This is a genomic window from Xylophilus ampelinus (assembly GCF_003217575.1).
Classification (GTDB): Bacteria; Pseudomonadota; Gammaproteobacteria; order Burkholderiales; family Burkholderiaceae_C; genus Xylophilus; species Xylophilus ampelinus.
This window is the reverse complement of record NZ_QJTC01000025.1, coordinates 1-54,607: the sequence shown is the minus strand read 5'-3', so window position 1 is coordinate 54,607 and position 54,607 is coordinate 1. Positions and strand designations below refer to the sequence as shown.

At 68.2% G+C, this 54,607-nt stretch carries 47 protein-coding genes and 1 tRNA gene; 16 read left to right on the top strand and 32 right to left on the bottom strand.

Annotated features, from left to right (window positions below):
- Nucleotides 1–33: 33 nt before the first annotated feature.
- The 17 genes from DFQ15_RS14500 to DFQ15_RS14425 all read right to left on the bottom strand — a co-directional run bounded on the left by DFQ15_RS14500 (nt 34) and on the right by DFQ15_RS14425 (nt 14,014).
- Nucleotides 34–1,005: a PriCT-2 domain-containing protein gene (locus DFQ15_RS14500; RefSeq protein WP_110466663.1), complete on the bottom strand. Its 972-nt coding sequence runs from the start codon at nt 1,003–1,005 to the stop codon at nt 34–36.
- A gap of 54 nt (nt 1,006–1,059) precedes the next feature.
- Complete coding sequence (locus tag DFQ15_RS17210; RefSeq protein ID WP_146228764.1) at nt 1,060–1,497, bottom strand: hypothetical protein; 438 nt, start codon at nt 1,495–1,497, stop codon at nt 1,060–1,062.
- A gap of 20 nt (nt 1,498–1,517) precedes the next feature.
- A complete protein-coding gene (locus tag DFQ15_RS14495) occupies nt 1,518–1,778 on the bottom strand; it encodes a helix-turn-helix transcriptional regulator (protein ID WP_158529078.1) in 261 nt (86 codons plus the stop codon).
- Between the two features lie 303 nt (nt 1,779–2,081).
- On the bottom strand, nt 2,082–2,804 hold the full coding sequence (locus DFQ15_RS17205) for a hypothetical protein (RefSeq protein ID WP_146228762.1): 723 nt from the start codon (nt 2,802–2,804) through the stop codon (nt 2,082–2,084).
- A 2-nt stretch (nt 2,805–2,806) separates the two neighbouring features.
- Complete coding sequence (locus DFQ15_RS14490) at nt 2,807–3,019, bottom strand: hypothetical protein (RefSeq protein ID WP_110466661.1); 213 nt, start codon at nt 3,017–3,019, stop codon at nt 2,807–2,809.
- Between the two features lie 237 nt (nt 3,020–3,256).
- Nucleotides 3,257–4,003: a hypothetical protein gene (locus DFQ15_RS14485; RefSeq protein ID WP_110466660.1), complete on the bottom strand. Its 747-nt coding sequence runs from the start codon at nt 4,001–4,003 to the stop codon at nt 3,257–3,259.
- A gap of 54 nt (nt 4,004–4,057) precedes the next feature.
- Entirely contained in the window at nt 4,058–4,711 is a 654-nt protein-coding gene (locus tag DFQ15_RS14480; RefSeq protein ID WP_146228761.1) for a DUF6988 family protein, read from the bottom strand.
- 360 nt (nt 4,712–5,071) lie between these two features.
- Nucleotides 5,072–6,256, bottom strand: a complete 1,185-nt coding sequence (locus DFQ15_RS14475; RefSeq protein WP_110466658.1) for a tyrosine-type recombinase/integrase — start codon at nt 6,254–6,256, stop codon at nt 5,072–5,074.
- Between the two features lie 187 nt (nt 6,257–6,443).
- Nucleotides 6,444–6,761, bottom strand: a complete 318-nt coding sequence (locus DFQ15_RS14470) for an I78 family peptidase inhibitor (protein ID WP_110466668.1) — start codon at nt 6,759–6,761, stop codon at nt 6,444–6,446.
- Nucleotides 6,762–6,822: 61 nt separating this feature from the next.
- A complete protein-coding gene (locus tag DFQ15_RS14465; RefSeq protein ID WP_146228760.1) occupies nt 6,823–7,284 on the bottom strand; it encodes a hypothetical protein in 462 nt (153 codons plus the stop codon).
- Nucleotides 7,285–7,597: 313 nt separating this feature from the next.
- On the bottom strand, nt 7,598–8,815 hold the full coding sequence (locus DFQ15_RS14455) for a Yip1 family protein (protein WP_110466655.1): 1,218 nt from the start codon (nt 8,813–8,815) through the stop codon (nt 7,598–7,600).
- Between the two features lie 178 nt (nt 8,816–8,993).
- Complete coding sequence (locus DFQ15_RS14450; protein WP_110466654.1) at nt 8,994–9,779, bottom strand: lysophospholipid acyltransferase family protein; 786 nt, start codon at nt 9,777–9,779, stop codon at nt 8,994–8,996.
- 140 nt (nt 9,780–9,919) lie between these two features.
- Complete coding sequence (locus DFQ15_RS14445) at nt 9,920–11,227, bottom strand: dihydroorotase (protein WP_110466653.1); 1,308 nt, start codon at nt 11,225–11,227, stop codon at nt 9,920–9,922.
- A gap of 132 nt (nt 11,228–11,359) precedes the next feature.
- Nucleotides 11,360–12,322, bottom strand: coding sequence for an aspartate carbamoyltransferase catalytic subunit (locus tag DFQ15_RS14440; RefSeq protein ID WP_110466652.1), 963 nt, complete (start codon nt 12,320–12,322; stop codon nt 11,360–11,362).
- Between the two features lies 1 nt (nt 12,323).
- Nucleotides 12,324–12,854: a bifunctional pyr operon transcriptional regulator/uracil phosphoribosyltransferase PyrR gene (gene pyrR / locus DFQ15_RS14435; RefSeq protein WP_110466651.1), complete on the bottom strand. Its 531-nt coding sequence runs from the start codon at nt 12,852–12,854 to the stop codon at nt 12,324–12,326.
- Nucleotides 12,851–13,273 (bottom strand): Holliday junction resolvase RuvX, encoded by a 423-nt coding sequence (gene ruvX / locus DFQ15_RS14430; RefSeq protein ID WP_110466667.1) that lies wholly within the window; start codon nt 13,271–13,273, stop codon nt 12,851–12,853. The genes pyrR and ruvX overlap by 4 nt, the downstream gene beginning before the upstream one ends.
- 141 nt (nt 13,274–13,414) lie before the next feature.
- On the bottom strand, nt 13,415–14,014 hold the full coding sequence (locus DFQ15_RS14425; protein ID WP_110466650.1) for a YqgE/AlgH family protein: 600 nt from the start codon (nt 14,012–14,014) through the stop codon (nt 13,415–13,417).
- Nucleotides 14,015–14,200: 186 nt separating this feature from the next.
- Between DFQ15_RS14425 and DFQ15_RS14420 the strand changes: the two genes are divergently transcribed.
- Complete coding sequence (locus DFQ15_RS14420; RefSeq protein WP_110466649.1) at nt 14,201–15,685, top strand: cryptochrome/photolyase family protein; 1,485 nt, start codon at nt 14,201–14,203, stop codon at nt 15,683–15,685.
- Between the two features lie 248 nt (nt 15,686–15,933).
- Here the strand turns inward: DFQ15_RS14420 and DFQ15_RS14415 are convergent, their stop codons facing one another.
- The 6 genes from DFQ15_RS14415 to DFQ15_RS14390 all read right to left on the bottom strand — a co-directional run bounded on the left by DFQ15_RS14415 (nt 15,934) and on the right by DFQ15_RS14390 (nt 26,336).
- The gene (locus DFQ15_RS14415) at nt 15,934–22,326 is read right to left on the bottom strand and encodes a hybrid sensor histidine kinase/response regulator (protein ID WP_110466648.1); all 6,393 of its coding nucleotides are present in this window, start codon (nt 22,324–22,326) and stop codon (nt 15,934–15,936) included.
- A gap of 43 nt (nt 22,327–22,369) precedes the next feature.
- Nucleotides 22,370–24,715: a methyl-accepting chemotaxis protein gene (locus DFQ15_RS14410; protein ID WP_110466647.1), complete on the bottom strand. Its 2,346-nt coding sequence runs from the start codon at nt 24,713–24,715 to the stop codon at nt 22,370–22,372.
- Nucleotides 24,716–24,737: 22 nt separating this feature from the next.
- Nucleotides 24,738–25,322 carry a chemotaxis protein CheW gene (locus tag DFQ15_RS14405; protein WP_110466646.1) on the bottom strand — a complete coding sequence of 195 codons (585 nt, stop codon included), beginning with the start codon at nt 25,320–25,322 and terminating at the stop codon, nt 24,738–24,740.
- Between the two features lie 13 nt (nt 25,323–25,335).
- Nucleotides 25,336–25,701: a response regulator gene (locus tag DFQ15_RS14400; protein WP_110466645.1), complete on the bottom strand. Its 366-nt coding sequence runs from the start codon at nt 25,699–25,701 to the stop codon at nt 25,336–25,338.
- The gene (locus tag DFQ15_RS14395; protein WP_110466644.1) at nt 25,702–26,100 is read right to left on the bottom strand and encodes a response regulator; all 399 of its coding nucleotides are present in this window, start codon (nt 26,098–26,100) and stop codon (nt 25,702–25,704) included.
- Nucleotides 26,101–26,162: 62 nt separating this feature from the next.
- Nucleotides 26,163–26,336, bottom strand: coding sequence for a rubredoxin (locus DFQ15_RS14390; protein ID WP_082447910.1), 174 nt, complete (start codon nt 26,334–26,336; stop codon nt 26,163–26,165).
- Nucleotides 26,337–26,498: 162 nt separating this feature from the next.
- Here DFQ15_RS14390 and thiD point away from each other — a divergent pair, with 162 nt between their 5' ends.
- Together thiD and hemL are read left to right on the top strand one after the other, a co-directional pair.
- Nucleotides 26,499–27,449, top strand: coding sequence for a bifunctional hydroxymethylpyrimidine kinase/phosphomethylpyrimidine kinase (gene thiD / locus DFQ15_RS14385; protein ID WP_110466643.1), 951 nt, complete (start codon nt 26,499–26,501; stop codon nt 27,447–27,449).
- Nucleotides 27,450–27,473: 24 nt separating this feature from the next.
- Nucleotides 27,474–28,772, top strand: coding sequence for a glutamate-1-semialdehyde 2,1-aminomutase (gene hemL / locus DFQ15_RS14380; protein ID WP_110466642.1), 1,299 nt, complete (start codon nt 27,474–27,476; stop codon nt 28,770–28,772).
- Nucleotides 28,773–28,828: 56 nt separating this feature from the next.
- Here hemL and DFQ15_RS14375 read toward each other — a convergent pair whose 3' ends face one another.
- The 5 genes from DFQ15_RS14375 to dusB form a co-directional block, all read right to left on the bottom strand.
- Nucleotides 28,829–30,199, bottom strand: a complete 1,371-nt coding sequence (locus DFQ15_RS14375) for a DUF6056 family protein (protein ID WP_146228759.1) — start codon at nt 30,197–30,199, stop codon at nt 28,829–28,831.
- Entirely contained in the window at nt 30,192–30,719 is a 528-nt protein-coding gene (locus DFQ15_RS14370) for a hypothetical protein (protein WP_110466640.1), read from the bottom strand. The genes DFQ15_RS14375 and DFQ15_RS14370 overlap by 8 nt, the downstream gene beginning before the upstream one ends.
- A complete protein-coding gene (gene purH, locus DFQ15_RS14365; protein WP_110466639.1) occupies nt 30,719–32,332 on the bottom strand; it encodes a bifunctional phosphoribosylaminoimidazolecarboxamide formyltransferase/IMP cyclohydrolase in 1,614 nt (537 codons plus the stop codon). Before purH ends, DFQ15_RS14370 begins: the two co-directional genes overlap by 1 nt.
- A gap of 132 nt (nt 32,333–32,464) precedes the next feature.
- Entirely contained in the window at nt 32,465–32,701 is a 237-nt protein-coding gene (locus DFQ15_RS14360) for a Fis family transcriptional regulator (protein WP_055835055.1), read from the bottom strand.
- Complete coding sequence (gene dusB / locus DFQ15_RS14355) at nt 32,698–33,789, bottom strand: tRNA dihydrouridine synthase DusB (protein ID WP_110466638.1); 1,092 nt, start codon at nt 33,787–33,789, stop codon at nt 32,698–32,700. Before dusB ends, DFQ15_RS14360 begins: the two co-directional genes overlap by 4 nt.
- A 123-nt stretch (nt 33,790–33,912) precedes the next feature.
- Between dusB and DFQ15_RS14350 the strand changes: the two genes are divergently transcribed.
- Nucleotides 33,913–34,383: a YqaA family protein gene (locus DFQ15_RS14350; protein WP_110466637.1), complete on the top strand. Its 471-nt coding sequence runs from the start codon at nt 33,913–33,915 to the stop codon at nt 34,381–34,383.
- A gap of 171 nt (nt 34,384–34,554) precedes the next feature.
- Here the strand turns inward: DFQ15_RS14350 and DFQ15_RS14345 are convergent, their stop codons facing one another.
- The 4 genes from DFQ15_RS14345 to ychF form a co-directional block, all read right to left on the bottom strand.
- A complete protein-coding gene (locus DFQ15_RS14345; protein WP_110466636.1) occupies nt 34,555–35,244 on the bottom strand; it encodes a glutathione S-transferase in 690 nt (229 codons plus the stop codon).
- Nucleotides 35,245–35,327: 83 nt separating this feature from the next.
- Nucleotides 35,328–35,876, bottom strand: coding sequence for a hypothetical protein (locus DFQ15_RS14340; protein WP_110466635.1), 549 nt, complete (start codon nt 35,874–35,876; stop codon nt 35,328–35,330).
- Entirely contained in the window at nt 35,873–36,886 is a 1,014-nt protein-coding gene (locus DFQ15_RS14335) for an ATP-binding protein (protein ID WP_110466634.1), read from the bottom strand. The genes DFQ15_RS14340 and DFQ15_RS14335 overlap by 4 nt, the downstream gene beginning before the upstream one ends.
- An 89-nt stretch (nt 36,887–36,975) precedes the next feature.
- Nucleotides 36,976–38,067 (bottom strand): redox-regulated ATPase YchF, encoded by a 1,092-nt coding sequence (gene ychF, locus DFQ15_RS14330; RefSeq protein ID WP_110466633.1) that lies wholly within the window; start codon nt 38,065–38,067, stop codon nt 36,976–36,978.
- Nucleotides 38,068–38,287: 220 nt separating this feature from the next.
- Between ychF and DFQ15_RS14325 the strand changes: the two genes are divergently transcribed.
- From DFQ15_RS14325 to DFQ15_RS14270, 12 genes are all read left to right on the top strand, one after another.
- Entirely contained in the window at nt 38,288–39,241 is a 954-nt protein-coding gene (locus DFQ15_RS14325; protein ID WP_110466632.1) for a sugar ABC transporter substrate-binding protein, read from the top strand.
- A 28-nt stretch (nt 39,242–39,269) separates the two neighbouring features.
- Nucleotides 39,270–40,856: a sugar ABC transporter ATP-binding protein gene (locus tag DFQ15_RS14320; RefSeq protein WP_110466631.1), complete on the top strand. Its 1,587-nt coding sequence runs from the start codon at nt 39,270–39,272 to the stop codon at nt 40,854–40,856.
- A complete protein-coding gene (locus DFQ15_RS14315) occupies nt 40,853–41,854 on the top strand; it encodes an ABC transporter permease (protein WP_110466630.1) in 1,002 nt (333 codons plus the stop codon). The genes DFQ15_RS14320 and DFQ15_RS14315 overlap by 4 nt, the downstream gene beginning before the upstream one ends.
- A gap of 13 nt (nt 41,855–41,867) precedes the next feature.
- Nucleotides 41,868–42,914: a LacI family DNA-binding transcriptional regulator gene (locus tag DFQ15_RS14310; RefSeq protein ID WP_110466629.1), complete on the top strand. Its 1,047-nt coding sequence runs from the start codon at nt 41,868–41,870 to the stop codon at nt 42,912–42,914.
- A 92-nt stretch (nt 42,915–43,006) separates the two neighbouring features.
- Complete coding sequence (gene rbsK / locus DFQ15_RS14305; protein ID WP_110466666.1) at nt 43,007–43,906, top strand: ribokinase; 900 nt, start codon at nt 43,007–43,009, stop codon at nt 43,904–43,906.
- Nucleotides 43,903–44,301, top strand: a complete 399-nt coding sequence (gene rbsD / locus DFQ15_RS14300) for a D-ribose pyranase (protein ID WP_110466628.1) — start codon at nt 43,903–43,905, stop codon at nt 44,299–44,301. Before rbsK ends, rbsD begins: the two co-directional genes overlap by 4 nt.
- Before the next feature lie 136 nt (nt 44,302–44,437).
- Entirely contained in the window at nt 44,438–45,601 is a 1,164-nt protein-coding gene (locus tag DFQ15_RS14295; RefSeq protein ID WP_110466665.1) for an FAD-dependent monooxygenase, read from the top strand.
- Nucleotides 45,602–45,674: 73 nt separating this feature from the next.
- Nucleotides 45,675–46,397 (top strand): DsbC family protein, encoded by a 723-nt coding sequence (locus tag DFQ15_RS14290; RefSeq protein WP_374941032.1) that lies wholly within the window; start codon nt 45,675–45,677, stop codon nt 46,395–46,397.
- A gap of 69 nt (nt 46,398–46,466) precedes the next feature.
- Nucleotides 46,467–48,278, top strand: coding sequence for a M61 family metallopeptidase (locus DFQ15_RS14285; RefSeq protein WP_110466627.1), 1,812 nt, complete (start codon nt 46,467–46,469; stop codon nt 48,276–48,278).
- Nucleotides 48,279–48,337: 59 nt separating this feature from the next.
- Nucleotides 48,338–49,117, top strand: a complete 780-nt coding sequence (locus DFQ15_RS14280; RefSeq protein WP_110466626.1) for an enoyl-CoA hydratase — start codon at nt 48,338–48,340, stop codon at nt 49,115–49,117.
- Nucleotides 49,118–49,159: 42 nt separating this feature from the next.
- Nucleotides 49,160–49,236 (top strand) — tRNA-Met (locus tag DFQ15_RS14275).
- A 349-nt stretch (nt 49,237–49,585) separates the two neighbouring features.
- Nucleotides 49,586–54,403: a hypothetical protein gene (locus DFQ15_RS14270; protein ID WP_146228757.1), complete on the top strand. Its 4,818-nt coding sequence runs from the start codon at nt 49,586–49,588 to the stop codon at nt 54,401–54,403.
- Nucleotides 54,404–54,607 lie beyond the last annotated feature (204 nt).

The window sequence follows — 54,607 nt, the reverse complement described above, 5'->3', positions numbered from 1 at the left end:
GAGGCGCTGCTGCCCTGGAACATCGCGCTCGGATCAAAGTAGACCGCACTGCGTACACCGGCCTTCCGCCGCTCGCAAGGCCGTGGTTGTTTGAGCGCTTACGAACGCCGGGACGCCCGCTACAGCCTGCGCCGCACCCTCTGCCTTTGCCCGGCCCGGGTTGGTCCCGCTCTTCGCTTGCGTGGCCCTGTCGTCGTCTCCGCACACGACGATCTGCGCCATTGGATACAAGCTGCGCAGAGCCCGCGTGACATGGATCAGGTTGCCTGCATCGAACGCAACGGCAACAGGATGCCCGGTGGCCTCATGGATGCTGGCGGCTGTTGCATAGCCTTCGGCGACGAGTACCGGCGAGCCGCTGTCTTGCGCTGGCGCAGTGCCCAGCAGGTGCCACAGGCCCGATTTGCGGCCTCCACGCTGGAAGAGCTTTTCAGGCCCTTTCGCAGGCTTTGCCGGTGCGATGCGTTGCACGTTCCACAGCCGGCCCCCAGCGTCACGCAAGGGGATCAGCAGCCAGCCATCATCGGTGCAACGCACGCCGTGTGCTCGCACGCCCTTGCGCTCCAGATATGGGCTGCTGGAGTCGGTGTCTCCCGACTCCCAAAGCACATGCGCCGACACCGCCGCTGAGTCCTGGGCAGCGGCTTGCCGCGCTTGGTCGGCATCCCGGTTCTGGGTTCGCGGCTTAGGCTGCCGCTGGGTAGCGCTGGAGCCAGCGTTGGTGCTTGAGCTTGGCACTTCGAAGCCGTTTTGCTTGGCCACGCGCAGCAGCGTCCCGATGGCCACGCCGCCCCCCGCTTTGATGCTGCGCCACGTGCTGCGAGTGGCTGCTTCCTGGTGCCCGTCTGCAGTACGGCTCCAGTCCATGAACAGGGCTAGGCCATCGTCTTCCGGAAATTCGCTTTTGATAGCCATGCCGATGCGCGCCCACTCGTCACGCGGCATGTTGGCCGGGACGTGGTTGAGAGCCGACCGGACCAGCTCAGGCGTTATGACAGCTGGCATGTTGTGATGCGAGGCACACGCCTCAGCTAAAGCGCGGGGCCAGATCGGCCGCCGTCACAGGGTTGAAACTTGCCCGCAGCACCGCAGGCTGACCAGGCTCCGACTCGGCCAGCACATCACCCGTACGCGCATCGAGCACTCGCAGAACGGCCGCTGCATCGAAAGTGATGCGGTAGCGTCGGGATTGGGGGGGGTATAGGAAACCGACATGAGTGGAGCAACGCCGGCCGCCTTCGCCATGAACGAGGCAAGGCCCGCACGGTTGCGCAGGGAATAAACGGGGGTAACTCGCAGCAGCTCGCCAGTGCTTTCGATGACCTCTTCAACGACTCCGGGCCAGCACATCCGAACCCGCACTGCTGTACGCCCACGACGCCGCCACAGCCGCGAAAACACCACGACGCCATCCAGTTGTTGTGCGAATACCGCCTCGGCCTGCACCAGCCTCTCAGCGGCTGCTGCTCGGGCAGCGCCGAGCACCAGTCGGGCCACCGGGCTTTCAGCTGTGGCGCTCACCATAGCTGCGCGCTCGCAGCGTGTGTGGACTCGGCCACGCGTAGGCGAACCCACTCCATCACAGCCGACTCGGGCCATGCCGCAGCCCGGCGTGTGACGCGAATGCATGGAGGGAATTTGCGGCGACCATCAGGCCCAATCTGCTTCATCAGGGCGTAGATGGTCGACTTCTTGATGCCGCAGACATCTTCGACCTCGGGTAGGCGCAACAGCCGCTCGCGGACCAGCGGAGTTTCCGGCTGGGTGGGGACATTCATAACAGACCTTTCGTGTTGAGGCGCATCCGCCAAAGTGCGTAAACGTCCGTGCATGGTCTGCAATCTGCCGACCCAAAACTAGGGCAAATTGACACTACTTAAGAAATTTCCTGCCGAGCGCAATGGTCCGAGAAAGCTCCCGCAGACAGGGAAACGGCACTCTCTGGAATCCATTGCGATGCATGGACGTTCAACGCATGGTCTGAAATTTCGCTCGCCGCAACTAGGGCAAATTGCGACGAGTCAACCAGCTGGCCTGCCTGGATCGAGCACAGCCAGGTGCTCCGGCAGCTCGCTTGCCTGCTAAGGTGAAGTGCGGTCGCCTAGGGCATGGAGCATGTTCGTAAGCGGCCGCAGCCGGCCCCAAATTACGCCGGCCAACTGCGATGCAGTAACGCCTGATTCCGGCGCCAGAGTCAGCAGCATTTCGGTCCACTCCTGCAGCTCGTGCGACTGGCCCCAGCACCAGGCAATCAGCGTGTGCACGTCAGCTGCTGGATTGAGCACGAGAGGAACCGGGCCGCCCATCGTCCAGTTTTCATACTCGGTGGTCACGAATTCCAGATCTTTGCGCCTGCGAGGTGCTGGCGTTGCACAAGTGCCTGGCTGGCATGGTGCATCGGCCAGATTTGGCGCTGGCGCACCCACCGGCTCAGATGTCTGGATCTCACCGGATACCCGTGCAGATCGCCCCAGCAAGCCATCGATTCGACTCCGTTTATCCCGCGCCTCGCGCACCGCCGCAGCCCGTAAAGTCTCTGCTCTATCGATGCTGTTGGCGCCATAGCGCTCCGCTTCGGAATTGATGTCGTTCATGGCCCGAGCGGCGGTGTCGCGGATGCAATTGAGCATGCGCGCCAGTGTCTCGACGTCTTCCACAACCGAAGGATCTTCCAATCGCTTCAAAGACGCATTCGACAACGCCTCGATTTGAGCGAATGCCTCCTGCGATAGAGCGTCCATGTTCTCGATCGCACCGGCGAGGACTTTCGGACTTTCATACTGGGTGGAATGTTGCTGTCCCATGCTCAGGCCCTCCCATGCAGTTGGTTGAGGGCGGCCAGGGCCTGCACCGCTTTGCGGGTGGCGCCAGGGATGTTGCCAGCCGGCTGGCTCAGGTGCCAGAGGGCCATGCTCAGAGCGTTATGCGCCTGGGCGTGCAGTTGGATGGGATCGGGGGTGCCCTGAGCGGGCGATGGGGGCGCAGCGCGGCGGCTGGCCAAAGAAATGACCGTGGTCATGGCTTCGTGCTCCTTATCGAGACTTGAAACCACCGCCTGCGTTCCTAAGCGCAAGAGGTGGACGGGATGTTAAGAACACGCGATAAGACGTGCGTCGGGCGTTACCGCTCCGACCATCCCGCCCAAAACTGCTGCATGCTCGCCAACAGCGAACACGCGAAAGTCTAGACGTGACAAAACCTCGCTATCGGGGAGGTTGCACCGCTTATCGAATGGTGTTCTTACGCACCAGCCCGGTTAGGGGCCGAGGGAATTATTGCACGCAGTCTCGGCGAGTGCCAAGCGGTATTCCAGCCATCCGTCCATCACCCGCTGCAGCAATTCGCGCGCTTCCTGCAACTGCATCGGGCGATCCGGTGGATCCTCATTTGCTGCACCATGCCGGGACGCATCGCCAGCCGCAGAGGAGTTGGCGGTGCGCCTGAAGCAACCCCACTCTTTTTTACTAGTCCATCCGCGCTCGAAAAGATCAGTGTCGCTAAGCTTCAGGTCTTCTTGAATCAGCTCGCCCAGGCGGTACAGACCTGTCCAAATATCTGCGTCTGGGAGCTCTGTAAGCCGAAGTGCCTTTGCTACAAGTGGGTCGGCTTGCATGAGCAGGGCGAACTTCTGCAAGAGCGTCTCTTCACGCGGCTGCGCAGTGCGACCACCATTGCGCCAAATTCGGAGGTGCACCGCCGAAGGCGACAGATCGGCAAACGCGTCGGCTGGGAGGCATATGGACTGATCTAGGGTGCCGTCTTCGTGCCGGTATATGACACGGCCCAGCTTCAAAGGCTCCACCAAGCGTCGCGTGAATTTCAAGGCTCCAGACAACTCCTGTACACGGTTGCTTGCACACGCCCACACCTCTTCAAACTCAGCTTTCCTAGTGAGGTTGGTCAGAGCCAGATAAAAATTATCGTCAGATTCTTCGCGGAAGATCCAGTTGTCGAGCGACTCTGTTTGCTCTGCAAGGTATTCAAGAAACTCACGGTCACCCACGATTTGGATAGCCCAGATGGGCCTTGAACGATCACACGTCATAAAGAGCAGTTTTTAAGAGGCCCAGACCAGCCGGTCTTTGAACCAGTCGAGGTGTTCGTTCACGCGCGCTAACAGGCTGGCGTCGGATGCAGCGTCTGCAATGCAGACTGCAGCCAGGAGGGCAAGCATGGTGCTGTGCGCGGCCAGGGTTTGCAACTCATCCACCGGGTGCGTCGGCTCGACCATGTTGCCGTTGAACCAGTAGGACACCTGAATGCGACCGGTATGCGCGTAGTCGCAAACGATTCGATAGTTGTCCAGCTTCCACTGCGCCCACCACGCACCCTCCACTGCATCGCCAGCCATGACGTCAGCGATCAGCCTGGTGAGGTCAGGAAACTCTTGCACACCTTCTGAAAGACGCTCCACCTGCTCATCTGTTGCATAGGACTGCATCCACTGGGTTTTCAGCAGGCTTTCCGTGACAGCGCGGGCCAAAGCGAGCGCGGCACTGTTGAGGCGGGTCCTAAGCAAGAGAACGATGGCATGTTGCTGCTCCAGCACGACAGATGCCAACCCCAACACCATGCGACCGCGGAGTGAACCTGTGAACTGGTAATTCTGCAACGTATCCAGCAGGCGCTGCACGATCTCGGTTGGGGCGTGTAGCCATACAGGAATGGCATTCGCAGGGGCCGGCACGAATGCGCGGGGTGTGACATTCATGCGGTCTATTGTGTCCTGCGGGTGAGATGCTGAGGCCCAGGGGAAGCCTTTTTCCGCGAATTCCGCCAACGACCGGGGACAAATTCATGACCCCGCCAGAGGCAAACCTATATGTATGTATGAGAAAAATTTCACTATTCAATATATTCTGTATTTGTCCCCGCCTTGTCCCCGCTTGGTCCCCGCTTTGTCCCCGCCTCCATTTTTGCGTAAGTTGTTGATTTGTATAGAGCAGCACGATTTGTCCCCGTGTCCCCGCCTGTTTGCGGTTTCTTAGGTCGGTTGGCGATGAACGGTAGACGCAAAAAAGCCGCCAAGCATTACTGCTGGGCGGCCTGTGGCTAGGGTGTCGGAAGGCTGCTAAGCCATGACGCCGGCCCGCAGCGAATCGATGTGGTCGCCCCACCACTGCATCAGTTTTGCCCGGTCATCCAGGTAGGTGGAACGGTGATAGGCCGCCCGCACCTCGTTGCGCTCGATATGGGCCAGCTGCCGCTCGATCACATCCGGGTTCCATCCCCGCTCATTAGCGACGGTGGAGAAGAGCGCACGAAAGCCGTGGGCGGTGGCGCTGCCCTTGTAGCCGAAGCGGGCCAACGTGCTGTTGAACGTGTTTTCGCTCAGGGGCTTGCTTTGGTAGGAGGGGCTGGGAAACACCAGCTCACGGCCGCCGCTGATGCCCTGCAGCGTCTGCAGCACCGCCAGGGCCTGCGCCGACAGCGGCACCAGGTGCTCATTGCGCATCTTCATGCGGCTGGCCGGTATGCGCCACACCGCCGCGCTCAGGTCGAATTCGTCCCACCGTGCGCCCCGCACCTCACCCGGGCGGGCGGCGGTCAGCATCAGCAGGCGGAGGGCCTGCACGGTGATCGAATCGCCCTCGTAGCCGTCGAGCTGCGCCAGAAACCGGGGCAGCTCGCGCTCCGACAGTGCCGGGCGGTGCTGCACCCGCCGGGGCTGCAGGATTTCGGCCGGCAGCAGGTCCACCATGGGATTGCTCTCGATGCGCTTGTGGATGACGGCAAAGCGGAAAACCGCCTTGATCCGCTGCAGTACTCGGCCCGCCATGTCGCCCGAGCCACGGGCCTCGATCTTCTTGACGGCCTGCATCACGTCGAGCGCCTGCAGGCTTGCCATGGGCCGCCCACCGAAGGCGGGGAAGATGTCGGCCGCCAGGGAGGACCTAACGCGCTCACGAGTGGCAGGGATCCACTTGCCGGCCTGGTGCTGCAGCCAGTCGGTGGCCACCGCCTCAAAGGTGTTGACCGACTCGAATGCCGTCTTCACCTTGGCGGCTTTCCGCAGCTCTCCGGGATCGTCCCCACGTTGCAGGGCCTGGCGGGCTACGTCGAGCCGCTCCCGGGCTTCCTTGAGCCCCACCTGGGGATAGACACCAAAGGCCAGCCGCTTCTCCTTGCCGTTGATGCGGTACTTCCACCGCCAGTAGCGGCCACCGGCTGCGGTGACTTCCAGATAGAGGCCGGCGCCATCGGCATGCTTGCCGGGCTTAGTGAGGGTTCGTAGCTTGGCGTCAGTGAGTTTCAAAGGGGTACCGTCATGGGTCTGGGGGCACAAATGGGGGCACATTCGGCCCCCGCTGTGACGATAGCCAGCATTCATGCGGGTTTCAAGAGGAAGTGCGGATACTGTCGGGGCACCATATTCAACTCGCGGCGCATGCCTGCAGGCGCATGCATCCACTGCCGCAGCCCCTCTTTGCGGGCCGATCCGATCACCCGCAGCGGGCGCGGGTCACGACGCCTTGCGCATCGGCATCGAGCGTCAGGCGTGACGCGCTGAACTCCATCGTCACGACCTGCCCGGGCCGCAGTACCCGCACGACCGACGCGCCGGCACGGCCGCGCGCTTCTTCGCCCAAGCGCTGGTCCACCGTCTTGCCAACCGCGAATTGCGCATTGGTGGCATCGCAGATCGCACCGCTTGCCGGTACCGCATCCATCGACGGAGCCGGTGCCCTGGAGGGCAGCAGGGCGCATGCCTGCAGCGAAACGCCGGCCAGGGCGCAGAGGGCGAGAAGGGAACGTTTCATCGAATGCATCCGGTCCAACGAATGGGGGTGGTACCGCCACCCCGACGGTGGCGGCCGACCCTCATTGTGAACCGGTGTTGCGGCCCGAAGGCGGCGGCGGGCCCGGCGGGCCGGACGGGTTCGACAGCGAGCCGAGCGGCTCCCGCCGGGTCTGGTCGAGCATCAGCGCGCGCTGGCCGGCGCGCTCCGGTACGGCTTCACCGCGTTGTGCTGCGACGGCCTGCGCATCGCGCCGCGCACGCGGGCCGCTCAATGCGCCGGAGCCTTGCTCGCGGCCCTGGACGCCGGTGCCGGCGCCGCTGTTGACACCCGGGTTGACCGTGACCCCGGGCCCCACCCCACCCAGGCCCACCCCACCCGTGCCACCGTTGGCCGAGGCGCTGCTGCCGCCGGCGGATGCAGCCGCGGCCGCGCCAGGCGAGATCTGGGCGAAAGCGCCGGCCGACAGGAAGGCCACTGCCGTCAGTACGGTAGCGCGAAGAGAACGCGCGAAAGACGGGGATCGATGCTGGAAACGACGCATGGATGTCTCCTGGATACGGGGAAAGGCCGGTACGCGACAGCGATCCGCGCCCCGACCGAAGTCTGCCGCCACGGCGCCGCGGACCTGCATCACTTCGTCACAAGAGGCCGACGACGGTCGCGAGCTGCATCGGCTCGAAGCCGCTCATGGCGACCACGCCCGCCGGCGTGACGTCCAGCATGGCCACGAAACGGATGGCGGCCCTGCCCGGCATCGGCGTCGTCCAGCGGCTCCTTCCGTGGCGGGACCTCGGTCGGTCTTCCGACCGGGCCGCCGCGGGCCGAACCGCGGCGGCTTTTTCCGTGAACAAAACTCAGGGAAGCGTACGGCGCTGCAGCTTTTCGAGCGTGGCCAGGTCCAGCAGGCTGGAGGCTGCTTTCACTTCGTCGAGGTTCATCCGGGTGCCGGTGACCTCGACCACCACGCCGTTGCGCAGGGTGGTGGTGTACTGGGCCGAGCTGCCGTCCTTGCGGAAATTCTCGTGCAGGGTGCGGCCGTTCTCCTGCCAGGTGCGTTCGGACACGCTGCTGTTCTCGCGCTCGCCCTGCACCGCGGCGCCGGCGGACGCCATCAGCTTGCTCATCGCGCCCAGGTCGATCATCTCGATCCGCATCCGCTGCTCGCCGTTGGAGTAGTCCGCGCGGGCGTTGCTGTTGACCCGGCCGGTGACCTGGCCGCCGTGCATCTCGATGGCGGTGCGCTGGAAAGCGCCCAGCGTCTCCGGCAGGGCGGCCTTGAGGGCCGGCGCCGGCACCGCGCCGGTGTCCGGGTCGCCACCGGTGACCGGCGGCGTTCCCACCGTCGGCGCGCCGCCCTGCCCGGCCGCGGCGGCGCCCTGGCGGTCGCTGGCGGCCTCCATCCGCCGGGCCGCATCGGAGATCTTCTGCGACGCGGCCTCCAGACTGGCGGCGTCCAGCCGCACCTTGCCGCCGGGCGTCTGCACCGTGATGTCGGCGGCTTCCATGCCGTGGGCGGTCAGGCGGGTCATGGCGGCCGACAGAAGCAGGCCGACCACCGCACCCGCCAGCACCAGCACCGCGGCGTAGGGCACGGTCTTCTGCGGCGCGCTGCGCATCACCGACGGCAAACCGGCGAACACCACATAGGCGGCGTAGAGCACGGCCAGCAGCCACAGCATCGACAGCGCCGGCACCAGCAGGAACACGCCGCCCAGCAAGGCGGCGGCACTGCCGTACACCGCGAGCTTCAAAGCGCTCTCGCGGCTCGCCCGACCACCGAACGTGGGTGCCACCACGTGGGCCACCAGGGCCACCACCAGCACGCCCGCCACCAGCATGCAGTAAGTGGCGGCCGCGTGCACCAGTCCCCGCTGCCACGGCAGCCGGATGGTGACGCCGGCCGCCCGGGCGCCGACGACCGACAGGCCGACGAAGCCGCAGATCGCCGGCACCAGGGCCAGCAGCAGGAGATGGCGGAAGATGCGTGCGGAGCCGATGGGGGTGTCGTCGATGCGGTGCCAGGCGGTGCGGGGCTGCAGCAGCAGGTTCTGGATGCGGTGGATCAGGCTCATGGGGTAGGCAGAAAAGGCGCCGGCCGCGCGTCCGTGGCGGTCGGGGGCTGGATGATGCGCGAACCGGGCGGCAGCTCTGTGCCGCGCCGGCCGTTTTTTGTTTCAGGGCGTAGCCGCTCGGTGCGACATGACCGCCTTATTGTGCTCCGGAATAGCCGGCGGGCTTTCTGCACGCCGACTACCCGCTATGTTTTTGAGAGCAATCCGGCGACGCGAGGCCTCGGCGCAGATGGTCGACCTCGGCATGCAGTACCGCGGCCCAGGCCCGGCGGTCGCGGCCGGCCGCACGGCCCGGCACGCCGAAGTTCACGACGGCCACCAGCGGCGGGCCGGTCAGGGTACGCCAGAGCGAGGCGACCAGCGTGTCGTCGTCCACGTACGCCGCCAGGGCGGACGGCGCGCCGGTGGCGGCATCGAGGAAGCGGATGCCCACCGGCAGCGCGGGCACGTCGGTGGCGATCGCCGCCTGCAGCAGGTTGCCGTGGAACGGCAGCAGCACGCAGCCGTTGCCGGTGGTGCCTTCGGGAAACACCGTGACCACGTGGCCGGCCGCCAGGCTCTCGGCCGCGTGGTGCACCACCCGTACCGCGTCGCGGCGCGAGGCGCGTTCGATGAACAGCGTGCCGGCCGCGGCGGCCACCACGCCGATCAGGGGCCAGCGCCGCACCTCGGCCTTGGCGACGAAGCGGCAGCTGCGCGCGGCCTGCACCGCCAGGATGTCGAGCCACGAGGTGTGGTTGGCCACCAGCAGCAGCGGGCCGCCGTCGGGCCGCCGGCCTTCCACCCGCAGCGCGACGTTGAGGATGGTCAGCATCCCCCGCGCCCAGTCCTCGATGCAGGCTTCGCGCTCGTCCGGGGTGAAGCCGGGGAAGCGCCGGCGGATCAGCCACAGGCCACGCGTGCCGTGCGCCGCAGCGCGCAGGATGCGCCAGCCGGCCTGCAGATGGCGGAGCGGGGACGTCATCGCGCAGCGGGTCCGGCCCGGCCGGGCGCGCTCACCGGCGGCATGGGCGGATCGCCGAACCCGCCACCGGCACAGCCGGCGCACGGCGGAGGCCGGAAGTCGGGTGCCCCGCCGTCGCCCGGCCGCCCCGCAGCCCGGCGTCAGCCATGCCGCGCGTATGCGATCTGCCCGCCGACCAGCGTCCAGCGCACCTGCGCCGGCAGCTCGTAGCCGGAGAACGGGGTGTGCTTGCCCTGGCTGCGCAGCGTGTCGGCACCGACCGTCCAGCGCGCGACCGGGTCGAAGATGCAGATGTCGGCCACGCCGCCGGGCGCCAGCCGGCCCAGGCTGGCCTGTAGCGTGCCCAGCGATCCGCCCAGCACGGCGGCGGGCGCGTGGGTCAGCACCGACAGCGCCCGCAGCAGGCCGGCGCTGCCGCCGCCCGATTCGTCGGCCCACTTCACCGCCAGGCTCAGCAGCAGCTCCAGGCCGGTGGCGCCGGGCTCGGCCTCGGCGAAGGGCAGCGTCTTGGCATCCTCGTCGACCGGGGTGTGGTCGGAGACGAGCACGTCGATCGTGCCGTCGGCCAGGCCGGTGCGGATCGCGTCGCGGTCGCGCTGCTGGCGCAGCGGCGGAGCGAGCCGGGCGCGGCTGTCGAAGAAGCCGATGTCGGCGTCGGTCAGGTGCAGGGAGTTGATGCTGACGTCGGCCGTCACCCGCAGGCCCTCGGCCTTGGCGCGGCGCACCAGGTCGATGCCGGCGGCGCTGCTCAGGCGGCACAGGTGGACGCGGGCGCCGGTGGATTTCAGCAGCTCGAAGATCGTGTGCAGCGCGATCGTCTCGGCCGCCACCGGCACGCCCGACAGGCCCAGCCGCGTCGCCAGCGGGCCGCTGGCGGCCACGCCCTTGCCCAGGTACAACTCCTGCGGCCGCAGCCAGACGGTGTAGCCGAAGGTGGCGGCGTACTGCAGCGCGCGCTGCAGCACCTGGGTGCTTTGCAGCGGCACCTCGGCCTGGCCGAAGCCGACGCAGCCCGATTCGGTCAGTTCGGCCATCTCGGTCAGCACCTCGCCGGCCAAGCCGCGGGTGAGCGCGCCCAGCGGGAAGAGCCGCGCCCGGTGCAGCTTCTCGGCGCGGAACTTCAGCATCTCGACCAGGCCGGGCTCGTCGAGCACCGGGTCGGTGTCGGGCGGGCAGACCAGGCCGGTCACGCCGCCGGCCACCGCCGCGGCCATCTCGGAGTCGAGCATGCCCTCGTGCTCATGACCCGGCTCCCGCAGCCGTGCCGCCAGGTCGATCAGGCCCGGCACGACGATGCAGCCGGTGGCGTCGAGCGTGCGGTCGGGCACGAACTCGGCCGCTATGTTTTCGATAGCTAGAAGTCGGCCAGCGGCGACGGCCAGCGGCACTTTTTTATCGAAACCGGTGGCCGGGTCGATCACCCGGCCGTTCTGGATCAGGATGTTCATAAATTCAAGCCTGAAGGTTTGCCGCAGCGCAGACTTGTCGGTTCGGGAACACCGCGGATCCGGCTTTGCCGGGCCGCTGGTGTTGCCCCCTGGAAGGGGGTGGGCGAAGACGCGCAGCGCGGAGCCTGGGGGTCATGCTTCATTCCCCGCCACGATGGACATCACCGCCATGCGCACCGCGATGCCGAAGGTCACCTGCGGCAGGATCACGCTCTGCTGGCCGTCGACCACCGCCGAGTCGATCTCGACGCCGCGGTTGATCGGGCCCGGGTGCATCACGATCGCGTCGGGCTTGGCCAGGCGCAGCTTCTCGGGCGTCAGGCCGAAGCTGCGGAAGTACTCCTGGCTCGACGGCAGCAGCGCACCGCTCATCCGCTCGTTCTGCAGCCGCAGCATGATGACCACGTCGCAGCCCTGGATGCCCTCCTCCAGCGCGTGGAACACCTTCACCCCCATCTGCGCCATGTCGGCCGGCACGAGGGTGCGCGGGCCGACCACCCGCACTTCGGCGCAGCCGAGCGTGGTGAGGCCGTGGATATCGGAGCGGGCCACGCGGGAGTGCAGCACGTCGCCGACGATCGCGACGGTGAGGTTGCTGAAGTCCTTCTTGTAGTGGCGGATCGTGTACATGTCGAGCAGCCCCTGTGTGGGGTGCGCATGCCGTCCGTCGCCGGCGTTGATGACGTGCACATGCGGCGCCACGTGCTGGGCGATCAGGTAGGGCGCGCCCGATTCGCCGTGCCGCACCACGAAGATGTCGGCCGCCATCGCGCTCAGGTTGGCGACGGTGTCGAGCAGCGACTCGCCCTTGGTGGCCGAGCTGCGCGCGATGTCGAGGTTGATCACGTCGGCCGACAGCCGCTTGGCCGCGATCTCGAAGGTGGTGCGGGTGCGGGTGCTGTTCTCGAAGAACAGGTTGAACACGCTCTTGCCGCGCAGCAGCGGCACCTTCTTCACCTCGCGGTCGTTCACGCTCACGAAGTTGGCGGCGGTGTCGAGGATGTGTGTGACGATGCCCTTCGGCAGCCCTTCGATCGACAGCAGGTGGACCAGCTCGCCGTTCTTGTTGAGCTGGGGATTGCGTTTGTAGAGCATGTCAGACGCTCTCCACCTGGAAGCTGAGGCGGCCGTCCGCACCCCGCTCCAGCGCCAACTGCTGGCTGTCCGGCAGCGCGACGCGGGCGGCGGCGAAGTCGGCCTGCACCGGCAGCTCGCGGCCGCCGCGGTCGACCAGCACCGCCAGCTTCACGCCGGCCGGACGGCCGTAGTCGAACAACTCGTTCAACACCGCGCGGATCGTGCGGCCGGTGTAGAGCACGTCGTCGAGCAGGATCACGTCGGCGCCGTTCACGTCGAAGGGCAGCGTGGTCTGCGCGCTGGCGGCCAGGCCGCGCTGGGCGAAATCGTCGCGGTGCATCGCCGACGAGATGGTGCCGGCCGCGTCCGCCAGGCCCAGGTCCTGCTGCAGCCGGGCGGCCAGCCAGACGCCGCCCGAGGCGATGCCGACCAGGCGGGTGCGCGGCGTGACCATCCGGTGCAGGCCGCGCAGCAGTTCCTGGTAGAGCGCCTCGGCGTCGAGCACCAGGCGCTTGGCCGCGGCGGCGGCGGCGGAGTCGGGAATCGTCATGGAAGGCTCCTCAGGAACTGTTCGAGGATGATGCAGGCCGAGGCCGCGTCGGCATCGCGCGCGCCCTCGGACAGGGCTTCGGTGGTGCTGTAGCGCTCGTCCACCTCGTAGACCGGCAGGCCGAAGCGGCCGTGCAGCTGGCGGGCGAACTTGCGGGCGCGGCGGGTGTTCTCGTGCGCCGCGCCGTCGGGATGGAAGGGCACGCCCACCACCAGCGCGTCGGGCTGCCATTCGGCGATCCGCTTGCCGATGGGCACGAAGCGGGCGTCGCCCTCGGCGGCCACGGTAGGCTGGGGCGTGGCGGTCTTCAGCAGCCGGTTGCCCGAGGCGACGCCGGTGCGCTTCATGCCGAAGTCGAAGGCCAGGAAGCTCTGGAAATGGGACGGGACGTCGGACGCGGGGGACGGGGGCGGGCTCATCCGGCGCACCTCGCCCACGACGCCTGCGCCCGGGCTGCACCTTCAGCGGCCACCGCGGAACCGACTTGTCGGGCCGCCAGTGGCGCCCCCGGTAGGGGGTCGGCGGCTACACGCAGTGAGCAAGCCTGGGGGGGGAGCCATTCAAGCATGCCCCGCGTCGGGGGAGATCATCCAGGCTTCCAAACCCAACAGCTTCAGCGCCCGGTCGTAGCGCTCTTTCACCGGCACGTCGAAGATCACCGACAGGTCGGCGCCGACGGTGAGCCAGCTGTTCTCGGCCAACTCGCTCTCCAACTGGCCCTCGCCCCAGGACGAGTAGCCGAGCGTCACCAGCACCCGGCGCGGGCCGGCGCCGGTGGAGAGCGCTTCCAACACGTCCTTCGAGGTGGTCATCTCCAGGCCACCGGGAATGGTCATGGTGGAGGCGTAGACCGATTCGTCCGCGTCGGGCACGTTGGCCCGCATCGCCTCGTGCAGCACGAAGCCGCGCTCGGTCTGGACGGGGCCGCCGTTGAAGACGGGCGTGTCGGAGAGGTCTTCGCGCCGCAGCGAAAGATCGACCTTGTCGAACAGGCGGCGCAGGTTGATGTCGCTGGGCTTGTTGATCATCAGCCCCAGCGCGCCCTGTGGGCCGTGCTCGCAGAGGTAGATCACGCTGCGGGCGAAGGACTCGTCCTCCATCCCGGGCATGGCAATCAGAAAGTGATGCGTCAGGTTGATGGGATCGGAGTCGGCTGCCATGCGACGATTTTAAAGGCTCGACCGGGCGGCCCCGGCGCTTCCGGACACAGCGGGTAACCGGTCGCGCGCCGGAACCGGCGACAAACGCTGCACCGGCGCGCCCCGCACCACGCGGTGCGGGGCATTGCTGGTCCAATACGCGCCACGGCCGGACGCCAGCCCCTCTACCTATCCCGAGCCCTGCCCATGCAGCATTCCGATTCACCGAAGTTCGACTCCGGCCTGGTCTGGTTCCGGCGCGACCTGCGCACCGACGACAACGCGCCGCTCTACCATGCGCTGCGCAACTGTCGCAGGGTGTACTGCTGCTTCGTCTTCGACACCGACATCCTCTACCCGCTGCCGCGCGCCGACCGCCGGGTGGAGTTCATCCAGGCCTCGCTGGTGGAGCTGGATGCCGACCTCAAACGCCTGGCGGACGACCCGGCCGCCGGCCTGATCGTGCGGCATGCCAAGGCCGAGCACGATGTCGCGGTGCTGGCCAAGTCCCTCGGGGTGCAGGCGGTATTCGCCGGGCAGGACGACGAGCCGGGCGCGCTGGCGCGCGACGCGCAGGTGCTGGGTGCGCTGGCCAATGCCGGCATCGTGCTGCAGCTCCACAAGGACCATTCCATCTTCGCCCGCGACGAGGTGATGACCCAGGCCGGCACCGCCTTCGGCGTGTACACGCCCTACAAGAACGCCTGGCTCAAAAAGCTCGACGACTACCAGTTGAAGGCCTATCCGGTGGCCAAGTACCGGCACGCGCTGGCCCCGCGGCCCGAGGCGCACCGGCATGCGGTGCCCACCCTGACCGCCCTGGGCTTCGAGGCCACCAACCTGTCGGAACTGCAGATCCCCACCGGTGCCAGCGGCGCGCACAGCCTGTTCGAGGACTTCTTCGACCGCATCGACGACTACGGCCGCACCCGCGATTTCCCGGGCGCCAAAGGGCCGAGCTACCTGGGAGTGCACCTGCGCTTCGGCACCGTGTCGATCCGCCGGCTGGCCGCCACCGCGCACCAGTTGAGCCTGCACGGCAGCCGGGGCGCGGCGGTCTGGCTCGGCGAGCTGATCTGGCGCGACTTCTTCTTCCAGGTGATGTACCACGCGCCGCATGTCATCGGCCACGCCTACCGACCGGAGTACGACGCGATCAAGTGGGAGCACGGCAAGCAGGCCGATGCCGCCTTCGCCGCTTGGTGCGAGGGCCGCACCGGCTATCCGCTGGTCGATGCGGCGATGCTGCAGATCAACCGCACCGGCTACATGCACAACCGGCTGCGGATGGTGACGGCCGCCTTCCTGGTCAAGGATCTGGGAATCGACTGGCGCCGGGGCGAGGCCTACTTCGCGTTGCACCTGAACGACTTCGAACTCTCCAGCAACAACGGCAACTGGCAGTGGGCGGCTTCCACCGGCTGCGACGCGCAGCCGTGGTTCCGCATCTTCAACCCGGTCACGCAGAGCCAGAAGTTCGACGCCGAGGGCCGGTTCATCCGCCGCTACCTGCCGCGGCTGGCGCGCCTGCCCGACGACCTGATCCACATGCCCTGGCAGGCCAAGCCGGTCGATCTGGAAGCCGCGGGCCTCGCGCTCGGCAAGGACTACCCCAAGCCGATCGTAGAGCACGCCCTGGCCCGCGAGAAGACGCTGGAGCGCTACGGCGCGGTGAAGAGGGCACGGGCCTGAGGCCGGCGCGCACCTCGCCGCCGGACCGCTGCCGCGGCGAAATCGTCGATCTCCGCCACCCCACCAAAGCCGGCCGGCATGGTGCCGCACCGTGCAACGCGTGGGGCGGTGGGGCGTGCCGACACGGCAATGCTATAGAATTGATAGCTGGAGGTCCGTGTCCGGCGCCGGCTGCAGGCCATTTTCGCTCGAAATCCAAAAGAACACTGGAGGCTGGCCTTTCGGCGCGCCCCCGCCGCTCGAACCCGCTACGCCGGCATCGCCATCAGGCAGTAGCGCCGCACCAGTCCCAGCAGTTCCTCCTCGGGATACGGCTTGCCGAGATAGTGGTTCACGCCCAGCGCCATCGCATGCTCGCGGTGCTTGGCGGCTATGCGGGAAGTGATCATCACGATCGGCAGGTCGCGCAGCTGGTCGTCGGCGCGGATGTTGCGCGCCAAGTCGAAGCCGTCCATGCGGGGCATTTCGATGTCGGACAGCACCAGCGACGGGCGCTCCTCCTGCAGCCGCTCCAGCGCCTGCAGCCCGTCGGCGGCCAATGCCACCCGGTAACCTTCGCGGCGCAACAGGCGCTGCGTCACGCGGCGCACGGTGATCGAGTCGTCCACCACCAGCACCAGCGGCACCTCCCGGTTGGCCTCGTGCATCAGGCCCGGCGCCGCCGGCGTCTGATCCTCGGCCTGCTGCGCCGCCGTGGCTTCGCGCCGCACCGCCAGCTGCGCCCGGACGCGCTCGCCGTGGACGCTGGCCAACGCCACCGGGTTGTAGATCAGCACCACCGCGCCGGAGGGCAGCACCGACATGCCCGACATGCCCGGCAGACGCACCAGTTGCGGCCCCAGGTTCTTCACCACCACTTCCTGGTGACCCAGCACTTCGTCGACGTGCAGCGCAAGGCGCTGCTGTGCGCTGCGGAACACGACCACCGGGCGGGTGCGGGCGGGCGGCTCGTGGCTGGCGTCGGAAGAGCCGAGCAGCGCGCCGGTCCAGAAGAAGGGCACCGCCTCGCCGTCGTGCGTGAAGGTGTCGGACGCGTAGGCGCCATCGAGTTCGACCGGCGTAGCGCGCCGCACCACTTCGACCACGGTGGCCGGCACCGCGAACACGACGTTGCCGGCGCGCACCATCACAACCTGCGTCACCGCGGTGGTCAGCGGCAGGATCAAGCGGAACCGGGTGCCTTCGCCCTTCTGCGAGCGGATCTCGATGCGACCGCCCGAGGCCTGCACCTCGGTGCGCACCACGTCCATGCCGATGCCCCGGCCGGCCAGCTCGGTGACCTGCGTCGCCGTGCTGAAGCCGGGCTGAAAGATCAACTGCGCGGCCTGCGCGTCATCGGGTTCGGGTAGCCCGTCGAGCAACCCCAGCGAGCGCGCCTTGGCGCGGATGCGGTCGTGGTCCAGGCCGGCGCCGTCGTCCCGGAACTCCACTGCGACGTCGTTGCCTTCCTGGTGCAGGCCGATGGTGATCGTGCCGGTGGCCGGCTTGCCGGCGGCGGCGCGGGTGGCCGCGTCCTCGATGCCGTGCACCACCGCGTTGCGCAGCAGGTGCTCGAATGCCGGCGCAAGGCGCTCCAGCACGCCGCGGTCCATCTCGACCGCACCACCGGTGATGTCGAGGGTGATCGGCTTGCCAGTCTCCTTGGCGGCCTGGCGTGCCACCGCGTAGAGCCGGTCGGCGATGCCTTCGAACTCCACCATCCGCGTCCGCAGCAGGTCGCGCTGCAGCTCGCGCGCTTGACGGCCCTGGGCCACCAGCTCGTCTTCGGTGCCTTGCATGGTGCGCTGCAGGTTGCGCTGCACCGTGGCCACGTCGTCGACCGACTCGGCCATCATCCGGGTCAGTTCCTGCACCCGGGTGAAGCGGTCGAACTCGAGCGGGTCGAAGCCCGCCGCCGTGTCCTTGGCCAGCGCCAGGCGCGACTGCATTTGCGATTCGGCCTGCACCTCGATGTCGCGCAGCTCGCGGCGCAGGCGCTCCAGGTTGCCGGTCAGATCGCCGAGCGAGCCGCGCATCTGGCCCAGGCGCGATTCGAGGCGCGAGCGGCTGATCATCACCTCGCCCGCCTGGTTCACCAGGCGGTCGAGCAGCGCCGAGCGGACCCGGACCGACGGCCCGGCAACGCTGCGGGCGGCCGCCGCGATCGGCTGGCGCACCGGCACAGTCACGCCGAGGCCCGGCACAGCCACCGGTGCGGCCGAAGCCACGCCCGATGCTTCGACAAGCTCGCCGACGGACGCGGCATGGGCCGGCGCGGGACGGACCGGCGTGTCGGCATCCACCTCGGTACCGGCACGGAGCTTCTCGAAATTGCTGCGCAGCGCGTCGGCGTGCGCGAAGAGCGGCTCGATCGCGGAAGCGTCGCCCACCTCGGGGCCGAGTTCGTCGATCTCGGTCTCGAAGCGGTGGGCCAATTCGCCCAGCTGCATCGCACCGGCCAGACGTGCACTGCCCTTTAAGGTGTGCAGGGCGCGCAGCACTTCGGCACGGGCCCGGTCGTTCTCCGGGCGGGCACCCCACTGGCGCAGGGCGTTGCCGAGTTGCGGCAGCAGTTCCAGCGCCTCTTCCTCGAAGAACGGGAACAGCTCGGTATCGATCACGTCGACCACGTCGATGTCGTCGCCGAGCGAGGCGCCGGCACCGACCGCGCGGGCGATGGTGTCGTCGATGCGGCGCTGGGCGGCCTCTTCGGACTCGCCGGACACGTCCGCGACGGCTCGCAGGCGCGGTTCCGCAGCTTCGTCCGGTGTCGTAGCGGCAGGCTCGGCCGGCGGTTCGACCGGCTCGGGCCCGGCATGCGATCCGGCGTCGGTGTCGGTATCGGTGGCGGCGTACGCATCCGCATCCGCATCCGCATCCGCATCCGCAGCGAGCATGCGGTGGTCGTCGTTGTCCTCGACCCGCAGGAAGCTGGCGGCCGACGGCACTTCGTCGGATGCGGAGTTGTCGCTGTCGAGGATCGCCTGCAGAGCGCGCATCAGGCGCGGGCGCGGCTCCTTCAGGAAACCGGCGGCGAACTGGTGCAGCAGATGGCGGATGTCTTCGGCGGCATCGACGAAGACGCCGGCCTGGTGGGCCGTGCCCTGGTCGTTGCGCACATGCTGCAGGGCATGCTCGAGCAGCCGCGACACCTTCGAGAGGGCTTCGAACCCGACGGTGGCAGAGCTTCCGGCCAGCGAATGGGCCAGCTGTTCGGCGCTCTCCGGCAGTCGGCGGTGCAACTCCAGCGACCACTCGCCCAGCGTCGTGAGCACGCGGCGCGACCATTCGTCGGCCTCGTTGAGGTAGACGTTGTAGAGCGGTATCGGGATGCGCAGCGATTCGATGACCTTGACGTCGTCGTCCGCGTCCAGACCCATGACGACGTCGTCGAGAACCGGTAGCGCGGCGGCGAGCGTGTCGAACGGGGTCGACGCCCCGGACGGCTCGTCCGCATCCGCAGGCGGCGCGTCGGCCCGACCAGTCACGGCGCCCTCGACCGACTGGATGGATTCGGCCGGCTCCGGCGACGCGGCTTGCGGCGCGGTATTGCCGGCTCCGGCGGGAATCGCGTCGGCACCGTCTGTCGCGTCGGCCGCTTCGGGCACGGCCTCCGGCCGCCCGGACGCGGCTGCCGGTGCGGCGTCGGCAGCGGCGGCCGGTTCCGGCTCCGCGAGGAGGAGGAATTCGTCCGACAGCGTCGGCAGGTCGCCTTCGAACGCCGGTTGCGGCGATTCGGCGGACGCGACCGTCGGCAGATCGTCGATCGGTGCGGGGGACATGCGCACAGCGAGCTTTGGCTCTGCCGCGCCGCTGCGACCGTCCGCGTCGGGCGCCTTGCGGTCCGATTCGGTCAGGGCGGCGGTGAACTCCGCGAAGTCGACTTCGTCGATCTGCAGGTTACGCGCGTCGGGCGGAGTCTTGGGCACCGCAGCGGCGGCATCGAACGGCTCTCCGAGCAGGGAGGATGCAGGGGCGGCCGGATCGGCGGCATCGGGTGCGCGGTAGTCGTCGGGAACGAAGAGCCCGGCGGCGGCCCGCGCCTCGGCCGGCGGGGCGTCGAAACTCAGGGTGTCCGCGTCGATCAGGGGCTGGGGCGCGGCGGTTTCGGACTCGCGGGTGGCTTGGTCAGGCGGCTCGTCCGAGGAGTCTTCTTCCTCCGACATCACGGTGTCGGCCCACTCCTCTTCGGAAGCGTCGCTGACCTCGTAGCCCTGCGGATCGACAGGCTGGTACGGCACGCCCGGCGCCGCCGGCACGTCGCCGCCGGGCACCAGCAACGGCACGCTCGCACCCCCCAGCCGCAGCGCATCGGCGGCGGCCACGAAGGGCTCGGGCGACCATTCGCCGTCCTGGCCGTTCTCGATGTCCCGGGCCCAGCGGCCGAAGGCTTCGAGCGCGCGGCGGGCCAGCACGCGGTGGTTCTCCGGTATCGGCAATTGCTCGGCCAACCAGGCGTTGAACACCTGCTCCATCGCCCACGCGGCTTCGCCGAAACGGTCGAGCTGGACCATGCGGGAGCTTCCCTTGAGCGTGTGGAACGCGCGGCGCAGCGTGGTCTGCTCGCTCAGGTCGCCGGGATGGCTCTCGAGGCTGGTGACCGAGGCGAGTCCGTTCTCGATCACCTCGCGCGCTTCCTCCAGGAAGATCTCGCGCAGCTCGGCGTCGTCGTCCTCGGGCGCCGGTGCGGGCGACGCGGCCGGAACCACGGGGGCGGAGACCGGGACCGGGACCGGCGCGGCGGCGGCCTCGGGCACCGGGGCCGCCGCGGTCGGGGATGCGGCCGCGGCGGACTGCACCGGCTCGTGCAGCGCGGGCTCGTTCTCCGCCGGCACCACGGCCGGCAGCGGAACCGGATGGCGGTTGTCGGCCGCGGGTGTGGGCGCGTCGTCGCTCGCGCGCACCCGACTGCGGCCCATGACGATGCGCAGCTCGCCGCGCTGTTCGTCGTAGACGAAGAGGCGCCGCGCCAGCGTCGGCTGGTAACCCAGCATGTCGATCAGGAAACTCAACGCGCCGAGGCTGTTGCCCAGCCGGTCGAACACCGCCGTGCGGGCGATCGGCTCGGCCGGATCGCCCATCAGCAGGCGCTCGACGCATTCGCGCATGCGGACCACCGCCTGGGATGCCTGGTCGAGGCCCAGCACCGACAGCACGCCGCGCATCTGCGCCAGGTGGCCGGGCACTGCGGTGAGCGGACCGACGTCGTTCGGCGCGCGGAAGAACTGGTCGAGCGACTGCTCCGCCTCGCGCAGGGTGACGCGCAGCTCTTCCACCACGCTGCCCATGGTCTGGCGGTCGCTGACACGGCGGTACAGCGCCTCCATCCAGCCTTCGAGCGGTTCGGGCGATGCGGCACCGCGGGCTCGGTCCAAGCGGCCGGCCAGGAGGCCTGCACGCTCGGCCATCACGTCGTCGGGCGTGTCCAGCTCTTCGTAGCCGGCCTGCAGGTAGAGGATCGAGGTGGCGACTTCCATCGCCAGCGCGGTGGCCGGCGGCTCGCCGCTGCGGGCGGTGGATTCGAGTGCCTGGGTCAGCGCATGGGCCAGCGGCGCGCTCTGCGGATGCAGGCGGCGCAGCGAGTCGGCCACCAGATTGAACTGGTCGGCCGCCGCCTTGAGCTTCTGGCGGTCGCCGCCAGCCAGCGCCGACCAGGTTTCCGCGGCGGCGGCGATGCGCTTGCGTGCCTGTCCGAGCAGCACCGGGTCGAACCGGCCGAAGCGGCGTACGTCGTAGTTGACCGGCTCGGCCTTCTGCATCCGGAACGCCTCGCGCACCGCCGCCAGCGCCGGCGCATCGGCGGATTCGGCTCCCTGCGCCTGGGCGCAGAAGAACAGCATGTCCTGCAGCAGCCGGTCGTTGACCGTCTGGTCGCCTTTGGCGAAGGCGGCGTACTGCATCAGCACCCGGGACGCCACCCGCTTGGAATGCGCGTCGCGCGGCAGCAGATCGAGGCCCAGCGCTTCGAAGAAGCCGGCCGAGACGCGCCAGAAAATCTGGGCCTGCCCCGGCCCATGGGCCACGCCGAAACGCTGCGAGAGTTCGGACAGGCGGCGCGCCGCCGCGGCGTCGCCGCTCTTCACGACGCTCAGCACCGCCTGGTCGAGCTGGGCGCGTGCCGCGGCACCGTAGGCCAGGGGCTCCGGCGCGCCGACCACGGACGGCTCGGCGGAACGGCGCTCGGCCGGCCACAGGTCGGCCGGGTGGGCGCGGTCGGCACCGGCCAGGGCCTGCACCTCGCGGTACTGGGGAAACAGGCCCACGGCCGGGTAATGCTTGCCGGCGAGCACCGTGTCGAGGAATTCGCCCACCGCGAAGCCGGCGCGCTCGATCGTCGCCACGGCCGGCTCGTCGCAGGCGGCCGGGTTCTGCAGGAACTTGTTGATGGTCGCTTCCATCGACCGGACGACCACCGCCGTGGGCTCCATGCCTACCATTTCGAGGGCACCGGACACCTGGTGCAGCTGCTGCCGCGCCACGCGTAGCGCGCCGGTGTCGAGCAGGTCCGGGTCCGAATGGCCGGCGGCTTCCGCTTCGCGGATGAACCGGCGCAGCGACTTGACGGCGCCTTCCAGCCCGCGCCGCAGTTCTGCGGCGACCCAGGCCAGCGGCCCCAGGTCGCGTTCGTGGAGGCCTGTATCGGCGGCGTCGGGAAATTGCATGGGCGGCGGTGGCAGGTTGCGGCGGTGAAGAGAGGGAGAAAACTCAGGCGATCTTGAATCGCGCCACGGACTCGCGCAGGTCTTCCGCCATGCGAGACAGTTCGCGCACCTGCTGGGCGGTGGTACGGGTACCTTCGCCTGTCTGTTCGGTCACCGCGAAGATGTGCTGGATATTGTCGGCCACCACGTTGGCCAGTTCGGCCTCGCGGGAAGTGGAGGACGAGATGTGCTCGATCAGGTCTGCCAGTCGACGCGACACACGGTCGATCTCGGTCAGCGCGGTACCGGCGCTGTCGGACAGTCGGGCACCGTCGACCACGCCCTGGGTGGAACGCTCCATGGCGGCCACCGCGTCCTGGGTGTCGGTCTGGATCGCACGCACCAGGGCCGATATCTGCCGCGTGGCGTCGCCGGAGCGCTCGGCCAGCCGCTGCACTTCTTCGGCCACGACCGAGAAGCCGCGACCGGCTTCACCGGCCGATGCGGCCTGGATGGCGGCGTTCAGGGCCAGCACGTTGGTCTGCTCGGTAATGTCGGAAATCAGCTCGGTGATTTCGCCGATCTCCTGCGAGGATTCGCCGAGGCGCTTGATCCGCTTGGAGGTGTCCTGGATCTGGTCGCGGATCGCGTTCATGCCGCCGATCGCGTTCTGCACCGCCTGCAGGCCCGAGTCGGCGGCTTCCAGCGACTGGCGGGCCACCGCGGCGGACTCCTGCGCCTGAGAAGACACGCCGTTGATGCGCGACGCCATATCGAGCACCGAGCGGCCGGTTTCGCGGATCTCGCGCAGCTGTTCGGTGGAGGCGGCGAGCAGTTCGGTCGAGGTGCTGTCCACCTGGGCCGTCGTCTGGGCCACGCGGGTGACGGTGTTCTGAACGTTGCCTACCAGCAGCCGGAGTTCTTCGACCGTGTAGTTCACCGAGTCGGCGATGGCGCCGGTAATGTCCTCGGTCACCGTGGCTTCCTGGGTCAGGTCGCCTTCGGCCACCGTCTGCAGTTCGTTCATCAACCGAAGAATGGCGGCCTGGTTGGCGTCGTTGACGCGCTTGGCTTCGAGCTGGGCGCGCTCGGCTTCGTATTGCTGCTGCTCGGCTTCCTGTCGCTGCGACTCGGCAGCGCTCTGGCGGCTGCGGCTGTCGAGCAGCAGCACCCGGGCCAGTCCGAAGGCGGCCGCCAGCACGACCAGGGCGATGACGGCCATGGCCAGCACGGTGATCAGGCTCAAGCGTGCATCCTGCGACAGGCGTTGCTGCAGCACTTCCAGGCCCCGGCGCATCGGCTCGCTGTCGGCGATGATGGCGGTCTGCGCTTCGCGCGCCGAGACCAGTCCCTGCAGATTGCCCAGGATGGCGCCGGCTTCGAAACGCGTCTTCTCGTACAGGGTCAACAGCGCCTGGAGCTGTTCGCGTACCTGCGAGTCACGGGCGGCGGTCAGGCGCAGCTCGGAGCTTCCGTCTAGCAGGCCCTGCGTGATCTCGCGGAACGAGTTCAGGTCCTTGCCGAGCAGGAACACCGCCTCGGGACTCACGCCTTCGGAGGTCTGAAACTCGTTGGCCGATTTGCCGACCCGCTGGGTCAGCATGGCCAGCTGGCCGGCGGCCGACACCTCGCCGGGCGAGGCGTTCTGCTGCAGCTTGAGCGCCGACACGGTCTCGGCGATCTCGAGCAGGTCGGACGACTGGCGGTTGATGGTGCGCAGCGCAGCGCCCACCTGGGTCAGTATCTTTTCCTGGCTCAGCACGACCTTGGCGTTACGGTCGGTGCGCTCGATCAGCGGCGCGACTTCGCCGAATTCGGCACGGTAGGCCGAGGACAGTTCGGCGATGCGCATGCCGTCGTCGCCCACGTCGAGCGCCCTGGCGGTGCGGCTCAGCACATCGAAGCTTTCCGCCACGTCGGGGAAGGCTTGCGGGATGCCGATGATGGCCTGGGTGACCGACTTGGCGAGCCGCTGCGACTGCATCAGTGCCTGGCCGGTAGCGGCGAGCTGCTGTGCGCTGCGGTTGGCCTGGGTAAGCGAGGTGGCCGCCAGGCCGGCGAGCGCCAGCAGGCCGACGCCCAGGATCGTGTAGAGCACCCGCTGGTGGCGGTCGATGGTGGCACGGCCGAGCACCGGCAGCGCGACCAGTTTGGAATCCTCGAAGACCGCCTTGCCGCCGTCGCCGCTCTTGGCCGCGTCGAGCGGCGTGGGCACGTCGAGCGGTGTGGCCGCGGGCGCCGCGCCGTCGGACGGCGCCGAGGGACTCACGTAGTGAGTGGAGATGGCCACGGTGGCGGGCTCCGGCGCCCGCGCGGGCAGGCCGTGCGCCGCAGCGTCTGAGCCGGGGGCACCGTCCGGCGTGGCCGGGTTGCGGGAGAAAATTTTTCCGAGTTGGTCGGCGACGGACATGGTGAGACCCTGAAAAGAACAATCAACTGCTGATGCTGAGGAAGAACGGATGCTGTGCCAGCACCTGCAGGTCGACCTCCTGCCAGGCGCCACCCTGCGAATCGACATACACGTGGCCGAGCCATGCCGGGCCACCTTCTGCGGGCGGGCGGACCGAGACGAAAGCCTCGCCGCCGCGCAAGCCGGCTAGCTTGTCGACCACCAGCGCACACTGCACGTCGAGCCCGGCGTTGAAGGACAGCAGGCTGGCCTCGCCGGTGAGGGCATCGGCGCGCTGCCCGGAGGCAGAGAGCGTTCCCGCATCGGCCTCCGGGCCGTCCGGCGGGGTACCGGCTCCGCCCTGCCCGGCGTCGAACCGGATGAAATCGACCACGCCGCACAGGCCGCCGCGCAGGTTGGCGACGCCCAGGAACCAGGGCTGCGTGTAGGGCACCGGCTGCACCGGCGTCCAGGGAAAGATCTCGCCGGCCTGGCTCAGCGGAAAGAGGTAGCTTCGTCCGCCGGCCTCGGCGGCCAGCCAGGATACGGACGCACCTTCGGTGCGAGCCGCCTGGAGCCGGGCGGCCAGCCGGGTCTGCAGATCGCGCAGCGTCTGACGATTGGACATGGCGGCAGCGCGTTCAGCCCAGGGCTGCGATCGTGGCCTGCAGTTCGGCCGGGTCCACGGGCTTGGTCAGGTAGCCCCGTGCACCTTGGCGCATGCCCCAGACCTTGTCGGTATCCTGCGTCTTGCTGGTGCACATGACGATCGGCACGTCGGCGTAGAGCGGGTCGCGGCTGATCGCGCGGGTGAGCTGGAAACCGTTCTGGCCGGGCATCACGACGTCCATCAGGATCAGGTCGGGCTTTTCCGCGGCGAGGCTGCGGAAAGCTTCTTCCGCGTTCTCGGCGGTGCGCACCTGCAGGCCGCTCTTCTGCAAAAGGGTGGAGAGAAACAGGAGTTCGGTCTTGGAGTCGTCCACGACCAGAACCTTATGGATAGGCATTTAGATCGCCCCTTCGAAAGTGTGGCCGAACTGCTGCACCGCGATGAGCAGTTGGTCCTTGGTGAATGGCTTGGTGAGGTAGTCCTGGCAGCCGACCATGCGGCCGCGCGCCTTGTCGAAAACGCCGTCCTTGGAGGACAGCATCACGACCGGCGTGCGGGCGAACCGCGCGTTGCGCTTGATGATCGCGCAGGTCTGGTAGCCGTCGAGCTTCGGCATCAGGATGTCGCAGAAGATCAGCTGGGGCTGGTAGTCGTTGACCTTGGCGAGCGCGTCGAAGCCGTCGTCCGCCAACAGAACCTCATGGCCGCCCTGCTTGAGAAAGATTTCCGCGCTGCGGCGGATGGTGTTGCTGTCGTCCACCACCAACACCTTGCAGCTTTTGGGGCTGTTGCTCACGAGGCCTCTCCCTGGTTTGTTATTCAGGTCGGACGGCCCACGGGGTGCGGGCTGTCCGGCAGTCAGATCTGGACCATTTCGAAGTCTTCCTTGCGCGCACCGCATTCCGGACATGTCCAGTTCATCGGTACTTGGTCCCAGGGGGTGCCGGCAGCAATGCCGTCTTCCGGAACGCCGGCGGATTCGTCATAAATCCACCCGCAAATCAGACACATCCAAGTTTTAGGGTCAGTCATCAGCTTAAGGGGCCTTCTAATAATATGTCAACGATTGTATCGAGTCGGTCCCCGTCACTGTAGCTGTTGTAAGACGGATACCCGGCAAAGAGGGCGTTGCACAATGGGCACTCGCATCTCCGGCGGCAGCGCCGGGGCCTCTTCTGCATTCGATCGCCGACCATGACCCAGCCAACATCCGACGCACCCGACGACGCAGAACTGGCGCAAGACGAAGTGCCCGCCTGCGTGATGGTGTTCAACGCCAGCGACCCGAGCGGCGCCGGCGGGCTGGCGGCGGACGCGGTCACGGTGGCCTCGGTCGGCGGCCATGCGCTGACCGTCGCCACCGGGGCCTACGCGCGCGACAGCGCCCGCATCTTCGATCACTTCCCGTTCGACGAAGAGGCCGTGGCCGAGCAGGCGCGGGCTGTGCTGGAGGACATCGAGGTCGACGTGATCAAGGTCGGCTTCGTCGGCACGCCCGAGAACGTCAGCACCATCGCCGAGATCGCCGCCGACTACGAGGACGTTCCGCTGGTCGCCTACATGCCCGACCTCTCCTGGTGGGCCGAGGACGACATCGAGGCCTACCTCGACGCGTTCCGCGAACTGCTGCTGCCCCAGACCACGCTGCTGGTGGGCAACCACAGCACGCTCTGTCGCTGGCTGTTGCCCGACTGGTCGCACCAGCGCAGCCCCACGCCCCGCGACATCGCCAAGGCCGCCTCCGAGACCGGCGTGCCCTACACCCTGGTCACCGGCGTGCCGCTGCCCGAGCAGTTCGTCGAGAACGTCCTGGTCTCGCCGCAGGCGGTGCTCGGCAGCGGCAAGTTCGAACTGTTCGACGCGGTGTTTTCCGGCGCGGGCGACACCCTCTCGGCCGCGCTGGCCGCGCTGCTGGCCAACGGGAAGGACCTGGGCGAATCGACCAGCGAGGCGCTGCACTACCTCGACCGCTGCCTGGACGCGGGTTTTCGCCCCGGCATGGGCAACGTGCTGCCCGACCGCATGTTCTGGGCTCAGGGCGATCCCGACGACGACGAGGACGACGAGGTCGATCCCGTCGCCACCGACCCCGAACGCCAGGCCCTCGAAGGCTTCGTGATGCCGCCGCGCGACACCCAACACTAGACCACCCGACCGGTAGACCACCCCGTGAACGCTTCCGCACCCTCCCCCGACCGCAACGCCCCCCTTTTCGAGCGCGCCCGCGCGGTGATCCCCGGCGGCGTCAATTCGCCGGTGCGCGCTTTCCGCGCCGTCGGCGGCACGCCGCGCTTCGTCGAGCGGGCCCACGGCGCCTATTTCTGGGATGCCAACGGCCAGCGCTTCATCGACTACATCGGCTCCTGGGGGCCGATGATCCTGGGCCACGGCCATCCGGCGGTGCTGGAGGCGGTGCAGAAGGCGGCGGTCGACGGCTTCTCCTTCGGCGCGCCGACCGAGCGCGAGATCGAGCTGGCCGAGGAGATTATCCGCCTGGTACCCTCGATCGAGATGGTGCGCCTGGTGAGTTCGGGCACCGAGGCCGGCATGAGCGCGATCCGCCTGGCCCGCGGCGTGACCGGCCGCAAGACGATCGTCAAGTTCGAGGGCTGCTACCACGGCCATGCAGACGCGCTGCTGGTCAAGGCCGGCTCGGGACTGGCGACCTTCGGCCACCCGACCTCGGCCGGCGTGCCGCCCGAGGTGGTGCGGCACACGCTGGTGCTGGAATACAACAACGTCGCCGACCTGGAAGCCGCCTTCGTCGAGCACGGCGCCGAGATCGCCTGCGTGATGGTCGAGCCGATCGCCGGCAACATGAATTTCGTCCGGGCGTCGCAGCCGTTCGCGCAGGCGATGCGCGATCTCTGCACCCGCCACGGCGCGCTGCTGGTGTTCGACGAGGTGATGAGCGGCCTGCGCGTGGGCCTGGGCAGCGCGCAGCAGGTGCTGGGCATCCGGCCCGACATCACGGTGCTGGGCAAGGTGATCGGTGGCGGCATGCCGCTGGCGGCCTTCGGCGCGTCGCGGGCGATCATGGAGCACTTGGCGCCGCTCGGCCCGGTCTACCAGGCGGGCACGCTGTCGGGCAACCCGGTGGCGACCGCCTGCGGCCTGGCGACCTTGAAGGAGATCGGCTCGCCCGGCTTCTTCGAGGCGCTCTCGGCCCGCACCCGGTCGCTGGTCGACGGGCTGGGCGCCGCCGCGGCCGACGCCGGCGTGCCGTTTTCGGGCGAATGCGAAGGCGGCATGTTCGGCTTCTTCCTGCTCGATGCACTGCCGCAGAACTACGGCCAGGTGATGAAGACCGACGGCGACCGCTTCAACCGGCTGTTCCACGGCCTGCTCGACCGCGGCGTCTATATCGCGCCGGCGCTGTACGAGGCGGGCTTCGTCAGCGCGGCCCATACCGAGGCCGACATCGGCGAGACGGTGGCGGCGGCACGCGAGGTTTTCGCGACGCTATAGTTTCGATAGCTAGAGGTCGGCTTCGGACGCCGGCTGCCGGCCTTCTTGGCTCTCGCTCAGGACATGCCGATCGCAGCGCGGATGCCGACCCCTGCCAAGGGCAGCGCCGTCAGCAGCAACAGCCAGCGTACGTCGCGATGGGGCAACTGCACCATCACCGCACAGAGCAGCACCAGGCTCAGCATGTCCTGGAAGAAGAAGATGCGCGGGCCCGAGGCATAGAGCGAGGGCGACATGCCCACCATCGCCGTCGAGCAGATGCCCGCGGTCCACAGCAGCGGTGCCAGGCCCCGGCCCCAGCGGGCATCGGTGGCCAGCGCACGGTACAAGCCCATTCCGATGCAAAGGGTGCCGATGCAACAGAACAGGAAGTGCAGGTAGAGCATCGGCTCGACCGCATTGCCAGCCAAGCCGATCCAGAACTCCTCGAACCGGTCGCGGCCGGTGCTGCCGGCCGGGAAGTTGGCGATGTCCAGCAGCCGGGTGGCCTCGGTGCGGCCCGGACCGATCAGCTGCGCCGCCAGCGGCAGCGAGAACATCAGCACCGGCGCGACCGCCAGGGCCCGGTCGATCGGATCGCGGCTCCGCAGCCACACCACGCCCAGCAGCGCGACCGCCAGCAGGAAGGTCACGGGATTGCCCGCGGCGAACACATGGCCGAAGGCGAGCTGCAAGCCCGAGAACACCCTCTCGACCATGTCGAGCTGCAGGTACTGCGGAAACCAGTAGGTGGTGTGCACGCCGAACCGGGCACTGGTGCCGGGCGCCAGCAACACGGTGATCAAAGACACCGAGCCCACCGCCATCTGCAACACGTGCCAGGCCCGCAGCCGGCCCTGCCGCCGCCACAGCCAGACCGCCAGCACCGTCTCCAGCCCCAGCAACAGCAGGCCCACCTGTTCGTGGTTGCAGGCATACACGGCGGCAGGCAGTGTCAGCAGGAAGGCCCGGCGCGGCAGGTCGGGCCGCACGAACGGCAGCAAAGCCACCGCCGCCAGCGCCAGCGGCCAGGCGTAGTTGAACGATCCGGTCATCCACCAGAACGCGGGCCGGGCCACCTCGGCATCGATCAGGAACAGGCCGGCGCAGAGCATCGCCATCTGCAGCGGCCGGCGCACAGCGCCCAGGTAGTATGCCAGCATGCCGAAGAGCAACGTGGTCATCGCGGTGGTGCACAGGCGCCAGAGCGTGACCGACTGCACCATCGCGACGGTGGTCGCATCGATCAGGAAGCGGCCCGACCAGATCTGGTAGCGGTGAGCGACGTACTCGAACAGACGTTTGTCGCGCAGCGCGTCGCGATACATCATGTCGTCGCCGACGCGCAGGCCCTGGGTCCAGGCGATGGCAAGCACCACCAGCACGAACAGCACGAAGACCATACGCGCGGCGCGCTCGGCCGTGATCATCGAAGCGAACTTAACCATGGTCTTGCAGCGACAGGCCGGTGTCGAAGGTGTGCACGGTGCCGTCGCGCTCGAAGCGCAGGTAGATGCGGGTGAACCCGCGGTCGGAGGTGCGGCGGCGGCGCACCGCGGCCTCGAACGTACGGGCCGGTGCCGAGTGGTTCTCGCCGGGCTCGCCGGGAAGGGGCGCGCCGAGCGGCATGCGGGTCTGCAGCAGCCGTGCGGCGCCGGTTCCCGGCGCCACCAGCAGGATCTGCAGCCGGGCCGCGCGGGCCGAGGGGATCCCCGGCCCCTCGATCCAGCCGCGGATGCGGTAGCTCCGGCCCCCGCCCTGCAGGAAGCGGTGGTCGATGCCGAAGCGCACGCCCTCGGGCACCGGGCCGGCCCGCACCGCGTCGGCCGCCAGGGCGGTGGAGGTGCGGGATTCGCGGGCATAGAGCAGGCCGACGGCGGCGCTCGGCAGCACCACGCAGGCGCCGAGCTTGGCCAGCCCGACGAACAGGACCCGCCGTGGCAAGGGCGCGGGCGCGGGCGGTGCCATCAGTGGCGGAAGTGCCGGACGCCGCTGAACACCATCGCCACGCCGCGCTCGTCGGCGGCGTCGATGACTTCCTGGTCCCGCATGCTGCCGCCGGGCTGGATCACGCAGGTGGCACCCGCGTCGACCACCACGTCGAGGCCGTCGCGGAACGGAAAGAACGCATCGCTCGCCACCGCGGTGCCGGCCAGCGACAGGCCGGCGTGCCGGGCCTTGATGCTGGCGATGCGGGCCGAGTCGAGCCGACTCATCTGGCCGGCGCCCACGCCCATCGTCATGCCGTCCTTGCAGAAGACGATCGCGTTGCTCTTGACGAACTTGGCGACCTTCCAGGCGAAGAGCAAGTCCTGGAGCTGCTGCGGCGTCGGCTGGGTTTTGGTGACCACCTTCAGGTCGGCCAACGCCAGCTCGTGGTGGTCGGCGCTCTGCACCAGCAGGCCCGAGCCGATGCGCTTGACGTCCTGCGCGTTCTGGCCGCGCGACCAGGCGGTGGCGCCGTCGCGCTGCACGCCGTCGAGCGAGATCTCGAGGATGCGGACGTTGGCCTTGCCTTTGAAGACCTCCATCGCCTCGGGCGTGACCGAGGGCGCCATCAGCACCTCGACGAACTGCTTGACCACCTCGCGCGCGGCCGCCGCGTCCAGCGGCCGGTTGAAAGCGATGATGCCGCCGAAAGCCGAGGTCGGATCGGTCTTGAAGGCCTTGGAGTACGCCTCCAGCGGATCGGCGCCGGTCGCCACGCCGCAGGGGTTGGCGTGCTTGACGATCACGCAGGCCGCGGCCTGCGCGGGGTCGCATCCTGCTCCCGTGTCGAAGCTCTTGACGCATTCCCAGGCGGCGTCGGCGTCGGCGATGTTGTTGTAGCTCAGTTCCTTGCCCTGCAGCTGCTTGGCCAGCACCAGGGAGCCGGGCGCGGGATACAGGTCGCGGTAGAAGGCGGCCTGCTGGTGCGGGTTCTCGCCGTAGCGCAGGTCCTGGAGCTTGACGAAGCCCGTATTGCTCTGCGCGGGGAAGGCGCTCGGCGTGCCGTCGGCCTGCAGGGACGAGAGGTAGTTGCTGATCGCCGCGTCGTACTGCGCGATGCGGTTGAAGGCGGCGACCGACAGCGCGAACTTGTGGTTGGCGGTGAGGGTGCCGAGCAGTTTCATCTCTTCGATCACCCGCTCGTACTGGACAGCGTCGGTGACGACGCCCACGTCCTTCCAGTTCTTGGCCGCGCTGCGCACCATCGCCGGGCCGCCGATGTCGATGTTCTCGATCGCGTCGTCCAGCGTGCAGCCGTGTTTGGCGACGGTCGCCTCGAACGGGTAGAGGTTCACCACCAGCAGGTCGATCGTGTCGATACCGTGGGCCTGCAGCGCCGCCATGTGCTCGGGCAGGTCGCGGCGGGCCAGCAGGCCGCCGTGCACCTTGGGATGCAGGGTCTTCACCCGTCCGTCGAGCATCTCGGGGAATCCGGTGACCTCGGCCACCTCGGTGACCGGCAGGCCTTCCTCGGCCAGGAGCTGGGCGGTGCCGCCGGTGGAGAGCAGGCGGATGCCGAGCGCGTGCAGAGCACGGGCGAAATCGACGATGCCTGTCTTGTCGGAGACGGAGAGCAGTGCGGTCAGGGACATGGAATTCTCAGAAATTCAGAATCGGGAAAAGGCTTTTCAGGTGTACCGCGGATCCGGCTCCGCCGGGCCGCCGGTACCGCCCCCTGCAAGGGGGTGGGCGAAGACACGCAGTGCGCAGCCTGGGGGTGTGCTTTATTTCAGCAGGTTGTGCTCGACCAGCTTCTTGCGCAGGGTGTTGCGGTTCAGGCCCAGCCAGTCGGCGGCGCGCGACTGGTTGTGAGCGGCTTCGGACATCACCACTTCCAGCAGCGGCTTCTCCATCACCTGGATCAGCATGTCGTACATGCCGTGCGGCTGTTCGCCGCCCAGGTCGCGGAAGTAGCCCGTCAGGCTGTCCCGTATGCATTCCTCGATATGTTGCTTGCTCATGGCCTGTGCGCTTCTTGTACCGGTGTGTTGTTGTTCCACGGCGCGCTGGCGGGCGCCGTTTCTTCTCCGTCCACCGCCGGGGCGGCCGCGGTGGCGGGCATACGGTCGGCGGTGGCTGCCAGTGCGTCGAAATAGTCGGCCACCGAGGCCCACTGGCTGGCGGAGTCGTCCAGCAGGTGCATCCGGGCGCGGAAATCCTCGGCACCGGGCAGACCACGCACGTACCATCCGATGTGCTTGCGGGCGCTGCGCACGCCGGTCGCCTCGCCGTACAGGCCGTAGTGGTCCTGCAGGTGGTCCAGCAGCAAACGCCGCACCTCGGCCACCAACGGCGGTGCCAGGTGCTCGCCCGTCTCCAGGAAGTGGCCGATCTCGCGGAAGATCCACGGTCGGCCCTGCGCCGCGCGGCCGACCATGATCGCGTCGGCCCCTGTGGCGGCCAGCACGTCGCGGGCCTTCTCGGGAGTGTCGATGTCGCCGTTGGCGACCACCGGAATCCTCACCGCGGCCTTGACGGCGGCGATGGTGTCGTATTCGGCATGCCCGGTGTAGCCCTGCTCGCGGGTGCGGCCGTGCACGGTGAGCATCTGCACGCCGGCCGATTCGGCGGCCCGGGCGATGGAGACCGCGTTCTTCTGCGCCCGGCACCAGCCGGTACGCATCTTGAGGGTGACCGGCACACCGTGCGGCGCCGCGGCGGACACCACCGCCGAGACGATCTCGAGCGCCAGCGGCTCGTCCTGCATCAGGGCCGAGCCGGCCCACTTGTTGCAAACTTTCTTGGCCGGGCAGCCCATGTTGATGTCGATGATCTGGGCGCCGCGGTCGATGTTGTAGGCGGCGGCGTCGGCCATCATCCGCGCGTCGGTGCCGGCGATCTGCACCGCGATCGGGGCGCCCTCGCCTTCGTGGTTGGCCCGGCGCGAAGTCTTGAGGCTGGCCCACAGGTCGCGCCGCGAGGTGACCATCTCGCTGACCGCATAACCCGCGCCGAGCGACTTGCAGAGCATGCGGAACGGCCGGTCGGTCACGCCCGCCATCGGTGCGACAAACAGACGGTTCGGCAGGGAAATGGAGCCGATCTGCATGGCGTGCAAGGGTGGTGGGCGGAGTGGGCTGGGGCGGGGGAGGCGTGATTCTAGCTGCCTAAATTTTCGGCAGCCGGAATGCGGTTACATGCCCGCGTCGGGGACTGGCGATACTCGGCGGCGATGCAAGCCTGGCTCGATTCCGTCCTCCAACTCCTCGCCCTTCCCGAGTTCGGCCTGAGCACGCTCTTCGTGGCGTCCTTCATCTCGGCGACGCTGCTGCCGATAGGCTCCGAGCCGGTGCTGTTCGGCCTGCTCAAGCTCAATCCGGACATGTTCTGGCAGGCCATCTTCGTGGCGAGCGCCGGCAACACGCTGGGCGGCGCGCTCGACTGGTGGCTGGGCTACGGCGCGCACAAGGTGGCCGACAAATACGCTCACTCGAAGCACCACACCCGGGTGCTGGGCTGGCTGGAGCGGATGGGTCCCAAGGCCTGCCTGCTGAGCTGGCTGCCGATCGTGGGCGACCCGCTGTGCGCGGTGGCGGGCTGGCTGCGGATGCCGTTCCGGCCGTGCCTGTTCTACATGGCGATCGGCAAGTTCCTGCGCTACCTGACGATGACGGCGGCGCTGCTCTACGTCTTTCCCTCATGATGCTACGTTTTCGATAGCATGTGGTCGGCGCGTTGCGCCGGCTACAGGACTTATTCGTCCGAATGCCGGCGCCTGCCGACAGACGCGGCGACTGCAGCCCGACGAAACCCTATCGCTACCGTTTCCATAGCTAGAGGTCGTTGTCCTGTGCCGGCTGGCGGCAGATTCGACTCAGGTTTTCGCCTGGCCGCCGATCAGCGCATACGGCCCGCCTCGCTCCAGCGCCCGGTGGTACGCAGGCCGGGCGTGGATGCGCTGCATCCAGTCCATCAGCCGCGGCCAGCTCGCATCCAGCCCGCCGCGCGCGGCCGCTGCCTCCACCGGAAAGCTCATCTGGATGTCGGCACCGCTGAAATCCTCGCCGGCGAACCAAGCGCTGCGGCCCAGCTCGCCCTCCAGGTAGTCGAGGTGCTGGCGGATCTGCGGCATGACGAAGGTCGACTTCGCCTTGCCCGCGATCGCCTTGACCACCGGCCGGACGAAGAAGGGCACCGGCGTGGTCTCGATCCGGTCGAACACCAGCTTCAGCAGCAGCGGCGGCATGGCAGAGCCCTCGGCGTAGTGCAGCCAGTACCGGTAGCGCTGGAAATCCACCGTGCCCGGCGGCGGCGAGAACGCGCCCGCGCCGTGCCGCTCGATCAGCGTCTCGACGATCGCGCCCGATTCGGCCAGCGGGCTGCCGCCTTCGATGGTGACCACCGGCGACTTGCCCAGCGGATGCACCGCCCGCAGCGCCGGGGGCGCCAGCATCGTCTTCGAGTCGCGCGCATAGCGTACCACCTCGTAGGGCAGCCCCAGCTCCTCCATGAGCCAGAGCACGCGTTGCGAGCGGGAGTTTTCGAGATGGTGGACGGTGATCATCCGGGCAGTATTCCATGCCCAAGGCCGGCCCGCCCCAATCGGCGCCAGAGTGTGGAATCCGATAGACGCAGTCTGCTGCGGAGTCAGTTCGCGCCGCCGGCAGCCCGCATTGGCAAAATCAGGCCGTGCCGCTGTGCCCCCTCATGGTTCAGCACGACGACAGATAGGGGAGGCAGTGCCCACGTTTTCACCACCGGCTTCAAGGCCTGCTCCAGAGCACTCTTCAGCGGTGGTAACCACTCCGGCTTGTGTCCCTCAATGACCAATACAAATTTGAATCCGTGTGTCCGCACATCGAATGTTTTGAACGCCTCTGGAAGTTCATCTTCCGCTGCAGGATGCCGTCGAAGACAAGCGGCTACGGCGAGAAGAAAACCGTTGGTGAGCTTGTTGCGGATCTCGTCGATAAACTTTCCAAAATTGGGTTGGGTTTTCGGCCTCGGGCTGCTGGACTTGGCCTCGACCACCCATACGGTAGGCCCCTGTTGCTGCTGTCTCAGCAACAGGAATTCGGCCATTTGCACGCCTTCCTGAACATCCTTGTAGCACTTGCTCTTCTCCACGTAAAAGCACTGCCCCGCCGGATAGGGACCGAATGTCATCCCTGATTCGATGATGGCGGCGGTGGTCATTTCAGCGCCAGTTCGACTTCTTGGGTGTAGAGGCGGATCGACTCGGCGATGATCGGATTGTCCGGCATGCCGTTCTTCAGATCGTCACGGATCCAAGCGCCGCCATCGGCGGAAATCACCGGAATGGACCAATCGCGCTCCTGGGCCAGGAGAAACAACTTTTTAACCACGAAATAAGAATGGCTGGCCATGAAGAACTGGATACCACGTTCGGCCAGCAGCGCCACGATATCCAAAAGCTGCGAAATGGCGATGGGGTGAAGGGCGGACTCGGGCTCGTCAATCAGCACGACCGACTGGGTGCTGAGATAGCGGTTGCCAAGCAAGGTATCGAGGATGGCGATCTTCTTGATGCCTTCCGCCGTAACGCCAATAGGAAACTTGTGACGCCCTTTGCTGAAAAGCCAGCGTCCGGAGGCGTCGTCGTATTCGATCACACCACCCAGGATGTCCTTAAGTTTTCGTCGTGATTGCGAAAACTCAGCAAAGTTGCGTCCCTTGCTGGTCGAGATGCGAAGCGCTTTGGCGAGGTCGAAATAGGTGTCGTCGAAACCGAAAGACTTGTCCTGCTCCCGCGACTTCAGAATGATTTGGTGCAGTGATAGCACCTCTTTGGCCGGAAGGAAGACCGAATTGCTGGCTCGAGGTAGCACGTGGTTCTCGACGCTGGAAATCTGTTTGGTCGTGTCTTTTCCAAAATGGTAGGAGAACCCTTTTTTGTCGATAGTGAGCGAACTCGACAATGGCGCGTCGGCTCCTTTGCTCACCAGATCGCCGATTTTTTCAGCCTGGAAAGTCCAATACAGCTTTTCCCACAGAATCTCGGAAATCGACCGCTGTTCATCGCCGCGCTTGTATTCTTCCAAAGTGCGCAGACTGCTGTAGATCGCCTTCAGCAGGAAAGTTTTGCCACTGCCATTGCCACCGATGACCAAGTTGATCTTGCCCAACCCCGACCAGTGAATGCTTGAAAGAGGCCCGAAGTTTTCGAGCTTGATCTGATTGATCATGTCCCATCACCTCCATCGGTCAATTGGTCGCGGGCGCCTGCTCGGCCACGAGGGCCACCGTGCAAGCGCGGCGGTCCCGGCGGCGCGCATCAGACGTTGAACAGGAAGTTCATCACGTCGCCGTCCTTGACGACATACTCCTTGCCTTCGGAGCGCATCTTGCCGGCGTCCTTGGCGCCCTGCTCGCCCTTGAAGGCGATGTAGTCGTCGTAGGCGATGGTCTGGGCGCGGATGTAGCCGCGCTCGAAGTCGCCGTGGATCACGCCGGCGGCCTGGGGGCCGGTATCGCCGATGCGGATGGTCCAGGCGCGGACTTCCTTCACGCCGGCGGTGAAGTAGGTCTGCAGGCCGAGCAGCTTGAAGGCGGCGCGGATCAGGCGGTTCAGACCCGGCTCCTCCTGGCCGATCTCGGCGAGGAACATGGTCTTGTCCTCGTCGTCCATCTCGGACAGGTCGGCCTCGATCTTGGCGCAGATCGCGACCACCGGGGCGCCCTGTTTGGCGGCGTAGTCGCGCAGCCGGTCGAGGTAGGGGTTGTTCTCGAAGCCGTCCTCGGCCACGTTGCCGACGAACATCGCCGGCTTGGCGGTGATGAGGGTGAACGACTTCACCAGCGGCTGCTCTTCCTTCGTGAACTCCAGCGCGCGCACCGGCGTGTTCTCGTTGAGGGCGGCCTGGCATTTCTCCAGCAGCGCGACCAGCTTGATCGCCTCCTTGTCGCCCGAGCGGGCGGTCTTGGTGTGGCGGTGCAGCGCCTTCTCGACCGTGGCCAGGTCGGCCAGGCACAGCTCGGTCTGGATCACCTCGATGTCGGAGATCGGGTCGACCTTGCCGGCGACGTGAATCACGTTCTCGTCGTCGAAGCAGCGCACCACGTTGACGGTGGCGTCGGTCTCGCGGATGTGGGCGAGGAACTTGTTGCCCAGGCCCTCGCCGGTGCTGGCGCCGGCCACCAGGCCCGCGATGTCGACGAACTCGACGATCGCCGGGACGACGCGCTCGGGCTGGACGATCTCGCTCAGGGCCGCCAGGCGCGGGTCGGGCACCTCGACCACGCCGACATTGGGCTCGATGGTGCAGAACGGATAGTTCTCCGCCGCGATGCCCGCCTTGGTCAGCGCGTTGAAAAGGGTGGATTTACCGACGTTGGGCAGGCCGACGATGCCGCATTGCAAACTCATGGGAAGGGTCCTCTGGTCAACCGGCGATTTTAGGCGGGAGCCGCCGCCCCGCCGTGCGGAGGGTACGGAACAGGCGACAGGCCCCGCGCCCGCGTGCCTCCGACCTCGGGTTTCACCCGATCCGAAAACCGCCCGCAAACGTTTTCCTCCTTTAATATCCGCGCCCCGCGCCCCGCGCCGTCGAAACGGCCGCCGTTCCACCACCGAAGGAGACACGCACATGCCAATCACCCGCCGCAGCCTGCAGAGCGCCGCCGCACTCGCTCTCCTCGGCAGCCTCGCCGCCGTGCCCGCCTTCGCCCAGGACAAGCCGAAGGTGGCGCTGGTGATGAAGTCGCTGGCCAACGAGTTCTTCCGCACGATGGAAGACGGCGCCAAGGCGCACCAGAAGGCCCACGCCGCCCAGTACACCCTGGTCACCAACGGCATCAAGGACGAGACCGACACCGCCGCCCAGATCAAGATGGTCGAGCAGATGGTGGCCCAGAAGATCAACGCGCTGGTGATCGCGCCGGCCGATTCCAAGGCCCTGGTGCCGGTGATCAAGGCGGCGATCGACAAGGGCATCCTGGTGGTCAACATCGACAACCGCCTCGACGGCGCGGCCCTTCGGGAAAAGAACATCGTCGTGCCCTTCGTCGGCCCCGACAACCGGGCCGGCGCCCAGCTGGTCGGCGACTTCCTGGCCAAGGGCCTGAAGTCGGGCGACAAGGTCGGCATCATCGAAGGCGTCTCGACCACTTTCAACGCCCAGCAGCGCACCCTCGGCTACCAGGACGCGATGAAGGTGGCCGGCGTGACCGTCGTCGGCGTGCAGTCGGGCCAGTGGGAGATCGAAAAGGGCAACACGGTGGCCGCCGGCATGCTGCGCGAGCATCCCGACCTGAAGGCGCTGCTGGCCGGCAACGACAGCATGGCGCTCGGCGCGGTGGCGGCGGTCAAGGCGTCGGGCAAGACCGGCAAGGTGCAGGTCGTCGGCTACGACAACATCAACGCGGTCAAGCCGATGTTGAAGGACGGCCGCCTGCTGGCCACGGCCGACCAGTTCGCCGCCAAACAGGCGGCGTTCGGCATCGAGACCGCTCTGAAGGCGATCGCCGAGAAGAAGCCGCAGTCGGCCATGCCCGCCGAGGTGAAGACCGACGTGGTGCTGGTCACCGGCGACGTCAAGTAAGACGACCCGCGACCGCACCGCTCCACCGATGGCCCACCCACCGCTCTCCGGCGACGCGCAGGCCGGCCGGCCCGCGCTGCTGGCCTTCCACGGCATCGGCAAGGACTACGCCGCCTCGGTGCTCGACGGCATCAGCCTGGCGCTGCAGGCCGGCGAGGTGCTGGCGCTCACCGGCGAGAACGGCGCGGGCAAGAGCACGCTCTCCAAGATCCTCTGCGGCCTGACCACGCCGACGCGCGGCTACATGCAGCTAGGCGGGGAATCCTTCGCGCCGATGTCGCGCCGCGAGGCCGAGGCCCGCGGCGTACGCATGGTGATGCAGGAGCTGGGCCTGGTGCCGACGCTCTCGGTCGCCGAGAACCTGCTGCTCGACCGGCTGCCGCATCGCCTGGGCTGGCTGAGCCGCACCGCGCTGCACGACGCGGCGCGGCTGCAGCTCGACAAGATCGGATTGGCGCACATCGACCCGGGCACGCCGGTCTCGCGCCTGGGCATCGGCCAGCAGCAGATGGTGGAGATCGCCCGCAACCTGCTGGACGACACCCGGGTGCTGGTGCTGGACGAGCCCACCGCGATGCTGACGCTGCGCGAGACCGACTACCTGTTCGAGCAGATCGCGCGGCTCGCGTCGCGCGGCGTCGCCATCGTCTACGTGTCGCACCGGCTGGAAGAACTGCAGCGCATCGCCGACCGGGTGGCGGTGCTGCGCGACGGCCGCCTGGTCGACGTGCGGCCGATGGCCGGCGTTCAGGAGGCCGCGCTGGTCGAGCGCATGGTGGGCCGCGCGGTGCACGAGCACGACGGCCGACCCCGCCGCACCGCCGGCCCGGTGCTGCTGCGCGCCCGCGGCCTGGGCCGGGCGCAGGCGGTGCGCGATGTCGATATCGACCTGCACGCCGGCGAGGTGATGGGCATCGCCGGCCTGGTCGGCTCGGGCCGGACCGAGCTGGTGCGGCTGCTCTTCGGCGCCGACGCCGCCGACCGCGGCCGCATCGAACTCTGCTGGCCCGAAGCACCGCAGCCTGCGGCCCGCACCGGCCGCTGGCGCTCGCCGATGCAGGCGATCCGCGCCGGCATCGGCCTGGTCACCGAAGACCGCAAGTCGCAGGGGCTTCTGCTGCCGCAGTCGATCCGGGTCAACGCCACGCTGAGCGACCTGGGCGCTGTGGCCCGCGGCGGCTGGCTGCGCCGGGCGCACGAGCGCGGCATCGCCCGGCGGCTGGTGAAGGCGCTGCGCATCCGCTCCCGCAGCGAAGAGCAGAGCGTCGCCACGCTCAGCGGCGGCAACCAGCAGAAGGTCGTCTTCGCCCGCTGGCTGCACCGCGAATGCCGCGTGCTGCTGCTGGACGAGCCCACCCGCGGCGTGGACGTGGGCGCCCGCGCCGACCTGTATGCCGAGTTCGACCGCATGACCGATGCGGGCCGTGCCCTGCTGATGGTGTCGAGCGACCTGCGCGAGCTGATGGCCCTGTGCGACCGAATCGGCGTGATGCACGCCGGCCGCCTGGTCGCGGTCTTCGAGCGGGGCCGGTGGGACCAGCAGTCGCTTCTGGCCGCCGCCTTCGGCGAGGGCGGCCCCACCGCCCCGAACCCTTCTCTTTCGACAGCACCATGACCACGCCCACCCCTGCACCTTCTCCGGCCAACGCGGCACCGGCCGCCGGCCCGCTGCGCGGCCAGCTCGGCACCTATGTCGGCCTGACCGTGGTGCTGCTCGGCATGGTCGCGCTCTTCGGCAGCCTGAGCGAATACTTCCTCACCCGCGAGACCTTCGTCACCATCGCCAACGAGATCCCGGCCCTGGCCGTCATGGCGGTGGGGATGACCTTCGTGCTGATCATCGCGGGTATCGACCTGTCGGTGGGCTCGGTGCTGGCGCTGAGCGCGGCCGTGACCGCCGCGGCGATCCTGCAGTGGAAGCTCTCGGTGCCGGCCGCCGCAGCGCTGGGCCTGGCCACCGGCCTGCTCTGCGGCGCGGTCACCGGCGCGGTGTCGGTGGCGTGGCGGCTGCCGAGCTTCATCGTGTCGCTGGGCATGCTGGAAGCGGTGCGCGGCGGCGCCTACCTGGTGACCGATTCGCGCACCCAGTACGTGGGCGACGCCATCTCGGGCCTGGCGGCACCGTGGATCGGCGGCATCTCGGTCGCTTTCCTGCTCGCGCTGCTGCTGGTGGTGGTGGGCCAGCTGGTGCTGTCGCGCACCGTCTTCGGCCGCTACGTGGTCGGCATCGGCACCAACGAAGAGGCGATGCGGCTGGCCGGCGTCGATCCGCGGCCGATCCGGATCGCGGTATTCGCGATCACCGGGCTGCTCGCCGGACTGGCGGGCCTGATGCAGTCGGCCCGGCTGGAGGCGGCCGACCCGAACGCCGGCGTCGGCATCGAGCTGCAGGTGATCGCGGCCGTGGTCATCGGCGGCACCAGCCTGATGGGCGGGCGCGGTTCGGTGGTCAACACCTTCTTCGGCGTGCTGATCATCGCGGTGTTGGAGGCGGGCCTGGCCCAAGTCGGCGCCAGCGAGCCGAGCAAGCGGATCATCACCGGCGCGGTGATCGTGGTGGCGGTGATTTTCGACACCGTGCGCCAGCGCCGCGCCGACCGCCGGCTAGCCTGAGCGGGGCACGCCGATGGCCACGATCAAGGACGTCGCGCTGCAGGCACGGGTGTCGGTCACCACCGTCTCGCACGTGGTCAACGGCACCCGCCGTGTCAGCGCCGAAGGCCGGGCCCGGGTGGAGCAGGCGATCCGTGCCCTCGGCTATGTGCCGAGCGCGGTGGCCCGCAGCCTGAAGAGCAACACCACCGCCACGCTCGGCATGCTGATCCCCAACAGTTCCAACCCCTACTTCGCCGAGATCGTGCGGGCGGTGGAAGACCGCTGCTTCGGCGCCGGCTACACGCTGCTGCTGTGCAACACAGACGACGAGCCGCACCGCCAGAGCGTGTACCTGCAGGTGCTGGCAGAGCGCCGCATCGACGGCTTGGTGGTCGTCTCGACCGGCGACGACGATTCGCTGGTGCGGCAGCTCGACGGCCTGCGCATGCCCACGGTGCTGGTCGACCGCGAGATCGCCGACCCCCATTGCGACCTGGTCGAGACCGCCCACCTCCAGGGCGGCCTGCTGGCGGTGCGCCACCTGCTGTCCCTGGGCCACCGGCGCATCGCCTGCATCGGCGGCCCGCCGGGCCTCACGCCCAGCGAGCAACGGATCGACGGCTGGCGCACGGCGCTGGCCGAGGGCGACGCGCCGCAGACCGCCGACGAATCGCTGCTGTGGCGCGGCGGATTCAACAGCCAGGGCGGCTACGAGGCGACGCAGGCTTTGCTGCGCGCCGCGCGGCGGCCCACCGCCGTGTTCGTCTGCAACGACTTGATGGCGATCGGCGCACTGCGCGCGGCCCATGAAGCGGGCGTGCCGGTGCCGGAGGCGCTGTCGGTCGTCGGCTTCGACGACATCGAGCTGGCGGCCTTCATCAGCCCGCCGCTCACCACCGTCGCCCAGCCCAAGAGCGACATCGGCGCACTGGCGGTCGACATGCTGCTGGAGCGCATCGGCGGCCACCGCCGCGAGGCGCGCAAGATGATGCTGCGGCCCGCGTTGCGGGTGCGCGCCTCGACCGCGCCGTGCGCGCAACGGTCCGGCACTGACACGCCGTCCGCGCTCCGTTCCTGAATCTTTTTCCTCAGCCGAGCCCGCGTCAAGTGTCCGACACCGCTTCTCTCCTTCGCCTGCCGCCCGCCATCGTGGTGGTCGGCAGCCTCAACATGGACTTGGTGCTGCGGGTGCCGCATGCGCCGGGCGCGGGCGAAACCCTGATCGGCCGCTCGATCGCCAGCCTGCCCGGCGGCAAGGGCGCCAACCAGGCCGTCGGCTGCGCACGCCAGGGCGCGCGGGTGCGGATGGTCGGCTGCGTCGGTACCGACGCCCACGGCCAGGCCCTGCGCCACGCGCTGGAGCAGGACGGCATCGACACCGCCGGCCTGCAGGCGGTCGACACCGTGCCGACCGGCACCGCGCTGGTGATGGTGGAGGACGACGGCCAGAACCGGATCGTGGTGGTACCGGGCGCCAACGATCGCGTGCGCATCGACGCCGCGGCCCTGGCACGCCAGCTGGAAGGTGCGGCGTTTCTGGTCGCCCAGTTCGAGACGCCGCTGGACCAGGTGGCTCTGGCGATCGGCGTGGCGCACCGCGCCGGCTGCAAGGTACTGCTGAACCCGTCGCCGGTGCAACCCGTCGACGACGCGCTGTGGCCGCAGATCGACACGCTGGTCGTCAACGAAATGGAGGCATGCGCCCTCAGCGGCCAGCCGACCGACGCCCTGCCGCAGGTGGCGGCGGCAGCCCAGGCACTGCGTGCCCGGGGCGTGGCCCGCGTCGTCGTCACGCTGGGTGCCCGGGGCGCCGTGGCGGCGGATGCGGCCGGTGCGCGCCACCATCCGGCGCCCGTCGTAAAAGCCGTCGATACCACTGCGGCCGGAGACACCTTCCTCGGGGCACTCGCTACCGCCCTCGGCGAAAGCCAGCCGCTGGACGACGCGGTGCGCCTGGGCATCCGCGCCGCCGCGATCTGCATCACCCGGCCCGGTGCGCAACCGTCGATTCCGCTGCGCGACGCCGTGCTGCGCAGCCCCCTGCCTCCCGACTGGACCCTGCTGCGGTGAAACGTTCCCTGCTGCTGCATGCCGACCTCTCCCGGGTGATCGCCGCGCTGGGCCATGGCGACATGGTCGTCATCGGCGATGCAGGCCTGCCGATCCCCGACGGGCCGCGGCGCATCGACCTGGCACTGACGCCGGGCATCCCGCGCGTCGCGGACGTGTTGCGCGTCGTGCTGTCCGAGATGCAGGTCGAGCGCGCCCTGCTGGCACGCGAGGCGCTGGACCGCTGCACGCCCGGCGCGCTGCCGCCTTGGTGCGACGGCATGCTGCCGGTGGTGCCCGAGACAGTCTCGCACGCCCGGCTCAAGCGGTTGTGCGCCCGTGCCCGGGCCGTGGTGCGCACCGGCGAGTGCACGCCCTACGCCAACATCGTGCTCTGCGCCGGTGTGACCTTCTGACCGGCGCCTGACCGCCGCCCGGATGCATCTCCCGGGCTCCCCCCGTCCGCTCGCGACGGCGCGGCGCGGCCGCCGCGACCGGCTTGCGCCCCGCAGCCCGACATTCGACCGCCCTGCCCTCCCTACAATGGGCCGCATGGCTCCTCCTCTCGATGTCTGTATCCGTGGCGCCGGCGTGGTGGGCAGCACCCTGGCGCTGCTGCTGGCGCGCGACCGCCTGCGCGTGGGCTTGGTCGCACAGCCGGCTTCCGCCGCGACGGCCTCTCCTGACATTCCCGACGTGCGGGCCTACGCGATCAACGATGCGTCGCGGCAGCTGCTCCAGTCGCTGCGCGGTTGGCCCGACGCGGTGTCCTGCACCGCGGTCTCGGGCATGCAGGTCTTCGGCGACGACGGCGGCGCGGTGCGCTTCGATGCCGCTGCGCAGAAGGTCGATGCGCTGGCCTGGATCGTCGACGTGCCGGCGCTGGAGGCCCGGCTGGCCGACGCGGTGCGGTTCCAGCCGCTGGTCGAGGTGATGGATGCGCCACGCTCCGCGGCGCTGACTGCGGTCTGCGAAGGACGCGCCAGCGTCACCCGCGAGGATTTCGGCGTGACCTTCGCATCCACGCCCTATCCCCAGCGGGCGATCGCGGCGCGGCTGCGCTGCGAGCAACCGCACGGCGGCATCGCCCGCCAATGGTTCCTCCGCGACGGCATCCTTGCGCTGCTGCCGATGGGCGGCGCGCGGGGCCACACCGTCGCCCTGGTGTGGTCGGTGGACACGGCCCGCGCGCCGGAGCTGCTGGCACTCGACGATGCCGCTTTCGCCACCGAGCTGGAAGCCCGCAGCGGCAAGGCGCTCGGCACGTTGATACTGCAGAGCCCGCGCAGCGACTGGCCCCTGCAACTGGCCCGCGCCGACCGCTGGTGCGGCCGGCTGCCGACCGACGGCTCCGCGGCCCGCACGACGACCGCCGGCCCGCGCAGCTGGGTGCTGGCCGGCGACGCCGCCCACACGGTGCACCCGCTGGCGGGCCAGGGCCTGAACATCGGCTTGGCCGACGCCACCGAACTGGCCCGGGTGCTGCAGGCTCGCGACTACTGGCGCAGCCCCGGCGACCTGCGGCTGCTGCGCCAGTACGAGCGGGCCCGCCGCTCGGCGCTGCTGCCGATGGGCCTGGCGACCGATGGTTTGCAGCAGCTCTTCTCGCAGCAAGGCCCGCCCTGGCAGACGCTGCGCAACTGGGGCATGCGCGGCTTCGACGCCAGCGGCCCGGTCAAATCCTGGCTCACCCAGCGGGCGATGGGAACACTGTGAACCTATTGCGGCACGGCGCACTCCCACTGCGCAAGCCCTGCCCCCCACAACGTCGCGCTTTCCGGAGAATCCTGTGAACCTGTCCCGCCCCCTTTCGATCTGCACCCTGGCCTTCGGTGCACTGCTGGCCACCACCGGGGTGCATGCCCAGGAGTCGGTGATCCGCAAGAACCTGGCGGCCCGCGTGCCGCAGCTGCAGAACATCGACGAGGTACGCAAGAGCGCGATGCCCGGCCTGTACGAAGTCCGCATGGGCACCGATATCTTCTACACCGACGCCAAGGGCGACTACGTGCTGCACGGCGAGATGCTCGACACGCGCGGGCGCAAGAATCTCACCGAAGAACGGGTCAACAAGATCACCGCGGTCGACTTCGACGACCTGCCCGCCCGCGACGCGTTCAAGATCGTGCGCGGCAAGGGCGAGCGCAAGCTGGCCGTGTTCGAAGATCCCAACTGCGGCTACTGCAAGCGCTTCGAGAAAGAGCTGCAGACGATCGACAACGTGACGATCTACATGTACCTCTACCCGATCCTCGGCGCCGATTCGGTAGACAAAGCCAACCGCCTGTGGTGCGCCAAGGACCAGGGCCGCGCCTGGCAGGATCACATGCTCGAACAGAAGCCGATCACCGCCGCGGCCGGCTGCGACACCGGCGCCGTGAGCCGCAACGTGGCCTTCGGCCGCAAGCTCAAGATCACCGGCACGCCCACCCTGGTCTTCGCGGACGGCACCCGGGTACCCGGCGCGATCGACGCCAAGCAGATCGAGCAGCGCCTGGCCGCCACGCGCTGAGCGCGCCCTATACGCCTCTGCTGCGGCTTGGCCGCAGCTTCTCTCGCCGACACCGTCCGCCCCCACGCAATGCCGCCACTGTCCTCCGCCCTGCCCCCTGTGCACTACCGTGTCGAGGCCGCCGACCTGCACGCCCATTTGTTCAGGGTCACGCTGACGGTGGACGCGCCCGCAGCGCTGCAGCGGGTGTCGCTGCCGGTGTGGACCCCCGGCAGCTACCTGGTGCGCGAATTCGCCCGCCATCTGCAGAAGCTGACCGCTGCGCAGAACGGCTCGGGCCTGGCGGTCGAACAACTGGACAAATGCAGCTGGCAAATCGCCTGCACTGCGGGTGCGCCGCTGGTGCTGACGTACGAGGTCTATGCGTACGACCACTCGGTGCGCGCCTGCTGGCTCGACAGCCGCCGCGGCTTCTTCAACGGCACCGGCCTGTGCCTGCGGGTCGAGGGCCAGGAAGATACGCCACACGCGGTGGAACTGGCGGCATCGCCCGCGATGAAAGGCTGGTCGGCCGCAACCGCCCTGCGCCCGCACACGGTGGATGCCCACGGCTTCGGCACCTACCGAGCCGATGGCTACGACACCCTGGCCGACAGCCCGGTGGAACTGGGCCTCTTCTGGAGCGGCGACTTCGTGGCCGGCGGCGTGCCGCACCGCTTCGTCGTGGCGGGTGCAGCGCCCAGCTTCGACGGCGCACGGCTGCTCACCGACGTACAGCGCATCTGCGAAACCCAGATAGCCTTCTGGCACGCCGACGGCAGCGCCGCGCCGCACGACCGGTACGTCTTCATGCTCAACGCGGTGGACGACGGGTACGGCGGCCTGGAGCATCGCCACAGCACCGCCCTGATCTGCAACCGCCGCGACCTGCCGCGCGTGGGCGAACCCAAACGGTCCGATGGCTACACCACCCTGCTGGGCTTGATCAGCCACGAATACTTCCACACCTGGAACGTCAAGCGTCTGCGGCCGTCGGAGTTCGCCGCCTACGACTACCGCCAGGAGAACTACACCGGGCTGCTCTGGTTCTTCGAAGGCTTCACCAGCTACTACGACGACCTGCTGCTGCGCCGCGCCGGCCTGCTGGACGATGCGGGTTACCTGCGGCTGCTCAACAAGACGATCAACCAGGTGTTGCAGACGCCCGGCCGCCAGGTGCAATCGGTGGCACAGGCCAGCTTCGACGCCTGGGTCAAGTACTACCGCCAGGACGAGAACACCCCCAACGCCACTGTCAGCTACTACACCAAGGGCGCGCTGGTCGCCTTGTGCCTGGACCTGACCCTGCGCGGCGATACGGCGCACGCCCTGGATAGCGCGGTCCCGTCGCTGGACGACGTGATGCGCCGCCTGTGGCAGCGCTGCGCGGCCGGCCCGATGCAGGAGGCCGATGTCCTGGTCGTGCTGGAGGCCGTCGCCGGCCGCAGCCTGGCGCCGGAAATCGCCGCCTGGGTGCACGGCACCGACGAGCTGCCCCTGACGGCGCTGTTGCAGGCGCACGGGGTCGAGATGCTGGCCGACCCGTCGCAGCCGGCGCAGCGCCTGGGGCTGCGGGTGGCCGAGACCGCCGGCATCCAGGTCAAGGCGGTGCTGCGCGGCGGCGCGGCCGAGGCGGCGGGCTTCGCGGCCGGCGACGAGTGGCTGGGCATCGACGTGGGCGGCGAAGCCTGGCGCCTCGCCAAGCTCGAAGACCTCTCGCTCTACCTGGGCGCCGAGCGCCGGTGCACCGCCTGGGTCGCCCGCGACCGCCGGATGATGAAGCTGCCGCTGGAACTGCCCGCGGCCGACACCACCGCCCGCCTGGTGGCACGCGATCCGGCCCGGCTCGCCGCCTGGCTCTCGTCGGCCGATGCCGCGTCCGCCTGCGCTTCCACCCCCTGACGGCGAGCCGGGCCCGACATTTCCTTGCCATCCCCCAACCCATAAGAGGAGACAAGCGCATGGCTTACGAAACGATCCAGGTGCGCACCGAAGCCGAGAAGGTCGGCATCGTGATGCTGAACCGCCCCCAGCAGCTCAATGCCCTGAGCGATCAGTTGATGGACGAACTGGGCGAGGCGCTCGACGCTTTCGCCGCCGACAGCGCCATCGGCTGCATCGTCATCACCGGCAGCGAAAGGGCCTTCGCCGCAGGCGCCGACATCGCCGCGATGGCCAAGTACGACTTCGCCCACGTCTACAAGAGCGACTACATCGGCCGCAACTGGGAGCGGATCCGCGGCATCCGCAAGCCGGTGATCGCGGCGGTGAGCGGCTTCGCGCTGGGCGGCGGCTGCGAACTGGCGATGATGTGCGACTTCATCATCGCGGCCGACAACGCCAAGTTCGGCCAGCCCGAGATCAAGATCGGCGTGATTCCCGGCGCCGGCGGCACCCAGCGCCTGCCGCGCGCGGTGGGCAAGAGCAAGGCGATGGACATGGCCCTCACCGGCCGCATGATGGACGCCGCCGAGGCGGAACGCTCGGGCCTGGTCAGCCGTGTGGTGCCCTGCGACAAGCTGATGGACGAAGTGCTGGGCGCCGCGCTGCAGATCTGCGCGTTCTCTCAGGTCGCCGCGATGGCCGCCAAGGAATCGGTCAACCGCGCATTCGAAAGCGGCCTGTCGGACGGCGTGATATTCGAGCGCCGCCTGTTTCACGCTCTCTTCGCGACCGCCGACCAGAAGGAAGGTATGGACGCCTTCGTCAACAAGCGCCCCCCCACCTTTACCAACGGCTGAGACCGCCGGGCAGCGCAACAAAGTTGCTATACTCGACGGCTTGGCGCTTTAGCTCAGTCGGTTAGAGCGATGGAATCATAATCCACAGGTCCGCGGTTCGAATCCGTGAAGCGCCACCAAGATCATGAAAGCCTTTTAAGTCAACGACTTAAAAGGCTTTTCCATTTGCAGGGCGCCATCCGCGGGTGCCATTTGGTGTCGATTTCCACACCTAGCCCGCCCTGGACCGCCCGTCCGATGAAACGATTGGAGAGCGGGGGCCGCAAGACGTGACCCTGCCGCCCGGCCGCACCGGTATGCGCCACGGTTAATCGGCCCGCTGTCCACAGCGCGGCGGGCACATGAACGTCTTGCGCTTCGCGGAACCAAACGGCGTCGCGCTTCGGCAAACGCCAGCGGCATCCGTATGTCTAGCCTCAGCACCCGCATCCGCTCCCCTGCCTGCACCCCTCAGATTGAAGTTTCGCCATGGTCATCTTGACGTCCATCAATCCCGCCGTGCCTTCCCAGGGCAAGGAAGAACTTCCACTCCCCGATACGCCCTCGTCGGCGGGATCCGGCAGGCTGCCTCAAAGTGAGGCCGGTAGAGTTTTGTCGCCCCTCGCGAGCCCCCCCGACAGCGGCGGGTCGTCGCCGCCGGGGACTTCCACCAGCGGGCATTCACGGCGCACGGACGTATCGGCCCTGAGCCATCTGTCGGCCTACGACTTCCTGCCCGGCCCATCGGGCACCGCGTCGCCGCAGCAGTCCATGTCCCCAATGCCGATCGAGGCACTCGAACGACTTTTTTCCCCTGGCAAAGGCATGAACACGCCTCCTTCGCCTGAGCGGCTGGCCCACCTCAAGAAGGACTACGGTGCAACCAGTGACGACATGGCGCGCTTCACCAGCCGCTTCGAAGCCCGGCTGGTGCCCACCGCCTCCGCCGGCCTACGTTTGCAAAGCCTCAACGACCACACCCACATTCTGAAATTGGTGGGGCATGGGCCCCACGGCATGACGATGGCGGAGCGCCTGCCGGTCGTGAGCGTGACGCTGCCCGGGGAGACCGCACCGCGCTACTTCATCAAGGGCTATGGCGACCGCCTGATCAAGCTAGCTGATCTGGAAACCCTGGACGCGGCGGACGGCCTGCTGGTGCAGCGCCTTCGTGCGGAATGCGACGATCCAGCGGACACGGCGCCTGAAACGGACCTGGAACGCGCAGCCGGCGGCATGCGGCGTCACACCGCCCCGGCGCGCGGCGACATGGAAACACCGCTGCGATCCGACATCAAGGCCTTGTCGATGGTCTCCGAACTGCATGCCCGCCGCTCGCAGGCCGAATCCGACGATCCGATCATGCAGGAACCCTGGAACCCGAGCGCCATGCCACTCGAAGCGCAGTGGTGGTCCACCCCGGAGACCGCCACCTTGCCCGGCTTCGGCCCCACCCTGCCCAACGGGCTCACTGCCCTCACCCCGCATGTCTACGGAACTGAGCGGATGTTCCTCATCACCAGTCTGGAGGGCTATGAGGAATTCCAGGGCCGCGCCACCCTGCCGCACGAACGTCCCCTCGCCCTGCGGGCGCAGACTGCGGGGGACCTGGAGCACCCGCCCTCGGCCGTGAACGTCGGCGGGCCGGTGTTGGCCAAGATCCGGGGCATCAACCAATGGGAGGTGGTAGGGCCGGACGATCTGACAGGCGTCAAGACAGCCAAGGGTGCACGGGCCTTCGAGGCACTGCGGGGCGTGCTGCACGCATGCTTGGGACAGGCCGCAGCGGACGCTTCGTCGAGCGCCACGTCGGCAAGGCCGGTGGTAATCCGATTCACCACGGACGACCAGGCCGTGCATGAACTGACCCTCAGCCACAAAGGCGTGCGCATGAAGCTGGTCCATCCGGTAGCCACAAGGGGCTATGGCGACAGCGCGGGCACGATGCAGGCCGGCCACGGCGTCGAGGCGGACATCGACGTCTACTCCTACGAAGGCCAGTTCAACGGCGTCCACGCAAGCAGATCCGGCACCGCCGAACCTGCGCTGGTCGTCTCGACCGGCGAGACCCTGCCTGCCGGCCCGCTGATCCGGCACGCCTCGTCTCTGCCGGACCAGGTGGCGCGTACCGCACGCATCGTGCTGCGGCTGATGAGTTCGCAGCCCGTCCTGGGCGTCAACAACGAACGCGCGCTGGACTGGATGGCTAACATCGGCGTCAAGGTGGCGACCAAGGTCGGGGTGGTGTGGGGATTCAACATGCTGGGTCGGATGGCGGCCGACAGCATCGGCGTGGCGGGCCTCAGCAGCCAAGGCGGTGGCGACATCGGTGTCGACACACTGGCCAAGGCGGTGAGCTGCATGGTGGTCTCGCAGGAAGCCACCACTTTCGCCATGCGGCAGTTCGGCCGCATGATGCCGACGCACTTCGGCTCGCCCGAGGGGCGACTGGGCAGGTTCGCCGTCAGAGGTCTGCTGCCCGGCTGCGAGGAGATGCTGCGGCTGTGCCTCAACATGGAACTGCAGAAATCCTTCGGCCTGAATCGCGGCAATGCGGGAGATGTGCTGTCGCTGGCCTGTGCTTCCGTCGCCAAGGGCGGTGTCGAATGGCTCAAGTCCCGCGCGGGCAACCCCGTTCACCATGCGGCGGCGCACCTTTCGCTCACCCTGCTCTACAACACCCTCTACAACTTGACGCGTGGCGTCTCGAACGCCTTCACGACGTCTGGCGGTGACGGACATCCCGCGGGCCGGCTCATCGGCGCCTCGTTGACGGCACGGCTCATCGGCCGGGCCGACACCTTGTACGAGCCGATGATGACCACGCTGCTCAACAGCGCGGGCGTGGTGGGCGAGAACGCCAGCGCATACGACCACCAGATGAGCCACGAAACCCAAGACATCGGCGTCTCGATGCTGGACCGTGCCATCACCGAACTCTCCAATACCACCACCCGGCTGTCCGGTCGCAAACTGGAAGAGAACCGAACGGCGATGATGATGCTGCTGACATTGCGAGAGGGCATGGAGGGCGTCCGGCAACACCTCAGCCGCTTCCCGCTGGAGCGCGATGCCGGCCGTTTCAGTGAGATCGGTTCGGAGTTGGCGGCGGTGCAGGATTCGATCCGACATGCCTCGCAGCCGATGGATCCGGACCGCGAGCGGGAAATGGACGAGAGGCTTCAGGAGAAGCTGGAATCGCTCATCGAGGCGACCGGTCCCGCTGCGGGGGCGTCGGACATCCAGCCCCTGCGGTACGACGTCGGCCTGCTCGACCCCAAGGACCGCGCCACCTTCGAGCACCAGAGCCAGGCCGCCCGCTACCTGTGGACAGCGCGCGGCGACAGCCCGCAAACCAGCCGGTTCCAGGAAGTCAACCTGGACTACAGCGGCCGGGGCCGGCCGGCGCACGCACGCGCACATCTGTTCCTCGACACCGCCAACGTGCCCCGCGACGCGACCACCTGGACCCGCCGTGGCCAGATGGCCGCATGGCCCACCACGGCGCTGATGGCCGCCGCGCCTGGCATCCATACGCCGCGCGGCGACACGGATCTGCCGCCAGTTTCCAGGCTGCTGCGGAAGCGCGCCACCTCGTCCGCGTTCCTCTACACCGTCGAGTCGGGCACGTTTCATTTGCCGCTGCGCTTCGACTACATCGGCCAGTTGCAATACCAGCCCATACGCGCCAACAGCAAGATCAGCGTTCCGCACATGGTGCTGACCGCCGCGGCCCACTCGCCCGACGGCAGCGATGGCCTGGTGGACCCCAGGGTGATCCTGGACGTGAACCTGGCAGCGCGATACGCGCCGAAGTATCCGGCCAACCTGGACAGGGCGGCCGTCACCGAGGCCGCCTACATACCGCCCGGCGGACAGACCCGCTTCGGCGCACCGGTCTCTGAGGGCCGGGCGCCCACCAAGGCCGTGACCGAAGGCGAGGTAGTCGCCCTCACCGAGATGTACTCCGCCACCACCTCGGGCCGTATGGCCGCCTATTTCGGCGCAGGCATCAACGCGGGCGCCCCCCGGGACCGAAGCCTGCGCATCCACGCCAAAATGCTCAGCGGCGTCAATTTCGCAAAAGTCAGCGACCTGGCGCAGGGCGAGGTGGTGTCGGTGCCGGGCATGCTGCTTCGCGTGCTGAAGATCGACCCCGATGCCGGCAAGGGCGCCGGGTCGGAGGCCCCGGGCAAGGACGTGCAGGACCTGGGTCAGGTCGTGTACTTCGAGCAGATCAATACCTACGAGTTTGAGAAGCGCTTTCACGCGATGAAGGGACCGAATCCCGTCTTGCCCGGGGAAGGCGATCAAGTCATGGAGCCTCGCTCCGGCCACCTGCTCAAGGCCACTGGCAACCCCGCTCAGGACGGGTGGGTATTCGACCTCGACGAAGACCGCTTCCGCCGCTTCGATGCACACAAGGACGCCGGCCGCCAAGTGCTCGAATGGACCAACAACAAGAGCTACTTTCTGGGTCGCGGGCTGGAGGACGAGCACCGTGCCGGCGAAAACGGTCCAGCCGAACGCTCGCGCTGGTTCTTTCCCTATAGCGGCGACCAGTCCATGCGTGCAATCAAGGAGGCCACGCATGCGGCCATTCTCGGCAAGGATCTGCTGGTCACCGAGGGGCTGCTGGACATCGCCACCGAGAACGTCCACCACGCCCATTTCCGAGAGGCCGGCGGTTATGCCGACACGCCGGAAGCTGCGCGGGAGCAGAAGCGCCGCGAGGCCGTGCGGGAAGCCGCCGCGCAGGTTTCCGCCCGCATCGGCGAGATGACGCTCTCCAGCCCGCTCAGCGTGCGCGATGCCGAGTCCTTCAGCTGGCTGCTGACCAGCCTGCTGCGCAAGCGGATCGAGCTGGTCACGCTCGATGACGCCGGCCACGCCCGGCGCCACACCTTCGACACCACCTACGACAAGATCGACCTGAAGCGGGAGGCGGAGCTGAGCGACCTCGCTGAGAAGCGCTACGAACCGGCCCACGTGATCGTCGTCTCGTCCGACGGAGTGCATGTCCAGCAGATCCGCGAAGGACAACGCGAGCTGGTGAAGATAGACGACGCCGAGGGCCCCACGCTGGGCGGCCTCGTCCATGCGGTAATCCGGCAGGCCTACCCCGAGGCGGGGCACTACACGGGTGTCCATGGCGACAACGGCAGCGGGGCCCGTTCGCTGCACCCCGACAGCACGGCCCTGCGCAGTGCGCGTGACATCCTGGACGCCATGAAGGATGCCGCCAAGGTGAGATACCTGCCTCTGCAGGCAGCACTCGTGAAGCAGTTCACCCCGCCCATCCTATGACCATGACCTCACACGTCCATGCCGACGAGGCACGCGCGATTAGGCATGCGGTGTCCGGATGCGTCGTCCGGGGCAGACTGCGTGTCAACGCCGATTTAAATCTGACCCGCTTCCCGTCGAATCGCCGAAGTAAATCTGACCCACCCGGGTCTTCTTCATTGCGCTGCTCGGACGCGTAGGGCGTAGCCCGAAGCGGCCGAGCAG

Excerpts from the sequence above, each read along its gene's own strand:
- DFQ15_RS14500 (WP_110466663.1), bottom strand. The coding sequence starts at position 1,005 with ATGCCAGCTGTCATAACGCCTGAGCTGGTCCGGTCGGCTCTCAACCAC.
- DFQ15_RS14495 (WP_158529078.1), bottom strand. The coding sequence starts at position 1,778 with ATGAATGTCCCCACCCAGCCGGAAACTCCGCTGGTCCGCGAGCGGCTG.
- DFQ15_RS17205 (WP_146228762.1), bottom strand. The coding sequence starts at position 2,804 with ATGGGACAGCAACATTCCACCCAGTATGAAAGTCCGAAAGTCCTCGCC.
- DFQ15_RS14490 (WP_110466661.1), bottom strand. The coding sequence starts at position 3,019 with ATGACCACGGTCATTTCTTTGGCCAGCCGCCGCGCTGCGCCCCCATCG.
- DFQ15_RS14480 (WP_146228761.1), bottom strand. The coding sequence starts at position 4,711 with ATGAATGTCACACCCCGCGCATTCGTGCCGGCCCCTGCGAATGCCATT.
- DFQ15_RS14470 (WP_110466668.1), bottom strand. The coding sequence starts at position 6,761 with ATGAAACGTTCCCTTCTCGCCCTCTGCGCCCTGGCCGGCGTTTCGCTG.
- DFQ15_RS14465 (WP_146228760.1), bottom strand. The coding sequence starts at position 7,284 with ATGCGTCGTTTCCAGCATCGATCCCCGTCTTTCGCGCGTTCTCTTCGC.
- DFQ15_RS14455 (WP_110466655.1), bottom strand. The coding sequence starts at position 8,815 with ATGAGCCTGATCCACCGCATCCAGAACCTGCTGCTGCAGCCCCGCACC.
- DFQ15_RS14450 (WP_110466654.1), bottom strand. The coding sequence starts at position 9,779 with ATGACGTCCCCGCTCCGCCATCTGCAGGCCGGCTGGCGCATCCTGCGC.
- DFQ15_RS14445 (WP_110466653.1), bottom strand. The coding sequence starts at position 11,227 with ATGAACATCCTGATCCAGAACGGCCGGGTGATCGACCCGGCCACCGGT.
- DFQ15_RS14440 (WP_110466652.1), bottom strand. The coding sequence starts at position 12,322 with ATGCTCTACAAACGCAATCCCCAGCTCAACAAGAACGGCGAGCTGGTC.
- pyrR (WP_110466651.1), bottom strand. The coding sequence starts at position 12,854 with ATGACGATTCCCGACTCCGCCGCCGCCGCCGCGGCCAAGCGCCTGGTG.
- ruvX (WP_110466667.1), bottom strand. The coding sequence starts at position 13,273 with ATGAGCCCGCCCCCGTCCCCCGCGTCCGACGTCCCGTCCCATTTCCAG.
- DFQ15_RS14425 (WP_110466650.1), bottom strand. The coding sequence starts at position 14,014 with ATGGCAGCCGACTCCGATCCCATCAACCTGACGCATCACTTTCTGATT.
- DFQ15_RS14420 (WP_110466649.1), top strand. The coding sequence starts at position 14,201 with ATGCAGCATTCCGATTCACCGAAGTTCGACTCCGGCCTGGTCTGGTTC.
- DFQ15_RS14415 (WP_110466648.1), bottom strand. The coding sequence starts at position 22,326 with ATGCAATTTCCCGACGCCGCCGATACAGGCCTCCACGAACGCGACCTG.
- DFQ15_RS14410 (WP_110466647.1), bottom strand. The coding sequence starts at position 24,715 with ATGTCCGTCGCCGACCAACTCGGAAAAATTTTCTCCCGCAACCCGGCC.
- DFQ15_RS14405 (WP_110466646.1), bottom strand. The coding sequence starts at position 25,322 with ATGTCCAATCGTCAGACGCTGCGCGATCTGCAGACCCGGCTGGCCGCC.
- DFQ15_RS14400 (WP_110466645.1), bottom strand. The coding sequence starts at position 25,701 with ATGCCTATCCATAAGGTTCTGGTCGTGGACGACTCCAAGACCGAACTC.
- DFQ15_RS14390 (WP_082447910.1), bottom strand. The coding sequence starts at position 26,336 with ATGACTGACCCTAAAACTTGGATGTGTCTGATTTGCGGGTGGATTTAT.
- thiD (WP_110466643.1), top strand. The coding sequence starts at position 26,499 with ATGACCCAGCCAACATCCGACGCACCCGACGACGCAGAACTGGCGCAA.
- DFQ15_RS14375 (WP_146228759.1), bottom strand. The coding sequence starts at position 30,199 with ATGGTTAAGTTCGCTTCGATGATCACGGCCGAGCGCGCCGCGCGTATG.
- DFQ15_RS14370 (WP_110466640.1), bottom strand. The coding sequence starts at position 30,719 with ATGGCACCGCCCGCGCCCGCGCCCTTGCCACGGCGGGTCCTGTTCGTC.
- purH (WP_110466639.1), bottom strand. The coding sequence starts at position 32,332 with ATGTCCCTGACCGCACTGCTCTCCGTCTCCGACAAGACAGGCATCGTC.
- DFQ15_RS14360 (WP_055835055.1), bottom strand. The coding sequence starts at position 32,701 with ATGAGCAAGCAACATATCGAGGAATGCATACGGGACAGCCTGACGGGC.
- dusB (WP_110466638.1), bottom strand. The coding sequence starts at position 33,789 with ATGCAGATCGGCTCCATTTCCCTGCCGAACCGTCTGTTTGTCGCACCG.
- DFQ15_RS14350 (WP_110466637.1), top strand. The coding sequence starts at position 33,913 with ATGCAAGCCTGGCTCGATTCCGTCCTCCAACTCCTCGCCCTTCCCGAG.
- DFQ15_RS14345 (WP_110466636.1), bottom strand. The coding sequence starts at position 35,244 with ATGATCACCGTCCACCATCTCGAAAACTCCCGCTCGCAACGCGTGCTC.
- DFQ15_RS14340 (WP_110466635.1), bottom strand. The coding sequence starts at position 35,876 with ATGACCACCGCCGCCATCATCGAATCAGGGATGACATTCGGTCCCTAT.
- DFQ15_RS14335 (WP_110466634.1), bottom strand. The coding sequence starts at position 36,886 with ATGATCAATCAGATCAAGCTCGAAAACTTCGGGCCTCTTTCAAGCATT.
- ychF (WP_110466633.1), bottom strand. The coding sequence starts at position 38,067 with ATGAGTTTGCAATGCGGCATCGTCGGCCTGCCCAACGTCGGTAAATCC.
- DFQ15_RS14325 (WP_110466632.1), top strand. The coding sequence starts at position 38,288 with ATGCCAATCACCCGCCGCAGCCTGCAGAGCGCCGCCGCACTCGCTCTC.
- DFQ15_RS14320 (WP_110466631.1), top strand. The coding sequence starts at position 39,270 with ATGGCCCACCCACCGCTCTCCGGCGACGCGCAGGCCGGCCGGCCCGCG.
- DFQ15_RS14315 (WP_110466630.1), top strand. The coding sequence starts at position 40,853 with ATGACCACGCCCACCCCTGCACCTTCTCCGGCCAACGCGGCACCGGCC.
- DFQ15_RS14310 (WP_110466629.1), top strand. The coding sequence starts at position 41,868 with ATGGCCACGATCAAGGACGTCGCGCTGCAGGCACGGGTGTCGGTCACC.
- rbsK (WP_110466666.1), top strand. The coding sequence starts at position 43,007 with ATGGACTTGGTGCTGCGGGTGCCGCATGCGCCGGGCGCGGGCGAAACC.
- DFQ15_RS14295 (WP_110466665.1), top strand. The coding sequence starts at position 44,438 with ATGGCTCCTCCTCTCGATGTCTGTATCCGTGGCGCCGGCGTGGTGGGC.
- DFQ15_RS14285 (WP_110466627.1), top strand. The coding sequence starts at position 46,467 with ATGCCGCCACTGTCCTCCGCCCTGCCCCCTGTGCACTACCGTGTCGAG.
- DFQ15_RS14280 (WP_110466626.1), top strand. The coding sequence starts at position 48,338 with ATGGCTTACGAAACGATCCAGGTGCGCACCGAAGCCGAGAAGGTCGGC.
- DFQ15_RS14270 (WP_146228757.1), top strand. The coding sequence starts at position 49,586 with ATGGTCATCTTGACGTCCATCAATCCCGCCGTGCCTTCCCAGGGCAAG.